At 27.4% G+C, this 56,164-nt stretch carries 65 protein-coding genes and 1 tRNA gene (1 of these 66 cut by a window edge); 35 read left to right on the top strand and 31 right to left on the bottom strand.

Going from position 1 to position 56,164, the window contains the following annotated elements:
• The 4 genes in view from AMN70_RS01410 to murJ are tightly spaced (at most 52 nt apart) and all read right to left on the bottom strand, a layout consistent with a single transcriptional unit that may run on beyond the window.
• A protein-coding gene (locus AMN70_RS01410; protein WP_075501234.1) for a glucosaminidase domain-containing protein crosses the window boundary here: on the bottom strand, nucleotides 1–362 show its 5' portion. Its footprint begins 724 nt before the window's first position; 362 of the gene's 1,086 nt are visible here — the first part of the coding sequence; its start codon is at nucleotides 360–362; its stop codon lies beyond the left edge, outside the window.
• A gap of 2 nt (nucleotides 363–364) precedes the next feature.
• Nucleotides 365–904, bottom strand: coding sequence for a NifU family protein (locus AMN70_RS01405; RefSeq protein ID WP_075501233.1), 540 nt, complete (start codon nucleotides 902–904; stop codon nucleotides 365–367).
• A 52-nt stretch (nucleotides 905–956) separates the two neighbouring features.
• The gene (gene trpS / locus AMN70_RS01400) at nucleotides 957–1,958 is read right to left on the bottom strand and encodes a tryptophan--tRNA ligase (protein ID WP_075501232.1); all 1,002 of its coding nucleotides are present in this window, start codon (nucleotides 1,956–1,958) and stop codon (nucleotides 957–959) included.
• Nucleotides 1,959–1,960: 2 nt separating this feature from the next.
• Nucleotides 1,961–3,490 carry a murein biosynthesis integral membrane protein MurJ gene (murJ, locus tag AMN70_RS01395; protein WP_075501231.1) on the bottom strand — a complete coding sequence of 510 codons (1,530 nt, stop codon included), beginning with the start codon at nucleotides 3,488–3,490 and terminating at the stop codon, nucleotides 1,961–1,963.
• A 50-nt stretch (nucleotides 3,491–3,540) separates the two neighbouring features.
• Here murJ and AMN70_RS05740 point away from each other — a divergent pair, with 50 nt between their 5' ends.
• The gene (locus AMN70_RS05740) at nucleotides 3,541–5,823 is read left to right on the top strand and encodes an NADP-dependent malic enzyme (RefSeq protein WP_075501230.1); all 2,283 of its coding nucleotides are present in this window, start codon (nucleotides 3,541–3,543) and stop codon (nucleotides 5,821–5,823) included.
• Here AMN70_RS05740 and AMN70_RS01385 read toward each other — a convergent pair whose 3' ends face one another.
• Together AMN70_RS01385 and rsmI are read right to left on the bottom strand one after the other, a co-directional pair.
• Nucleotides 5,824–6,417 (bottom strand): BON domain-containing protein, encoded by a 594-nt coding sequence (locus AMN70_RS01385; RefSeq protein ID WP_075501229.1) that lies wholly within the window; start codon nucleotides 6,415–6,417, stop codon nucleotides 5,824–5,826.
• Nucleotides 6,407–7,267, bottom strand: a complete 861-nt coding sequence (gene rsmI, locus AMN70_RS01380) for a 16S rRNA (cytidine(1402)-2'-O)-methyltransferase (RefSeq protein ID WP_075501228.1) — start codon at nucleotides 7,265–7,267, stop codon at nucleotides 6,407–6,409. The genes AMN70_RS01385 and rsmI overlap by 11 nt, the downstream gene beginning before the upstream one ends.
• Nucleotides 7,268–7,301: 34 nt before the next feature.
• Here rsmI and AMN70_RS01375 point away from each other — a divergent pair, with 34 nt between their 5' ends.
• Nucleotides 7,302–8,456, top strand: a complete 1,155-nt coding sequence (locus AMN70_RS01375) for an ABC transporter substrate-binding protein (protein ID WP_075501227.1) — start codon at nucleotides 7,302–7,304, stop codon at nucleotides 8,454–8,456.
• On the opposite strand, the gene rdgB is transcribed toward AMN70_RS01375, so the two are convergent.
• Complete coding sequence (gene rdgB, locus AMN70_RS01370) at nucleotides 8,440–9,036, bottom strand: RdgB/HAM1 family non-canonical purine NTP pyrophosphatase (protein WP_075501226.1); 597 nt, start codon at nucleotides 9,034–9,036, stop codon at nucleotides 8,440–8,442. The two genes, AMN70_RS01375 and rdgB, sit on opposite strands and share 17 nt — an antisense overlap.
• A 42-nt stretch (nucleotides 9,037–9,078) precedes the next feature.
• On the opposite strand from rdgB, the gene AMN70_RS01365 reads away from it, so the two are divergent.
• The 3 genes from AMN70_RS01365 (at nucleotide 9,079) to dnaJ (ending at nucleotide 12,851) form a co-directional block, all read left to right on the top strand.
• Nucleotides 9,079–9,699: a nucleotide exchange factor GrpE gene (locus tag AMN70_RS01365; protein ID WP_075501225.1), complete on the top strand. Its 621-nt coding sequence runs from the start codon at nucleotides 9,079–9,081 to the stop codon at nucleotides 9,697–9,699.
• A gap of 61 nt (nucleotides 9,700–9,760) precedes the next feature.
• Nucleotides 9,761–11,686, top strand: coding sequence for a molecular chaperone DnaK (gene dnaK, locus AMN70_RS01360; RefSeq protein WP_075501224.1), 1,926 nt, complete (start codon nucleotides 9,761–9,763; stop codon nucleotides 11,684–11,686).
• Between the two features lie 28 nt (nucleotides 11,687–11,714).
• On the top strand, nucleotides 11,715–12,851 hold the full coding sequence (gene dnaJ / locus AMN70_RS01355) for a molecular chaperone DnaJ (protein ID WP_075501223.1): 1,137 nt from the start codon (nucleotides 11,715–11,717) through the stop codon (nucleotides 12,849–12,851).
• Here dnaJ and AMN70_RS05625 read toward each other — a convergent pair.
• Complete coding sequence (locus AMN70_RS05625) at nucleotides 12,848–12,994, bottom strand: hypothetical protein (RefSeq protein WP_179850363.1); 147 nt, start codon at nucleotides 12,992–12,994, stop codon at nucleotides 12,848–12,850. The genes dnaJ and AMN70_RS05625 overlap by 4 nt on opposite strands.
• A gap of 27 nt (nucleotides 12,995–13,021) precedes the next feature.
• Between AMN70_RS05625 and dapB the strand changes: the two genes are divergently transcribed.
• The 3 genes from dapB to AMN70_RS01340 are packed head-to-tail and all read left to right on the top strand — an operon-like array spanning nucleotide 13,022 to nucleotide 15,377.
• On the top strand, nucleotides 13,022–13,798 hold the full coding sequence (dapB, locus tag AMN70_RS01350; RefSeq protein WP_075501222.1) for a 4-hydroxy-tetrahydrodipicolinate reductase: 777 nt from the start codon (nucleotides 13,022–13,024) through the stop codon (nucleotides 13,796–13,798).
• A complete protein-coding gene (gene nth / locus AMN70_RS01345) occupies nucleotides 13,798–14,451 on the top strand; it encodes an endonuclease III (protein WP_075501221.1) in 654 nt (217 codons plus the stop codon). Before dapB ends, nth begins: the two co-directional genes overlap by 1 nt.
• Entirely contained in the window at nucleotides 14,451–15,377 is a 927-nt protein-coding gene (locus AMN70_RS01340) for an adenosine kinase (protein ID WP_075501220.1), read from the top strand. The genes nth and AMN70_RS01340 overlap by 1 nt, the downstream gene beginning before the upstream one ends.
• Here the strand turns inward: AMN70_RS01340 and AMN70_RS01335 are convergent.
• Nucleotides 15,374–15,943: a winged helix-turn-helix domain-containing protein gene (locus AMN70_RS01335; protein ID WP_075501219.1), complete on the bottom strand. Its 570-nt coding sequence runs from the start codon at nucleotides 15,941–15,943 to the stop codon at nucleotides 15,374–15,376. The genes AMN70_RS01340 and AMN70_RS01335 overlap by 4 nt on opposite strands.
• Between AMN70_RS01335 and AMN70_RS01330 the strand changes: the two genes are divergently transcribed.
• Nucleotides 15,942–16,442 (top strand): L,D-transpeptidase family protein, encoded by a 501-nt coding sequence (locus AMN70_RS01330; RefSeq protein WP_075501218.1) that lies wholly within the window; start codon nucleotides 15,942–15,944, stop codon nucleotides 16,440–16,442. The two genes, AMN70_RS01335 and AMN70_RS01330, sit on opposite strands and share 2 nt — an antisense overlap.
• On the opposite strand, the gene AMN70_RS01325 is transcribed toward AMN70_RS01330, so the two are convergent.
• Complete coding sequence (locus tag AMN70_RS01325) at nucleotides 16,439–17,083, bottom strand: YggS family pyridoxal phosphate-dependent enzyme (protein ID WP_075501217.1); 645 nt, start codon at nucleotides 17,081–17,083, stop codon at nucleotides 16,439–16,441. The two genes, AMN70_RS01330 and AMN70_RS01325, sit on opposite strands and share 4 nt — an antisense overlap.
• Here AMN70_RS01325 and AMN70_RS01320 point away from each other — a divergent pair.
• Together AMN70_RS01320 and AMN70_RS01315 are read left to right on the top strand one after the other, a co-directional pair.
• Nucleotides 17,078–17,620, top strand: a complete 543-nt coding sequence (locus AMN70_RS01320) for a thiamine phosphate synthase (protein WP_179850362.1) — start codon at nucleotides 17,078–17,080, stop codon at nucleotides 17,618–17,620. The two genes, AMN70_RS01325 and AMN70_RS01320, sit on opposite strands and share 6 nt — an antisense overlap.
• A complete protein-coding gene (locus tag AMN70_RS01315) occupies nucleotides 17,610–19,166 on the top strand; it encodes a tetratricopeptide repeat-containing sulfotransferase family protein (protein WP_075501216.1) in 1,557 nt (518 codons plus the stop codon). Before AMN70_RS01320 ends, AMN70_RS01315 begins: the two co-directional genes overlap by 11 nt.
• A gap of 55 nt (nucleotides 19,167–19,221) precedes the next feature.
• On the opposite strand, the gene AMN70_RS01310 is transcribed toward AMN70_RS01315, so the two are convergent.
• Nucleotides 19,222–20,205: a porin gene (locus AMN70_RS01310; protein ID WP_075501215.1), complete on the bottom strand. Its 984-nt coding sequence runs from the start codon at nucleotides 20,203–20,205 to the stop codon at nucleotides 19,222–19,224.
• Nucleotides 20,206–20,398: 193 nt separating this feature from the next.
• Between AMN70_RS01310 and AMN70_RS01305 the strand changes: the two genes are divergently transcribed.
• From AMN70_RS01305 to holA, 4 genes are read left to right on the top strand one after another with little or no spacing between them, the layout of a single operon-like run.
• A complete protein-coding gene (locus AMN70_RS01305) occupies nucleotides 20,399–20,932 on the top strand; it encodes a DUF3576 domain-containing protein (protein ID WP_075501214.1) in 534 nt (177 codons plus the stop codon).
• A 51-nt stretch (nucleotides 20,933–20,983) separates the two neighbouring features.
• The gene (gene leuS / locus AMN70_RS01300) at nucleotides 20,984–23,524 is read left to right on the top strand and encodes a leucine--tRNA ligase (protein ID WP_075501213.1); all 2,541 of its coding nucleotides are present in this window, start codon (nucleotides 20,984–20,986) and stop codon (nucleotides 23,522–23,524) included.
• Nucleotides 23,521–23,979: a hypothetical protein gene (locus AMN70_RS01295; RefSeq protein WP_075501212.1), complete on the top strand. Its 459-nt coding sequence runs from the start codon at nucleotides 23,521–23,523 to the stop codon at nucleotides 23,977–23,979. The genes leuS and AMN70_RS01295 overlap by 4 nt, the downstream gene beginning before the upstream one ends.
• Nucleotides 23,976–24,956 (top strand): DNA polymerase III subunit delta, encoded by a 981-nt coding sequence (gene holA, locus AMN70_RS01290; protein ID WP_075501211.1) that lies wholly within the window; start codon nucleotides 23,976–23,978, stop codon nucleotides 24,954–24,956. Before AMN70_RS01295 ends, holA begins: the two co-directional genes overlap by 4 nt.
• Nucleotides 24,957–24,960: 4 nt before the next feature.
• On the opposite strand, the gene AMN70_RS01285 is transcribed toward holA, so the two are convergent.
• From AMN70_RS01285 to hemE, 9 genes are all read right to left on the bottom strand, one after another.
• Nucleotides 24,961–25,809, bottom strand: a complete 849-nt coding sequence (locus tag AMN70_RS01285) for a ParB/RepB/Spo0J family partition protein (protein WP_075501210.1) — start codon at nucleotides 25,807–25,809, stop codon at nucleotides 24,961–24,963.
• Nucleotides 25,809–26,603 (bottom strand): ParA family protein, encoded by a 795-nt coding sequence (locus AMN70_RS01280; protein ID WP_075501209.1) that lies wholly within the window; start codon nucleotides 26,601–26,603, stop codon nucleotides 25,809–25,811. Before AMN70_RS01280 ends, AMN70_RS01285 begins: the two co-directional genes overlap by 1 nt.
• A 10-nt stretch (nucleotides 26,604–26,613) precedes the next feature.
• The gene (locus AMN70_RS01275; protein WP_075501208.1) at nucleotides 26,614–27,264 is read right to left on the bottom strand and encodes an RsmG family class I SAM-dependent methyltransferase; all 651 of its coding nucleotides are present in this window, start codon (nucleotides 27,262–27,264) and stop codon (nucleotides 26,614–26,616) included.
• Complete coding sequence (gene mnmG / locus AMN70_RS01270; RefSeq protein WP_075501207.1) at nucleotides 27,264–29,135, bottom strand: tRNA uridine-5-carboxymethylaminomethyl(34) synthesis enzyme MnmG; 1,872 nt, start codon at nucleotides 29,133–29,135, stop codon at nucleotides 27,264–27,266. The genes AMN70_RS01275 and mnmG overlap by 1 nt, the downstream gene beginning before the upstream one ends.
• Before the next feature lie 116 nt (nucleotides 29,136–29,251).
• Entirely contained in the window at nucleotides 29,252–30,583 is a 1,332-nt protein-coding gene (gene mnmE / locus AMN70_RS01265) for a tRNA uridine-5-carboxymethylaminomethyl(34) synthesis GTPase MnmE (RefSeq protein WP_075501206.1), read from the bottom strand.
• Nucleotides 30,584–30,624: 41 nt separating this feature from the next.
• On the bottom strand, nucleotides 30,625–31,893 hold the full coding sequence (gene rho / locus AMN70_RS01260) for a transcription termination factor Rho (protein ID WP_075501205.1): 1,269 nt from the start codon (nucleotides 31,891–31,893) through the stop codon (nucleotides 30,625–30,627).
• A gap of 63 nt (nucleotides 31,894–31,956) precedes the next feature.
• Nucleotides 31,957–32,388 carry a protoporphyrinogen oxidase HemJ gene (gene hemJ, locus AMN70_RS01255; RefSeq protein WP_075501204.1) on the bottom strand — a complete coding sequence of 144 codons (432 nt, stop codon included), beginning with the start codon at nucleotides 32,386–32,388 and terminating at the stop codon, nucleotides 31,957–31,959.
• Entirely contained in the window at nucleotides 32,381–33,415 is a 1,035-nt protein-coding gene (gene hemH / locus AMN70_RS01250; protein WP_075501203.1) for a ferrochelatase, read from the bottom strand. The genes hemJ and hemH overlap by 8 nt, the downstream gene beginning before the upstream one ends.
• Complete coding sequence (gene hemE / locus AMN70_RS01245; RefSeq protein WP_075501202.1) at nucleotides 33,412–34,416, bottom strand: uroporphyrinogen decarboxylase; 1,005 nt, start codon at nucleotides 34,414–34,416, stop codon at nucleotides 33,412–33,414. The genes hemH and hemE overlap by 4 nt, the downstream gene beginning before the upstream one ends.
• Before the next feature lie 279 nt (nucleotides 34,417–34,695).
• Here hemE and AMN70_RS01240 point away from each other — a divergent pair, with 279 nt between their 5' ends.
• The 5 genes from AMN70_RS01240 to dnaQ are packed head-to-tail and all read left to right on the top strand — an operon-like array spanning nucleotide 34,696 to nucleotide 38,126.
• Nucleotides 34,696–35,517, top strand: a complete 822-nt coding sequence (locus AMN70_RS01240) for a pyruvate, water dikinase regulatory protein (RefSeq protein ID WP_075501201.1) — start codon at nucleotides 34,696–34,698, stop codon at nucleotides 35,515–35,517.
• Nucleotides 35,514–36,101, top strand: a complete 588-nt coding sequence (locus AMN70_RS01235) for a Maf family nucleotide pyrophosphatase (protein WP_082255047.1) — start codon at nucleotides 35,514–35,516, stop codon at nucleotides 36,099–36,101. Before AMN70_RS01240 ends, AMN70_RS01235 begins: the two co-directional genes overlap by 4 nt.
• Nucleotides 36,102–36,899: a shikimate dehydrogenase gene (aroE, locus tag AMN70_RS01230; RefSeq protein ID WP_075501199.1), complete on the top strand. Its 798-nt coding sequence runs from the start codon at nucleotides 36,102–36,104 to the stop codon at nucleotides 36,897–36,899. It begins immediately after the preceding gene.
• Nucleotides 36,892–37,464, top strand: coding sequence for a dephospho-CoA kinase (gene coaE / locus AMN70_RS01225; RefSeq protein ID WP_075501198.1), 573 nt, complete (start codon nucleotides 36,892–36,894; stop codon nucleotides 37,462–37,464). Before aroE ends, coaE begins: the two co-directional genes overlap by 8 nt.
• On the top strand, nucleotides 37,461–38,126 hold the full coding sequence (gene dnaQ / locus AMN70_RS01220; RefSeq protein ID WP_075501197.1) for a DNA polymerase III subunit epsilon: 666 nt from the start codon (nucleotides 37,461–37,463) through the stop codon (nucleotides 38,124–38,126). Before coaE ends, dnaQ begins: the two co-directional genes overlap by 4 nt.
• Here dnaQ and AMN70_RS01215 read toward each other — a convergent pair.
• Together AMN70_RS01215 and AMN70_RS01210 are read right to left on the bottom strand one after the other, a co-directional pair.
• Nucleotides 38,119–38,541 (bottom strand): protein-export chaperone SecB, encoded by a 423-nt coding sequence (locus AMN70_RS01215; RefSeq protein ID WP_075501196.1) that lies wholly within the window; start codon nucleotides 38,539–38,541, stop codon nucleotides 38,119–38,121. The two genes, dnaQ and AMN70_RS01215, sit on opposite strands and share 8 nt — an antisense overlap.
• Complete coding sequence (locus AMN70_RS01210) at nucleotides 38,525–38,950, bottom strand: FxsA family protein (RefSeq protein WP_075501195.1); 426 nt, start codon at nucleotides 38,948–38,950, stop codon at nucleotides 38,525–38,527. Before AMN70_RS01210 ends, AMN70_RS01215 begins: the two co-directional genes overlap by 17 nt.
• Nucleotides 38,951–39,007: 57 nt before the next feature.
• Between AMN70_RS01210 and AMN70_RS01205 the strand changes: the two genes are divergently transcribed.
• Entirely contained in the window at nucleotides 39,008–39,604 is a 597-nt protein-coding gene (locus tag AMN70_RS01205; RefSeq protein ID WP_075501194.1) for a Tim44/TimA family putative adaptor protein, read from the top strand.
• Nucleotides 39,605–40,018: a Smr/MutS family protein gene (locus AMN70_RS01200; RefSeq protein ID WP_075501193.1), complete on the top strand. Its 414-nt coding sequence runs from the start codon at nucleotides 39,605–39,607 to the stop codon at nucleotides 40,016–40,018.
• Here the strand turns inward: AMN70_RS01200 and hslU are convergent.
• Entirely contained in the window at nucleotides 40,013–41,386 is a 1,374-nt protein-coding gene (gene hslU, locus AMN70_RS01195; RefSeq protein WP_082255046.1) for an ATP-dependent protease ATPase subunit HslU, read from the bottom strand. The genes AMN70_RS01200 and hslU overlap by 6 nt on opposite strands.
• Nucleotides 41,386–41,901 (bottom strand): ATP-dependent protease subunit HslV, encoded by a 516-nt coding sequence (hslV, locus tag AMN70_RS01190; RefSeq protein ID WP_075501192.1) that lies wholly within the window; start codon nucleotides 41,899–41,901, stop codon nucleotides 41,386–41,388. Before hslV ends, hslU begins: the two co-directional genes overlap by 1 nt.
• Before the next feature lie 91 nt (nucleotides 41,902–41,992).
• On the opposite strand from hslV, the gene hisB reads away from it, so the two are divergent.
• The 9 genes from hisB to AMN70_RS01150 are packed head-to-tail and all read left to right on the top strand — an operon-like array spanning nucleotide 41,993 to nucleotide 46,143.
• Nucleotides 41,993–42,583 (top strand): imidazoleglycerol-phosphate dehydratase HisB, encoded by a 591-nt coding sequence (hisB, locus tag AMN70_RS01185; protein ID WP_075501191.1) that lies wholly within the window; start codon nucleotides 41,993–41,995, stop codon nucleotides 42,581–42,583.
• Between the two features lie 5 nt (nucleotides 42,584–42,588).
• Nucleotides 42,589–43,215: an imidazole glycerol phosphate synthase subunit HisH gene (gene hisH / locus AMN70_RS01180; RefSeq protein WP_075501190.1), complete on the top strand. Its 627-nt coding sequence runs from the start codon at nucleotides 42,589–42,591 to the stop codon at nucleotides 43,213–43,215.
• A gap of 1 nt (nucleotide 43,216) precedes the next feature.
• Nucleotides 43,217–43,411 carry a hypothetical protein gene (locus AMN70_RS01175; RefSeq protein WP_075501189.1) on the top strand — a complete coding sequence of 65 codons (195 nt, stop codon included), beginning with the start codon at nucleotides 43,217–43,219 and terminating at the stop codon, nucleotides 43,409–43,411.
• A complete protein-coding gene (gene hisA, locus AMN70_RS01170) occupies nucleotides 43,408–44,124 on the top strand; it encodes a 1-(5-phosphoribosyl)-5-[(5-phosphoribosylamino)methylideneamino]imidazole-4-carboxamide isomerase (protein ID WP_075501188.1) in 717 nt (238 codons plus the stop codon). Before AMN70_RS01175 ends, hisA begins: the two co-directional genes overlap by 4 nt.
• A 3-nt stretch (nucleotides 44,125–44,127) precedes the next feature.
• Nucleotides 44,128–44,262, top strand: coding sequence for a hypothetical protein (locus AMN70_RS05715; RefSeq protein ID WP_256998015.1), 135 nt, complete (start codon nucleotides 44,128–44,130; stop codon nucleotides 44,260–44,262).
• Entirely contained in the window at nucleotides 44,249–45,004 is a 756-nt protein-coding gene (gene hisF, locus AMN70_RS01165) for an imidazole glycerol phosphate synthase subunit HisF (protein WP_075501187.1), read from the top strand. The genes AMN70_RS05715 and hisF overlap by 14 nt, the downstream gene beginning before the upstream one ends.
• 1 nt (nucleotide 45,005) lies before the next feature.
• A complete protein-coding gene (gene hisE, locus AMN70_RS01160; RefSeq protein ID WP_075501186.1) occupies nucleotides 45,006–45,278 on the top strand; it encodes a phosphoribosyl-ATP diphosphatase in 273 nt (90 codons plus the stop codon).
• Nucleotides 45,275–45,640 carry a histidine triad nucleotide-binding protein gene (locus tag AMN70_RS01155; RefSeq protein WP_075501185.1) on the top strand — a complete coding sequence of 122 codons (366 nt, stop codon included), beginning with the start codon at nucleotides 45,275–45,277 and terminating at the stop codon, nucleotides 45,638–45,640. Before hisE ends, AMN70_RS01155 begins: the two co-directional genes overlap by 4 nt.
• Nucleotides 45,637–46,143, top strand: a complete 507-nt coding sequence (locus AMN70_RS01150) for a GNAT family N-acetyltransferase (RefSeq protein ID WP_075501184.1) — start codon at nucleotides 45,637–45,639, stop codon at nucleotides 46,141–46,143. Before AMN70_RS01155 ends, AMN70_RS01150 begins: the two co-directional genes overlap by 4 nt.
• Here the strand turns inward: AMN70_RS01150 and AMN70_RS01145 are convergent.
• Nucleotides 46,140–46,691: a LolA family protein gene (locus AMN70_RS01145; protein WP_075501183.1), complete on the bottom strand. Its 552-nt coding sequence runs from the start codon at nucleotides 46,689–46,691 to the stop codon at nucleotides 46,140–46,142. The genes AMN70_RS01150 and AMN70_RS01145 overlap by 4 nt on opposite strands.
• A complete protein-coding gene (locus AMN70_RS01140) occupies nucleotides 46,688–48,781 on the bottom strand; it encodes an FtsK/SpoIIIE family DNA translocase (RefSeq protein WP_075501182.1) in 2,094 nt (697 codons plus the stop codon). Before AMN70_RS01140 ends, AMN70_RS01145 begins: the two co-directional genes overlap by 4 nt.
• A gap of 61 nt (nucleotides 48,782–48,842) precedes the next feature.
• Here AMN70_RS01140 and AMN70_RS01135 point away from each other — a divergent pair, with 61 nt between their 5' ends.
• A complete protein-coding gene (locus AMN70_RS01135; RefSeq protein ID WP_075501181.1) occupies nucleotides 48,843–49,925 on the top strand; it encodes an FAD-dependent monooxygenase in 1,083 nt (360 codons plus the stop codon).
• Nucleotides 49,926–49,927: 2 nt separating this feature from the next.
• Here AMN70_RS01135 and AMN70_RS01130 read toward each other — a convergent pair whose 3' ends face one another.
• The gene (locus AMN70_RS01130; RefSeq protein ID WP_075501180.1) at nucleotides 49,928–50,575 is read right to left on the bottom strand and encodes an LON peptidase substrate-binding domain-containing protein; all 648 of its coding nucleotides are present in this window, start codon (nucleotides 50,573–50,575) and stop codon (nucleotides 49,928–49,930) included.
• A gap of 67 nt (nucleotides 50,576–50,642) precedes the next feature.
• On the opposite strand from AMN70_RS01130, the gene AMN70_RS01125 reads away from it, so the two are divergent.
• From AMN70_RS01125 to AMN70_RS01115, 3 genes are all read left to right on the top strand, one after another.
• Nucleotides 50,643–50,717: transfer RNA gene (locus AMN70_RS01125), tRNA-Gly, on the top strand.
• A gap of 8 nt (nucleotides 50,718–50,725) precedes the next feature.
• Nucleotides 50,726–51,541, top strand: a complete 816-nt coding sequence (locus AMN70_RS01120) for an FkbM family methyltransferase (RefSeq protein ID WP_075501179.1) — start codon at nucleotides 50,726–50,728, stop codon at nucleotides 51,539–51,541.
• Nucleotides 51,542–51,544: 3 nt separating this feature from the next.
• Entirely contained in the window at nucleotides 51,545–51,889 is a 345-nt protein-coding gene (locus AMN70_RS01115; RefSeq protein WP_075501178.1) for a 4a-hydroxytetrahydrobiopterin dehydratase, read from the top strand.
• Here AMN70_RS01115 and purH read toward each other — a convergent pair.
• Genes purH through AMN70_RS01095 form a run of 4 tightly spaced genes read right to left on the bottom strand, consistent with a single transcriptional unit; the run spans nucleotide 51,879 to nucleotide 56,091 of the window.
• Nucleotides 51,879–53,414 (bottom strand): bifunctional phosphoribosylaminoimidazolecarboxamide formyltransferase/IMP cyclohydrolase, encoded by a 1,536-nt coding sequence (gene purH / locus AMN70_RS01110; RefSeq protein ID WP_075501177.1) that lies wholly within the window; start codon nucleotides 53,412–53,414, stop codon nucleotides 51,879–51,881. The genes AMN70_RS01115 and purH overlap by 11 nt on opposite strands.
• Complete coding sequence (locus AMN70_RS01105) at nucleotides 53,414–55,042, bottom strand: heparinase II/III family protein (protein ID WP_075501176.1); 1,629 nt, start codon at nucleotides 55,040–55,042, stop codon at nucleotides 53,414–53,416. Before AMN70_RS01105 ends, purH begins: the two co-directional genes overlap by 1 nt.
• Before the next feature lie 7 nt (nucleotides 55,043–55,049).
• Nucleotides 55,050–55,706, bottom strand: coding sequence for a ribulose-phosphate 3-epimerase (rpe, locus tag AMN70_RS01100; RefSeq protein ID WP_075501175.1), 657 nt, complete (start codon nucleotides 55,704–55,706; stop codon nucleotides 55,050–55,052).
• 28 nt (nucleotides 55,707–55,734) lie between these two features.
• Nucleotides 55,735–56,091, bottom strand: a complete 357-nt coding sequence (locus tag AMN70_RS01095) for a hypothetical protein (protein WP_075501174.1) — start codon at nucleotides 56,089–56,091, stop codon at nucleotides 55,735–55,737.
• Nucleotides 56,092–56,164: the final 73 nt, after the last annotated feature.

Raw genomic sequence — 56,164 nt, 5'->3', positions numbered from 1 at the left:
TTATAGTTTGTATCTTCGTAAAGCTGAAGAATTGTTGAAGCATCTAATCTTACTGCATCAGTTTCTTTCTCATTTAAATTGTAAATATCAACAAGTAAATCTCTCTCATCGTATTGCTCATCACCATCTAAATTACCATTAGTTTGTTTGTCTAATGTGTAAGCTAAAACAGTTTTTGAATTATTCCTGAATTCTTTAGTATTTAATATATTGTCATTCGTAAAATTAGCAATCAAAGGCAATGAATAAAATCCTAAAATTACAACCAAACTACTTATTAAAGTTCTAACAAGAGATCCCAAATTATTATCATCTATAGTTTTAAAAACCTTAATTTTCTTATTCTTAATAAATTTTCTCATATTTAGACTGCTACAACTTCTTTCACCTCTGGCAGGTAATGACAAAGAAGATTTTGAACTCCTTGTTTAAGAGTCATTGTTGAACTAGGGCACCCAGAACAGCTTCCTTGAAGCTGAACCATTACAATACCATTTTTAAATTCTTTAAATTTGATATCACCACCATCTTTAGCAACCGCTGGTCTTATCTTTTCATTTAAAATTTTTACAATTTTTTTTTCAACATCACTCAGATTTTCGTTTTCTTCAAAAGGACTTTTATCAATTACAAACTCTTTACCATTAGAATAAAAATCATTTATTAAAGATATTACAATGTGTTTAATTTCATCCCACGAAGTATGATCATATTTATTGATTGAAATAAATTCTTTACTCAAAAAAACACCTTCTACTCCATTAACTGACATTAAATTTCTTACTAATTCATTTTTAACTTCATCCTTTTTGGTAATTTCGAATGACCCACTTTTAGATACCACTCTACCTGGTAAAAATTTTAATGAATTAGGATTTGGTGTTGATTCTGTTTGAACGAACATGATTTATATATAGTCAATAATTTTAAAATTGAAACTTGTTTAAGTAATTAATTTAAAAGCCTATTATTTCTTGCATTTTTTTTATCTTTTTAGAGGCAATATTGTTGGCTTTCTTATGACCTTCCAAAAGTATTTTATCCAAAAATCCTTTATCATTAACTAATTTTTTTATTTCTAATGTGATAGGATTAATTTTTTCAACTAAAAGCTGAGTAAGTTTATCTTTGAAATCTGAAAATTTTTTTCCTTTAAATTCACCAACTGAATTATCTAAAGATGAATTTTTCAGACTTGAATAAATTTCTAGAAGATTTCTAGCTTCTGGTCTTTTCATTAACTCATCAGTATTTGAAGGTAATGGAAGTGGGTCTGTTTTTGCTTTCTTAATTTTGTTTACTATTAAGTCCTTATCGTCTGTTAAGTTTATTCTACTCAAATCTGATAACTCAGATTTACTCATTTTTTTTGTTCCATCTTTTAGACTCATTATTCTTGAAAACTGTTTTTGAATAAGCGGTTCGGGAATTTTTAAAAAGTCATCAACTCCATAATCATTATTAAATTTTTGAGCAATATCTCTGCATAGTTCAAGATGTTGTTTTTGATCTTGTCCTACAGGTACATGTGTGGTGTCATATAATAAAATGTCAGCTGCCATTAATATTGGATAAGAATATAATCCAATGCTTGCTTTTTCTTTGTCTTTACCTGCCTTTTCTTTAAATTGTGTCATTCTATTTAACCAGCCCATTCTTGCAACGCAACTTAATAACCAAGCAGCTTCGGAATGTGCTGGCACAGCAGATTGATTAAAAATGATACTTTTTTCAGGATTTATTCCGCAAGCGATAAATGTTGCAACAGTTTCTCTTATATTATTTCTAAGCTCTTGGGGATCTTGATTAACCGTAATGGCATGCAAATCAACAACACAAAAAACACACTCATTTGCAGGTTCATTATTCAAATCAACAAAATTCTTAATTGCACCCAAATAGTTTCCTAAATGTAAATTACCTGTCGGCTGTACACCTGAAAATATTTTTTTACCCATTATTAATACTTTAATTTAATATCCTCTAATTGAAAAGCCTTGATCAAATAAGATATCATCAAATAAAAGCCCAGCCCTAAAATAACTGATAAAATTAGATATATAGATTTTAGAGAATTTCCAAAAGATAGTTGATGATTAAATAGAATCATCAAATAATTAAAAAATAAACCCATTAATATTGAGGAAACTACGATTTTAAAAAAACGTATGAAAAAAATTTTATTGAAACTAAATAAATTTCTTTTTTTAAGGAATAAAAATAATAGTATTGAATTAAACCACGAAGAAATTGTCGTCGCTATTGGAATTATTATAAAACCAATAGACCTAAAGAAATAAACACTAATTATTATGTTTAATAACACAGACACTAACGAAATATAAAAAGGAGTTTTTGTATCATGATTTGCAAAAAAGAAACTTGAAAAAACTTTAATCATTGCGAAAGCAGGCAAGCCTAAACCAAAGTAATAAAGTGCTTTAGCTGAATTTAATACTGAGTTTTCATCAAATTGACCATATCCAAATAATGCAGAAATAATCTGATTGGCTGCAATTAATAAAGCTACTGATGCAGGTAAACTTAGAAATAAACTTAATTCTAAAGCTTTATTTTGAATAAAATCAATTTTTTTTTTATTTTTAAAACTTATTTGTTTTGATAATTGTGGAAGAATTACAATTCCAATTGCGATTCCTGCAATTGCTAAATTAATTTGATAAATCCTATCCGCATAATAAAGATATGAAACAGCACTTGCTTGAAAAGATGCAATAATTGTCCCAATTAAAATGTTAATTTGGGTAACACCTGAAGAAAATATACTTGGAAGAAGTTTTTTAAAAAAATATTTTACTTTTTTAGATACTTTTAATTTTATTCTTAATCTTATATTTAGATATTTCTTTACAAAAGAATATAAAAATATGAGTTGTAATAAACCTGCTAAAGTAACTCCATAAGATAGATAATAAACCAATTTATCATCTAAGAAATTACCAAATAATAAGATAATTATTAAAACAATATTTAAAATAATTGGTGCTGCAGCTGACTCGGCAAATCTATTATGGGTATTAAGTATTGCTGAAAAAAAAGATGCTAATGACACTAAAATCAAAAATGGAATAGTAATTCTCGTAAGATTGATCGCTAATTTCATTTTTTCATTATCTTCAATAAAACCAGGGGCAATTAATGAAACAAATAAAGGCATGAATATTTGAATTATTAGTACTAAAGATAATAAAATTAATAATAGAAGATTAAAAACTTCATTAGCAAAGTTATTTGAATTTGTTTTTCCTTTAACTATTTCTGTAGAATAGCTGGGAACAAAAGCTGCATTAAAAGTTCCTTCAGCAAATAATCTTCTAAATGTATTCGGTATTCTGAATGCTACAAAAAAAACATCAGCTAAAAAACCAGTCCCAAGAAAAATGGCAACCAAAATATCTCTCAAATAACCTAGCAACCTACTGATTATTGTAAAAAAGCTAAAAGTCCCAGTTGACTTAATTAAGTTCATAAATCATATTAGTCTTAATTTTACCCCATTTGTACATCTAATTATCAATAATGAAAAAAACAAAAACAGATCATTATACAGAAAAAGAAGCTTTAGAATTTCATACACATAAAAAGCCGGGAAAATTAGAAATAATATCTTCTAAAAATATGACAACAAAAAGAGACCTCGCTTTAGCATATTCACCTGGAGTTGCAGCTCCTGTAAAAGCAATAAGTGAAAATCCAGAGAAAGCCTATGATTATACAAGTAAAGGAAATCTTGTTGCAGTTATCAGTAATGGTTCTGCAATTCTTGGTATGGGAAATTTGGGGGCTCTAGCATCTAAGCCTGTAATGGAAGGTAAAGCAGTCTTGTTCAAAAGATTTGCTGATATAGACTCTATCGATCTTGAAATTGATTGCAAGGATGCAGATGAAATCATAAGGTCTATCAAAAATTTTGCTCCTAGTTTTGGCGGAATTAATCTAGAAGATATTGCAGCACCAGATTGTTTTGAGATAGAAGAGAAATTAAAAGAAATTTTGGATATACCTGTTTTTCACGATGACCAACATGGTACAGCAATTATTACCACAGCTGCTTTAATTAATGCTCTAGACATAAGCAAAAAGTCAATAAAAAAAATTAAAATTGTTGTTAATGGTGCAGGTGCATCAGCTATGGCATGTACAAATTTATTTAAAAATACTGGAGTACCACAAAAAAATATTACTATGATAGACAGAAAAGGAGTAATCTATAGGGGTAGAGAAAATCTTAATCAATGGAAATCAAGTCACGCTATCGAAACTAAAGATCGAGTTTTATCAGATGCAATTAAAGATGCAGATGTATTTTTAGGATTATCTGCCAAAGGAGCTCTAACTAAAGATATGGTAAAGAAAATGGCTAAAAATCCAATTATATTTGCCTGCGCTAATCCTGATCCAGAGATCACTCCAGAGGAGATCGAGGAAGTTCGAGATGATGCAATCATTGCAACTGGAAGATCTGATTATCCAAATCAAGTAAATAATTTAATTGGATTCCCTTATATATTTAGAGGTGCACTAGACGTAAGATCAAAAACAATTAATGAAGAAATGAAAGTGGCTGCAGCTAATGCTATAGCAAATTTAGCCAGAGAAGATGTTCCAGATGAAGTTGTTGCAGCAATGGGAGGAGAAAGACCTCACTATGGTAAAGATTACATAATACCATCAACATTTGATCCAAGATTAATAAGTGTAATACCTGCAGCTGTTGCAAAAGCAGCTATGGATAGTAACGTTGCTAGAAAACCTATAGTTGATTTTGAACAATATAAAGAACAGCTAAAACAACGCTTAGACCCTACTGTTACAATTATGCAAGGTATTAACAATTATATTAAAAAACATCAAAAACGAATAGTTTTCGCTGATGGTGAAGATATAAATACATTAAAAGCAGCAATTGCTTTTAAGAACTCTAAATTAGGTATCCCAATTTTAATAGGTAAGGAAGAAAAAGTAAAAGAGCAAATAAAAAAAATTGGTTATGATCAAAACTTTGACATAGAAATTGTAAATTCAAAAGATACTGAAAAAAGAAAAAAATACGTTCAGTATTTATTCAAAAAACTGCAAAGAGAACAAGGTATGTTAGAATGGGATTGCGACAGACTTGTAAGAAATGATAGGGTCGTTTGGGCATCATGTATGGTTGCTTGCGGGGATGCAGATGGTGCTGTAACTGGTAACACTAGAAGATTTGGAGCATCATTGGATAAAATAAAACAAGTTGTAAATCCTAGACCAGGAGAAATAATGTTTGGTTTAAACTTAGTTGTCCACAAAGGAAAAACTATTTTTGTTGCTGACACAAGTGTGCACGAATATCCAACTTCAGAGCAAATGTCAGAGATTGCAGTCTCTGCAGCAAGAGTGGTACGCCTTTTTGGTTTTGAACCAAAAGTAGCTTTTGTATCTCACTCAACATTTGGACAACCAGAAACTAGTCGTACTAAACATATAAAAAAAGCAGTGGATATTTTAAAAGAAAAAAAAGTGGATTTTGAATTTGATGGAGATATGCAGCCAGATGTTGCTTTAAATGAAGAATATAAAAATCTTTACCCGTTTTCAAAAATTGTTGGTAATGCAAATATATTGATAATGCCCGGTCAACATAGTGCAGCTATATCTTATAAAATGATGAAAACTTTAGGTGATGCAAAAGTTATAGGTCCTTTATTAGTTGGTTTGGGTCTTCCAATAGAAATAGCCCCTTTGAGAACATCAACCTCTGAATTGATAAATTTAGCATCAATAGCTGCTTATTCTGCTGATGTTATTGATTATAAAATCTAATTAATCTTTTTGAATTCTTAAATCGTCTACAAGAATTATACTTGCTATGACATTTTCAACATCTAAAATTTCTTTTGCTTCACTTATAACTTCGTCTTTCTCATTGATTGTTAAAGCTATACCATAGACGTAAATTTTCTTTTTATATGTATCAATTTGATAATTTGTAGCTTTTATATTTTTATTAAAAATCATTGCTGCTCTCAATTGAGATGTTATCAAAATATCTTTTGCAGATTGTTGAAAATTAAATTCCTCTTTGATTTTGATATCATTTCTAACTGATCTTACTCCATCTGTCTCCCAAGCAAGTTTAGTAAGTTTTAATTTTTCCTCAGGGCTGTCTACTTTGCCTGTCAAAAATATTCTACCATCTAATACTTTTGATTTAATTGATAATAAATATTTTTTATCCATCAATATAACTCTAGCTGACAAATTTTTTTGCATTATAGAGTCATCAACTTGTGTTCCGACTGACCTCGGATCAAATGCAACACTAACTCCAGTCCCAAAAATACCCTTGGAAGCGACGCCCGCGCATCCTGTTAAAACTAAACAAGCAAAAAAAATTACAAATAATTTATTTTTCATTTTTCAACCTCAAACAATAATTATAAATTTCTTTTTTTGGAATATTGCTTTTCTGGGAAATAAAATCAGTTATCTCTCTTAAACTTAGTTTGTTAATCATTATTTTTATATCTCTTTTATCTGATTCACTTAAAAAAAGTGACTTTTTTTTATCAATTATTTTTTCAGATATAACTAGGGTCAATTCACCTTTTGGTTCATTTTTAAAAAGTTCTAATTCATTCAAATTAGATCTTATAAATTCCTCATAATATTTAGAAATTTCTCTACATATCAATATTTTTCTATCATCAAAATAATTCTTTAGATGTGGAATTATTTTATTAATTTTTTTTGGTGAAACAAAGAAAACAAAACAAAAATTTAAATTAGATAATTTATCTAACTCTTCTTTAATCTTTTTTTCTTTCTCAGGAAAAAAACCATAGAATAAATATTTTTCGCTAAAACCACTTATAGATACTGCGGTTGTAACAGCTGAAGGACCAGGTAATGGAATTACATTAATATTATATTGCAAACACTTATTAATCAAAATAGCACCTGGATCAGAAATACTTGGTGTTCCTGCATCAGAAATTAATGAAACAATTTTATTATCTTTTAGTAAATCAATTATTTTATTTAAATTTTTTACTTCATTAAATTTATGATAGGAAATTAATTTTGTTTTTATCATGAGTTTATCTAACAATTTTTTTGACACCCGGGTATCTTCACAAAGAATGAAATCTGAATTTTTTAATAATTCTATGGCTCTTAAAGTAATATCTGCTAAGTTACCTATTGGAGTTGGTATTAAATATAACCCTTTTTTTAACTTATTATTGTGTGATATAGGGTTTACCATAATTTAAACAGTATTAAAGTATTACTAACATCAAATGAAGAAAATTTTCACTATACTTTTCTTTTGCTTTTGTAATTTATTTTTTACCATTAACTCAAGTTTAACTGAGGAAATTAAAGTCAGAATAGGTTTACTTGTACCATTATCAGGAGATAATGCAGAAATTGGTAAACAGATAGTAAAAGCTACACGCTTAGCTTTAAAAGATATCAACTCAGAAAATTTAGAAATATTTCCAAAAGATACTCAATCTGATCCAAAAAAAACATTAAGATCTGCTGTTGAATTAGAGAAACTTGGAATTAATTTGGTTATCGGACCAGTTTTTTATGAAAATCTAATCTATTTAGATGAATTAAAGAATCTAACATTTTTATCATTCACTAATAAAACATTAAATCTACCAAATAATGTTATTAGCACTGGAATAAACTCAACTTCTCAATTGAACACAATAAAGAAATTTATTGATCAAAATAAGATAAAAAAAACAATATTTTTAATACCTAATTTAAATTATGATTTAGAAGTAAAAGAAGGAATTAAAAAATCGAGAATTAAAACTTCAAAACAATATTTTTACGACATTGAGCCTACGAAATTAACTAAACAAATTGAGAAAATTACAAACTACGAAATCAGAAAACAAAATTTAATAGATGAAATAACGAGATTAGAAAATTCAGATGATCCAAACAAAGAAAGAAAAATAAAAAATCTTAAGAAAAGATATACAATTGGGAATGTTAATTTTGACTCTGTAATAATTGCAGATTTTGATGAAAGTCTTAAGAGTATTATAACCTCATTGCTTTATACTGATGTGTCACCAAAAGATAAATATTTTATGACATTTAATCAGTGGTTTGATGAAAGTTTACTAAATGAAACTGCTTCACAACCAATATATTACCCTTCAATAAATAAAAAAAACCTAGAAGAATTTAAAAAAAAATTTTTAAATAAATTTAACGAAGATCCAAATCACATATCTTTATTAAGTTATGATTTGGTGGGTTTAATATATTATCTATCTTTAAAAAATGATATTAATGAAATTAATAAAGCATTTAATGCAAAGAACTCTTTTAAAGGAAAAATTGGAATTTTTGATATCAAAGATAACAAAATTAATCACCGTCTTAATTTTTACAAAATTGAAAATGGTTCTCTTATAGAAATTTTTTAATTTTTTTGAATGCTTTAAATCGATGATCTGATTTATATTTCAATTTAGGAGAAATTTCACCAAATGTAAATTTTTTACCAATAGGAATAAAAATAGGATCATAACCAAATCCATTTTTTCCTTTAGGTATATTTGAAATTGTTCCTTCAACTTTACCTTTTACGCATTTAATTGTTTTACTTAAGAAGCTTACAGAGAGAACACAAATAAATCTTGCTTTTATTTTTTTATTTCTCCAATCTTTATCTTTTTTATCAAGTTCTCTATAAACACGTTTGATTGCTTTTTTGAAGTCTAAATTCTTTCCACCCCATCTAGCTGAATAAATGCCAGGTGCTTTATCAAGAATATCTATTTCTAAACCTGAGTCATCGGCAAGACATAATAAATTTGTTTTTTTTGAAAAATATTTTGATTTTATAATTGAATTATCTGCAAATGTTTTGCCACTTTCTCGTGGGCTTTTCAAGTTAAAATCTGATGTAGAATAAGTTTTGATATATTTTGGAAGCAGTGCTCTAATTTCTTTTAATTTTCCCTTGTTATTAGTACCTATTAAAAGATTCTTAATTTTTTTCATTTACATCTAGTAATTTAAGAAATTCTTACCATATATAAACTTATGGAGAAAGAGCAAGAACCAATAAATAATTCTTCTAATGAAACAGAGGAAAATACTGAGACCGAAAATCATAATGATCCAATTTCAGAAAATGAAAAAAAAGATGAGACTACACCTGAAGATAAAATTAAAGAGTTAGAAGACAAATTATCAAGAACATTAGCTGAAATGGAAAATCAAAGAAGACGATTTGAAAAAGAAAAAGAAGATGCTTTTGAATATGGTGGGTTTTTATTTGCAAAAGAGGCTTTAAATTTAATTGATAATTTAGATAGATCTAAACAGGCTTTGGAAAATGACGAGAAGTTGAAAGATACTGAGGCCTTACAAAAAATTTTAGATCATTTAAAAGTTGTAAATAAAGAATTAATTTCTATTTTTAACAAAAACAATATTAAACAAATAGAATGTTTAAATAAAAAGCTTGATCCAAACTTGCATCAATCGATGATGGAAATTGAAGATGATGAGAAAGAACCTGGAACTATTATTCAAGAGGTTCAAAAAGGTTTTACAATAAAAGATAGATTATTAAGGCCTTCTTTAGTAGGTGTTTCCAAAAAATCACAAAATGAACGAGGGGAACAACTAAAAACTACTAAAAATAAGGATAATAATTAATTGTATGGGTAACTTGTAGAATTCAATTTAACCCCTATATGAGAGAGGAGTAATCAATATTATGAGCAAAATTATAGGAATAGATCTTGGAACTACTAATTCTTGCGTTGCAATAATGGAAGGTAGCCAGCCAAAAGTTTTAGAAAATGCTGAAGGCGCAAGAACAACTCCTTCAGTAGTAGCTTTTACTGATGAGAGCGAAAAACTAATTGGTCAACCGGCAAAAAGACAAGCTGTAACTAATCCAGAAAATACAATTTTTGCAGTAAAAAGATTAATAGGAAGAAATTTTGATGACCCAACAGTAAAAAAAGATATTGAGGCTGCACCATTTAAAATTGTAAATTCAGAAAAAGGTGATGCTTGGATTGAGTCTAAAGGTGAAAAATATTCTCCATCACAAATTTCTGCTTTTATTCTTCAAAAGATGAAGGAAACAGCTGAAAAATATTTAGGTCAAGCTGTAACAAAAGCGGTTATAACTGTACCTGCCTACTTTAATGATGCACAAAGACAGGCAACAAAAGATGCTGGTAAAATTGCTGGTTTAGAGGTTTTAAGAATTATTAATGAACCAACGGCTGCATCTCTAGCATATGGTTTAGAAAAAAAACAAAATAAAAAGATTGCTGTTTATGATTTAGGTGGAGGAACTTTTGATGTTTCAATTCTTGAGCTAGGTGATGGAGTTTTTGAGGTTAAATCAACTAATGGAGATACATTTTTAGGTGGAGAAGATTTTGATAATGCGATTGTTGAATATTTAATTTCAGAATTTAAAAAAGATAATGGAATTGATTTAAAATCTGATAAACTTGCACTCCAAAGATTAAAAGAAGCTGCAGAAAAAGCTAAAATTGAATTATCGTCAGCTGAACAAACTGACGTAAACTTGCCATTTATAACTGCGGATAAAACTGGCCCAAAACATATAAATATTAAAATGACTAGGGCAAAATTAGAAGCTTTAGTGGAAGATTTAATTGCTAAAACTATGCCTCCATGTAAGACAGCTTTAAAGGATGCTGGTATTACTGCGAACGAAGTTGATGAAATAGTAATGGTTGGTGGTATGACCAGAATGCCAAAAGTAATTGAGGAAGTTAAAAATTTTTTTGGAAAAGAACCTAATAAAAGTGTAAATCCTGATGAAGTGGTAGCAATGGGTGCTGCAATTCAAGCAGGTGTTTTACAAGGTGATGTTAAGGACGTTCTTCTTCTTGACGTTACACCATTATCTTTGGGTATTGAAACATTGGGAGGTGTTTCTACTAAGTTAATTGAAAAAAATACAACTATTCCAACTAAAAAAAGTCAAGTTTTTTCAACTGCAGAAGATAACCAGCCTGCTGTATCAATAAGAGTTCTTCAAGGTGAAAGAGAAATGGCTGCTGATAATAAGATATTAGGAAATTTCGAATTAGTTGGTATTGCACCTGCTCCTAGAGGAGTTCCTCAAATTGAAGTGACTTTTGATATAGACGCAAACGGAATAGTAAACGTATCGGCAAAAGATAAGGGGACTGGAAAAGAACAAAAAATTCAAATCCAAGCCTCAGGTGGTCTAAGTGATGAAGAAATTGAAAAAATGGTTAAAGATGCCGAAGCTAACAAAGAAGCGGATAAAAAGAAAAGAGAGTCTGTAGATGTAAGAAATCAAGCAGATACCTTAATACATTCAACTGAAAAAAATCTTAAAGAACACGGGTCAAAAATCTCAGATGCTGAAAAAAAAGCAATAGAGGATGGATCTAATGCTCTTAAAGAGTCATTAAAAGGTGAAGATATTGAAAATATTAAAAAGAAAACTGAAAGTTTAGTTCAAGCTTCAATGAAACTTGGAGAAGCTATTTATAAATCGCAACAAAGTGCAAAACCAGATCCTAATAAAGATGATGGTAAAAATGAAAAGGAAAAAAAAGACGATAATGTTGTTGATGCTGACTTTGAAGAAGTAAAAGACGAAAATAAAGAAAAAAGCGCTTAATTAACATCTATTTGTCCAAGTTAATTATATGGCTAAAAGAGATTATTATGATGTCTTGGGCGTTAGAAAAAATGCTAGTCCTGAAGAACTTAAATCAGCTTACAGAAAATTAGCAGTCAAATATCATCCAGATAAAAATCCCGGCGATAAAGTAGCCGAAGACAAATTTAAAGAAGCTAGTGAAGCCTATGGGGTCCTTTCTGATAAATCAAAAAAAGAAAATTATGATAATTTTGGTCATGCCGCTTTTGAAAACGGAGCTGGTGGACGGGGAGGATTTGGAGGTTTCGGAGGATTTAGTGGAGCAGATTTCTCTGATATCTTTGAAGATTTTTTTGGTGATTTTGGTGGAGGCAGACGAAGTTCAAGAGGAAGAAGCTCTAATAATAGGGGCTCAGATTTAAGGTACGATTTATCTATATCATTGGAGGAAGCATATACTGGAAAAAAACAAAATATACAATTTTCGACTTCAGAAAAATGTAATACTTGTAAGGGAAACGGGTCAAAACCTGGAACAAGTCCTGATAGGTGTACTTATTGTGGAGGAAATGGGAGAGTACGCTCAAATCAAGGATTTTTCACTGTACAACAAACTTGTCCACAATGTGCTGGAAGTGGAGAAGAAATTACTCAACCATGCTCAGATTGTAGTGGACAAGGTAATAAACAAACTTCCAAAAAAATATCTGTAACTATTCCTAAAGGTGTTGATGATGGAACAAGAATTAGACTTGCTGGAAAAGGTGAGGCTGGTACAAGAGGAGGTGACACTGGAGATTTATATTTATTTATCAATATAAAGTCTCATGATCTTTTCAAAAGATCCGACGTAAATTTATTTTTTGAATTTCCAATATCAATCGCTGACGCTGCTCTTGGAACTACAATAGAAATCCCAACTATTGACGGAAAAAAAGCTAAAATAAAAATACCAGATGGTACGCAGGATGGTAAACAATTTAGATTAAAAGGAAAAGGAATGCCCTTTATGCGAAGAGGAGATTACGGTGATTTATATGTTCAAGTAAAGACGGAAATCCCTGTATATTTAAACAAAGAACAAAAAGAGTTACTAGAAAGATTTAGAAAAATAGAAAATGAGAAATCTAATCCTAGCATTAAAAAGTTTTTTCAAAAAGCGAAGGATTTTTGGAAAAATTAAAAAATGGAATTAGATAAAATAATTCCTGCAATTTTTTTAATAGCTGTATTGGTACTTATTTTTCCAAATTTCTTAACAACTAATTCAAAATTAAAGCTATTTTTAAAAAATTTGATCATTTGGTCTATAATTGTTGTATCCATTGTGATAATTTCATATTTTGTCTTCAAATGAAAAAAATAAATTTAGCTATAACTGGATGTATGGGAAGAATGGGTCAACAAATTATAAAGTCTGTTAAAAAAGACAAAAGCTTTAAATTAAAATCTCTTACAGAAAATAGAAAAATAAGAAAAAAGATATATGGATTAACAGTAAATCTTAATAGTGAAAATGTATTTAAAGATATAGATTTAATAATAGATTTTACAATCCCACAATGTACTTTTCAAATATTAAAAATAGCTTCAAAACTGAAAAAAAGAGTTGTTATTGGAACTACGGGATTTTCAAAAAAAGAGGAAAAGTTAATTCACAAATATTCAAAAAAAATTCCAATTTTAAAAGCCGGAAATATGAGTTTAGGTATTAATCTATTAATGTATTTAACTGAAATTTCATCCAGTTCTTTAGGTAAAAAATTTTTAAGCAAAGTTTTTGAAATCCATCATAAACATAAAAAAGACTATCCGTCTGGGACAGCTTTGATGCTTGGTAGAGGTATAGCAGTTGGAAAAAATAAAAATTTTTATGACCTGATTGGAAAGAAATATCTAAATAAAAAAAAATTTCCTTATGGAAATAAAATTAATTTTAATTCAATCAGAAAAGGTGAAATAATTGGAGAACACGAGGTTCAATTTTCAAGTGGTAAGGAAATAATTACCTTAAATCATGAAGCTTTTGATAGAAGTTTATATTCTGAGGGTGCATTGTCTGCTGCAAAATGGTTAATGGCAAAAAAACCTGGGCTTTATTCTATGAGAGATCTTATGAATTTTAAATAATGAATGAAATTCAAAGAGCTAAAATAATTTTAAAGATTTTAAATAAAATTTATCCAACTATTAAAGTTCCATTAAAAAGTAAAAATGTATTTACTCTTCTAATATCAGTTTTGCTCTCTGCTCAATGTACAGATGTAACAGTAAATAATGTTACAAAAAATATTTATCCAAAGTATAATCAACCTAAGCATTTTGTAAAATTAGGAAGAAAGAAAATTGAAAAATTAATAAAAAAAATTGGTATTTTTAGAATTAAAGCTAAAAGTATTTATAATCTTTCAAAAATACTAATTGAAAAACATGATGGCAAAGTTCCTAATACGTTTAATGAATTAGAAAGTTTACCTGGAGTTGGACATAAAACTGCTAGTGTTGTTATGTCTCAAGGTTTTGGTTTTCCAGCTTTTGCAATTGATACTCATATCCATAGACTTGCTCAAAGATGGGGATTAACCAATGGAAAAAGCGTTATACAAACTGAAAAAGATTTAAAAAGATTATTTCCCAAAAGAAGTTGGAATAAACTTCATCTTCAAATAATTTATTATGGAAGAGAATATTGTAAAGCTAGAGATTGTTATGGATTAACTTGTAAAATTTGCACCACTTGTTATCCTAAAAGAAAAAAAGCTTTTATTGCAAAAAAACCATAATGAAAATTTTAGGAATTGGGAACGCAATTGTTGATGTGCTCTGTAAAGTGTCGGATGAATTCTTAGAAAAAAATTCACTTACCAAAAGCACAATGAAACTTATAGATGAAGAAGAATTTAAAAAATTAATATCTTTGCTAAAAATTGAAGAAACTATTCCAGGAGGTTCAGTAGCAAATTCAATTGTGGGTTTGTCTAAATTAAATAATGAGGTCGGATTTGTGGGAAAAGTCAGCGATGACGACCTTGGACAAAAATATGAAGATGGATTACAAAAAGAAAATATAAGATATTTATATAATAAAAAAAAAGAACCAATTCCCACCGGCTCTTGCATAATTTTAATTACACCAGACTCTGAAAGAACAATGTGCACTTTTTTAGGAACAGCAGGTAAAATTTCTGAAAAAGATATAAATGAAAAAGATATTAGAAATTCAGAAATGATTTTTTTAGAGGGATATTTGTGGGATAAAGGAGATCCTAAGAAAGCTTTTGATAAAGCAATTAAATGTTCAAAAAAAAAAGCAATGTCATTATCAGATTTATTTTGTGTTGAGAGACATAAAAAAGATTTTTTAAATTTAGTTAAAAATAATCTTGATATAGTATTTGCAAATGAACAAGAAATAACTTCCTTGGTAGATGCTAAATCTTTTGAGGAAATTATATCATTTTCAAAACAAGTTAAAAAAAACATAATAATTACAAGAGGGGAAAAAGGATCATTATCAATTAATAGTAATGAAGTAATCGAATGCAATGCACAAAAAAATTTGAGTATTAAAGATTTAACTGGAGCAGGTGATTTATTTGCTGCTGGTTATCTACATGGAGTAATTAATAACTATTCAATAAAAGAATGCTTAGTTAAAGGAACAGAATTATCATCAAAAATTATTCAAAAAATTGGTGCACGAATCTAAAGAAATTTTTTAATTAGATAACCTTTTTTTTTACTAATAATAAAATTTTTATCTTCAAATGTGTCTAGAAATTTTTTTCTAAGCCTGTGAATATGTGTTTCTACAGTATGGGTCTCTAAGTTTTCAGAATAACCCCAAATATCTTTTTGAAGTTCATCAACACTTGCTGCTTTGCCTTTGTTATTTAAATATGTTAGAAGTTTTATTTCTTGTTCAGTAAGATCCAATTCCTGTTTATTTAGGTAAATTTTTTTTGAATTAATATCTAATTTATATTTCCCAATACTCAAATTAGAATTTATTAAAAAGTTTTTTTTTAAAATCTTTAAATTAATTATTTCAATTAATTTGTTAATCTTATAAGGAAAATTATTTAAAATAATTTGATTTAAGTTATCAATTTTTTTTTTTGATAATACCAAATCATTAGGATTACTGTTTAAATAAATCTCTAAATCTTTTTTTTTTTCTAAAAAAATTAAGTCTATTTTTAATTTTTCTTTTATTTCATATAAAATTTTATAGATATCTTTTGATTCATATACTACTAATTTATTATTGGTCATGATTAATAATCTAATTATTTTAAAAAATAATGATACTTTAAATTTTCAAGAATTTAACTTTAGATGTTCAATTGGAAAGAAGGGACTTACATCAAATAAAATTGAGGGAGATAAAAAAACACCTATTGGTGTATTTAAACTAGGAAATTTATTTTACCGGAAAGATAGAGTTCCAATGCCAAAAACTAATTTAAAAAAAATTCCGATAGTTAGAAACATGGGTTGGTGTAATGACCCTTGTGATAAAAATAATTACAATAAACTTATTAATATCAATAGTATTATTAAATATGAAGTGCTCTTTAGAAAAGATTATAAATACAATTTTTTTATTCCAATTAAGTGTAACACTAAGAATAAACCTTACAAAGGTAGTGCAATATTCATTCATTTAACAAACAACTATAAGCCTACAGCAGGTTGTATAGCTTTAGATAAAAAAGATTTTAAAATTTTGATAAAAATAATTGATAAAAATACAAAAATAAAAATTTCTTAATTCCTTGCTCCAAAAATTTTAGATCCTATTCTTATGAAAGTTGAACCTGAGTTAGCTGCTTTCAGATAATCTGAGGACATTCCCATACTAAGTTCTTTTAAATTTAATTCATCGTTTAAGTTTTTCATTATTTTAAAAACATCTTCTGGATTGGCGTCAATGGGAGGGATACACATAAGTCCAATAACATCTAGATTTAATTCTTTTTTTATATTTGCATAGAAATCTTTTAAATCTTTTTTTAAAATACCATTTTTTTGATCTTCATTTCCAATATTAACTTGAATAAATATTTTTATATTTCTATTTATTTTACTTTGTTCATCAGAAATTTTTTTAGCAAGTTTCATCGAGTCTAAAGAATGTATATAATCAAATAATTTTACAGCTATTTTAACTTTATTAGATTGTAATTTACCTATCATATGTAACTGTATATCTTTATATTTAGATTTTATTCCACTCCATTTATCGTTTGATTCTTGAACTTTGTTTTCACCATAATGAAGATGACCAAATTTTAAAAGTGGTTCAATAACGTCTATTTTAAATGTTTTGGTGACTGCTATAATATTAATATTATGATTGATCTTATTAATTTCTTTTTTAATTAAAGATAAGTTATTAATTGTATTGTGCATATTCTAAATAATCAAATTTTTCATTTTATAAATAATTATAATCCAGCTTACATTGGAAAACTTAATAAAAATATTAAATTAATTTACAGAAATCATGAGAAAAAACCAGATATAGAGTACCTGAAAAAACTTCAAAGATTTTGTAAATCTAATGGATATAAAATATATTTATCTAACGATTTAAAACTTGCAATAAAGTTAAACTTTGACGGAGTATATATATCGTCTTTTAATAAAAGGTTAATTATTAAAAGCAACACTCATAAGAAATTTACAATCTTAGGATCGGCTCATGATTTAAAAGAAATTAGAATAAAAGAAAAGCAAGGTGTTCAAATTATTTTTTTAAGTCCTGTTTTTATTAATAAAAATAATAGATATTTAGGCATTTATAATTATTTAAAATTAAGAAAATTAACTAGATGTAAATCAGTTGCATTAGGTGGAATAGATGAAAAAAACCTAAAACAATTATACATTTATGGTATTAATGAGTTTGCTTCTATTAAATTTATAGAAAAAATGTATGAAAAATAAAGACATAGAGCATAAACTTAAAATTTTAATAAATAATTTTAATAACAAAAAATTTTTAGAAACAATTTCATTATCAAAACAGTTACTTAAAATTGCACCTCAACATGAGGCTTACCTTCATAACATGATTGGACTAAGTTACAAAAGTTTAAATAATTTGGATGAAGCAGAAAAAACTTTTGTAAAAATAATCAATCAATACCCTGGAAACGTAGCAGCTAAAAATAATTACGCAATGATCTTGAAAGCAAGAAAACAGATTAAAGAAGCTGAAAAATTGTTAGAAAAAACCATAAAACAACAACCTAATTACTTAAGCGCTATTAATAACCTTGCAAATATTAAAAAGCAGTCAAAAAAATACGAAGAGGCTATTTCTTTATATGAAAAGGCTTTGAAAATTAATAACAAAATACCAATAATTCATTATAATCTAGCAGTTTGTTTAATAAGTACAAGAAACCACGAACAAGCATTAAAACATGCATATTTGATTAATGATCTTGATCCAACTTTTACTTATGCTGACAAACTTATTAATGAATTTACAGATTATAAAAAAGATGAAAAAAAACATTTAGATTCATTAGAAAAAAAATTATTAATCAAAAATTTAGAAACAGATAAAAAAATTTCGTTATATTTTTCTTTAGGTAAGGCTTATGAAGATCAAGAAAGATATGATTTATCTTTCAAATATTATGAACTTGCTAACATAACAAAAAGGAAACTCCTCGATTACGATATTGCTGATGAAAATAAGATATATGATAACATTACAAGACTATTCAAAGAGGAGAAGTTTGAAAAAGCTTTGAAAGATCAACCAGTTTTATCAGATAAAAAAATTATTTTTATATGTGGAATGCCGAGGTCGGGAACTACTTTAGTTGAACAAATAATTTCTTCACACAAAGAAATTCAAAGCTTAGGTGAAACAGATTATATATTTCAATCAATCGAGAATAATTTCAATTTGAGTGATTATGACGAATTTAAAAATCAAATATTGGCAGTTTTTGAAAATGAAATTACTAAACTTTATAAAGAATACTTAAATTCTATTCCAAAAATTGATCAAGGAAAATTGGGTTTTACAGATAAAAGTCTTCTGAACTTTCAAATTATAGGTCTTATAAAGATATTTTTCCCTAACTCAAAAATAATAGTTTTAAAAAGAAATTTTGAAAATAATCTTTTATCTATATTTAAAAATGATTTAGCAAGTAAAAAACTTAGATGGACCTACAGTGAAAAAGAAATAAGACTTTTTTATAGTCTATTTTTGAAATATATAGAATTTTGGAAAAATATCGATATTGATATGTTTTTTGAGGTAGAATATGAAAAAGTTACATCTGATCCAAAAATAGTAACAAAACAATTATTAGAATTTTGTGATCTTAAATGGGATGAAAACTGCTTAAAATATTACAAAGTTAATAAATCAGCTATAGATACCGCTAGTGCTAATCAAGCAAATAAACCTATTTATAAAGATTCTGTAAATAAATTTGAAAATTATAGAAATTTTTTTAAAGGCTAAAAAAAAACCCCCTAAAAATTAGGGGGTTTTTAATTCTTTTAAACTATCTTTTTAATTAAAACGCAAAAGATAAAGTAACTTGTGTTCTCTGGTCAGTTTTACCAGCAGTTCCACCTACGTTATCAGCTTCGTTCTTGAAAGCTGAAACAGTCATACCACCCATTGTGTATGAAGCAGCAATACCTGTATCTTCATGATCTGAAGTTGCAGATACTACTTGGTCACCAAGTTTAACTTCTCTTTGGTTGTAAGATAAAGACATGTTTTCATTAATGTTAACAGCAATACCTAACATTGTGATTTGCTCATCGTCACCAGCTTTATTGTGATCAGCCATTTGTGCTCCTAATGTAACTGAACCAACTGCATATTTAGCAAATGCTAATGATTGTTTTTCAGTATCTACTGAAGTTGAGTCATCAATTTTACCATGACCAACACCTACAGTTAAACCGTCCATTAAAGAACTAGTTTTAACTACGATAGTTTTATCTGAATCATCACCAGCGGCTGTTTGACCGTCATCTGAAGAGTTACCACCACCGTTTTTAGCATATACTAATTGTAAATCAAATCCTTCGAAAGAATTTACATATGCAATATTTCCAGTTGTAGCTTCACCTGATGTATATGCATCACCAGCAGTATCGTCCCAAGCTTGTTCAGCTCCGGCTGCTCTAGGTAGCATATCTTTGTGAGCGTTAAGACCGTATGATGCTGTTCCACCGTCAAAACCGATTAAACCAGCGTCACCCATATCTATTGTTAATTTAGCAGAAGACTGAGCCATAGTGTCTGTATTCATACCAGTGTATAAGCTAATTGTTCCAATATCATTATCTGCAGAACCATTAAAACCTAAAAACTGATCGAATCCAATTGGACTACCAGTTAAGCTGTCTTTCATGGAATCACTTCCACCGCTATTTGTAACGTAAGTAACTTTTGCGTTACCACTTACTGACATCTCTGCAGCATTAGCACCCATTGCTACTAATGAACCAGCTAGAGCTGTCATTCCTATTTTCTTGATATTCATCTATATATCCTTTTGTTATATTTATAAATATGTCTGTAAATTATAAAAAATTCGCCATTTATCCATGTTTCCGATGTATAAAATTAATATAAATTCAGATTTGTGACATTTTTACAACAATGTAGTTATTAAAAGCCTATTTTTATGTACTATTTATGCTAAACCTCACAATATTACAGTTTATATTAATCATATGATCTCAAATCTTAAAAAACTAATTTTGTTATTCTGCATTTTTTTAATAACTAGCTGCGGAATATATAGACCTACTGATGCAAGAAAAGTTTCACCTAATCCAGAGGAAAGAGTTAAGAAAAATCTTGAAGAAGGTAGAGGGTTTAAACTGTCAAATATTGGAAAAAGAAGTACTAATTTTCAGTTTGCTAGCTCTAATCCCATATGGAGAGCGAGTTTGGATGTTTTGGAATTTGCACCACTTTTAAATGCAAATTATTCTGGAGGAATTATAATTACAGATTGGATATCTAGTGACAATCAAAACTTAAATGAATTTTACAAAATTACTATAAAATTCTTATCAAACGAAATTAGGTCAGATGCACTTAAAATTACTCTTCACGAAAAAAAATGTAATACAAATAATAAATGTAAAATTTCTGAGATAAAGAGTAAAGCTGTAGAAAATGAAATTTCAAAAAAAATTTTAAAGATGGCTGCACTATATGAAAAAGAGGATCTTGCTAAAAAGAAAAAAAATTCGGAGTAGGTAAAATTGCAGAAAATTCAAAAATTAAATTAATTTTAATTCATAATTTTAATGAGTAGATACAATTTTCAAGATATTGAAAAAAAATGGCAAAAATATTGGGAAGATAATAAATCCTTTAAAACAGTTATAAATAAAAAAAAAAAGAAATTTTATTGCCTAGAAATGTTTCCTTATCCGTCAGGGAAAATTCATATGGGTCATGTCAGAAATTATACCATTGGTGATGTACTAGCTAGATATAAAGGACTCCTTGGTTTTAATGTCTTACATCCTATGGGATGGGACGCTTTTGGCATGCCAGCAGAAAATGCTGCTAGAGATAATAATTTAGATCCAAAAGTCTGGACAAATACAAATATTAACACAATGAAAAATCAACTTAAAAAACTAGGTCTTTCAATTGATTGGGACAGAGAAATTTCAACTTGCTCAGAAGAATATTATAAACATCAACAAACTTTTTTTTTAGAACTACTTGAGAAAAAATTAGTTTATAGAAAAGAAAATTATGTGAATTGGGATCCAGTAGATCAAACAGTTTTAGCTAATGAACAGGTAATTGATGGTAAAGGTTGGCGTTCTGGAGCTGTAGTAGAAAGAAAAAAATTAAATCAGTGGTTTTTTAACATTTCCAAATTTTCTCAAGAACTATTGGATGGTCTCGATAAACTGGACAAATGGCCAAACAAAGTAAAAACTATGCAAAAAAACTGGATTGGAAAATCTTTTGGATGTGAAATAGAATTCAAAGTAAAGGGTGATCTGCCTGTAGATAATATTAAGTGTTTTACTACTAGACCGGATACTTTGTTTGGCTTTTCATTTTTAGCTGTATCTGTTGATCATCCAATATCCAATTATTTTAAAGACAATAAAGAATTCTTAAAATTTAAAGAAGAGTGCTCGAAAACAGGAACAACAGAAGAAGCTATTGCAGTAGGAGATAAAATTGGTTTCAAAACTAATCTTGAGGCAATAAATCCTCTGGATACTTCACAAAAAGTACCTGTTTACTTTGCTAATTTTGTTTTAATGGATTATGGATTTGGAGCTGTTTTTGGATGCCCAGGGCATGATCAACGAGATTTTGATTTTGCTAAAAAATATAAATTACAAATCAAAACCGTTGTTAGACCTTATGATAAAGATGAAAATTTTAAGGTTTCAAATGAAGCATATGCTGGACCGGGAATTATTATAAATTCAAAATTTTTAAATGGTTATGAAGCACCAACAAATTCTGTTATTGAAACAATCAAGGTTTTAGAAGAAAAAAATCTGGGTAAAAAGAAAATTAATTTTAGATTAAAAGATTGGGGTGTATCTCGTCAAAGATATTGGGGATGTCCAATACCTGTAGCATACGATGATAAAGGGCAAGTACATGCAATTCCAAAATCAATGTTACCTGTAAAACTTCCTGAAAAGATTAACCTTAAAGTTAAAGGTAATCCCTTGGATAGCCAGAAAAATTGGAAAGAAGTTATTATTGATGGAAAAAAATTAATCAGAGAAACAGACACATTGGATACTTTCGTTTGTTCGTCGTGGTATTATCTAAGATTTTGCTCTCCAAACGAGAATAATCATGGCTTTAAAAAGGAGGACATTGATTATTGGATGCCTGTTGATCAGTACATTGGTGGTGTAGAACATGCAATATTACATCTACTTTATTCAAGGTTTTTTATGAGAGCAATAAATTATGAAAACAATAACTTCAATATTACTGAACCATTTCAAAGTTTATTTACACAGGGTATGGTTTGTCATGAAACGTATAAAGATGAAAAAAATAATTGGTTAAGCCCAGATGAAATAGAAAAAATAGATAATCAATTTTTTGTGAAAGGTAAACTAGACAAACCAGTAAAAGTAGGACCATCGGAATCAATGTCAAAATCTAAAAAAAATGTAATTGATCCTGAATTTATAATTAAAAATTATGGAGCTGACTCTGTTAGGTTATTTATTTTATCTGATAGTCCACCTGAAAAAGATGTTCAATGGTCTGAACAAGGCATGATATCTTCATACAAATTTATTCAAAAACTTTGGTCTTTACATAAAGAAATAAAAATTAAAATTTCTAACGAAAATAAAGAAAAACAAAACAATGAAATTGATAAATTTACAAATCAAATCATATCAAAAATCACAATTAATCTAGAGAAATTTAATTATAACGTGATTATTGCTAATATGTATGAATCATATAATTTTTTAATTGATTTTATAAAAAAAAATAAAAATTTAAATAACCTTGAGGAAAACTATAAAAAAATTCTTGTCTGCTTTTCTCCAGTAATACCTCATTTTGCTAATGAATGTTTAGTTGATTTAGGTTTTAAAGAAAATATTGATTGGCCAAAATATGATAAAAAACTTTTAGATGAGGAAAAAGTAAATATAGTTATCCAAATAAATGGTAAAAAAAGAGAAATTATTCAAATAAAAAAAGATGCAAATGAAAAAGAAATTTTAACAATCATAAAAAATAATGATAAAATTCAAAATTTCATAAAGAATAAAGATGTTGTAAAAAAAGTTTTTGTGCCAAATAAAATACTAAATTATATAATAAAATGAAAATAGCGAATATTTTAGTCATATTCACATTATTCATAAGCACATCCTGCGGTTATAAACCTATTTATATTAAAAATGATAAATTATTCTTAGAATTTAAAAATATTAACATAGTTGGAGATAAAAGAATAAATAGACAAATCATCAAAATTGTAGGTCTAAAAGAAAAGAAAGATAGTTTTAGCGAAAATGACTTAACATTAAAAACTAATTTTGAAATAAAAGAGACTTCTAAAAATTCAAAGGGACAAATAGAAACATATCGATCAATTTTAAAAATAGAATTAATAATTAAAAAAGATGATAAAATTATTAGTTCAAAGAATTTTTTAAATGAATTTTCTTATAATAATAGAAATAACAAATTTGAACTTTCACAATATCAAAATGAAATCAAAAATAATTTGATTAATAAATCTTCTGAAGAAATACTTTTATTTTTAAACTTATCATGATTGTAAAACTCCCAGATCTTTCGAAAAATTTAAATGATAAAATAAACTTCTATTTACTATATGGAGTAAATTCTGGTTTGATTGAAGAAACGATAGATAATATTTTAAAACCTAAATTTGTAAAAAATATTTTTTCTTATGATGAAAATGAGATTATTTCAAATTTGAATAGTTTTATAGAAAGTCTATATACTAAATCATTTTTTGATGAAGAAAAATTAATAATTATAAATCGTGGATCTGATAAAATTTTAGAAATTATTAAAGATTTAGTTTTAAAAAAAATTACAGGGACTAAAATTATAATTAAATCAAATATTCTAGAAAAAAGATCGAAGTTAAGAAATTTTTTTGAGAAAGATAATAATGTATTTTGTGTTCCATTTTACGAAGATACATTTCAATCTCTAATGTTTTTAGCACAAAATTTTTTAAGATCTAAAAAAATAAATATATCACCTCAATCATTAAACTACATTATTGAAAGGTCAAAAGGTAATAGGATCAATTTAAAAAATGAATTACACAAAATCGAAAATTTCAGCAAACAAAAAAAAACTATTGAATTAGATGAGATCTTAAAACTTACAAATTTATCAGAAAATTACAACTTTTCAGAATTAGTAGATCAATGTTTGGCAAAAAATAAAAAACAAACAATAAATATTCTTAATGAGAATAATCAATCTTCAGAAGATAATATTATTTTAATAAGAACATTTTTAAATAAACTAAAGAGATTAAAGAAATTGTCTACTGGGTTAGAAGATAATAAAAACTTAAATCTTGTTATATCATCTTTTAAACCTCAAATTTTTTGGAAAGACAAAGAGATCATAAAAAAACAGCTTAATACATTATCTTTAGATCAGATAAAAAAAATGATAGGTCAAATAAATAAAATAGAATTATTAGTAAAAAAACACTCACAAATATCAAATCAAATCATAAATAATTTTATATACGAGAACTTATGACAAACTAATAATTAGTTTTAATAATTTCGATTATTTTATTTAATTGATCTATTTCCTTATAAGAGAATGTTATTGTTCCTTGATTTCTCTTATTGTTTTTAATGATTACATTTAAGCCGATTTTTTCAGAGATAAGTTTTTCTAAATCTTTAATGTTTGCATCTTTTTGATTATTAATTTTATGTTTTTTACTTTTAAAAATTTTTACATAATTTTCTGTTTGTCTCACAGAAAGTTTCTTTTCTATTATTTTATTTGCAACAAAATTTGCATTGTCAAGACCAACTAAAATTTTTGCATGTCCAGCCGTTAATTTTTGTAACTCAATTAATTTTATAACATCGTCCGGCAACGTAAGAAGTCTTAAAGAATTTGCTATATAACTTCTACTTTTACCAATAAATTTTGACACTTTTTCTTGATCATAAGAAAATTCATCGATCAGCCGTTTATAACCTTGTGCTTCTTCGAGAGGATTTAGATCGTGTCTTTGAACATTTTCAACGATAGCAAATTCTAAAGATTTTAAATCATCTGCCTCGGTAATCACAACTGGAACATTATGAAGACCAGCTTTTTGTGCAGCTAACCATCTTCTTTCGCCTGCTATTATTTCATATTTTGATTTATTATCGTTCGATACTCTCACGACGATTGGTTGTATCATACCTCTTTCTGCAATAGATTTGGCTAATTCATCTAAATTAGATTCATCAAAAATCTTTCTTGGTTGATATTTATTGGGAACTAAATCACTAATTGATAATTGATTTTTTTGAATTTCAGTCTTTGACTCACCGATTAAAGAGGAAAGGCCTCTGCCTAAACCTTTTTTTATTTTATTAGAATCCATTAAGCAGCACTCCCAATGGATGTCTCTTGGCTAATAAATTCATCTGTAAAATTAAAATAAGATTTACTGCCTGGACAAGATTTATCATATATTAAAACGGGCATACCGTGTGATGGAGCTTCTGATAATCTAACATTTCTTGGAATTACAGTTGAATAAACCTTTTCCTTAAAATAATCTCTTGCTTCTTTTTCAACTTGAGATGAAAGTTTGTTTCTTTTATCATACATAGTTAATAATATTCCTCTAATCTTTAAGCTAGGATTTAGACTCACTTTTATACGTTCAATAGTTTTCATCAACTGGGTAAGACCCTCTAAAGCAAAAAATTCGGCCTGAAGAGGTACCAAAAGTGAATTTGAACAAACAAGAGCCATGACCGTTAATAAACTTAATGATGGAGGGCAATCAATAAGTATATAATCATAAAATTCTCTAGAATCATTTAAATAAGCGGATAATTTACGCTTTAATATAAATGCTCTATCACTATCATCTGCTGTTTCTACTTCTAATCCAGACAAATCTACATTTGACGTAATAATATCTAAATTTTTAAATTTAGTTTTTTTTATAATTTCAATAATATCTTTTGTACCATTCAATACTCCATAAATAGTATCACTTGAATTTTCCATATTAGATAATCCCAAACCAGTTGTAGCATTTCCTTGAGGGTCTAGATCTATAACTAAAATTTTTTTATTCTGTTGAGACAAACCCGCAGCAAGATTAATTACGGTTGTTGTTTTGCCAACCCCACCCTTTTGATTTATTACAGAAATAATTTGCACAATACCTTTGTTAGTTCGTTTTTTTTTTTCCTATTTTTTTTATATTAATTATAAATGAGTCCTCACTAGTTAAACTTTTTTTCTCTTCATATTCTAAATCCCATTTTTTTTTTTCATTTTCAAACAGACCTCTCCCGTTTTTACCCATAAAACAAATCAAGTTCTTATACTTTGAAAAATTTTCATAAACTAAATCTAAAACTACCGGCAAAGGCTTAAATGCTCTCGACATAATTGTGCCGGTCTCCATATTTTTCATCTCAAATATATTTTTTTGAAAAATTTCCGTTTTCAAATTTAATTTTCTGGAAACATCCTTTAAAAAATTACTTTTATGAAAACTTTTTTCAAATAAGTGAATTTTCATATTTTTTTTTATTTTTTTTAGCATAATAGCAATAATAATTCCTGGCATTCCACCTCCAGTTCCTAAATCTGTGGTTGTATTATAATTTAAATCAACAAAATCAATTATTTGTGCTGAATCTATAATGTGTCTTAGTCTAATTTCTTCTATTCCTGAATTTTTAGTGCTTATAATATTCAAATCTCTATTTTTTTCTATTATTAATGATATAAAATTCTCAAAATCTACAAATGTTTCACGTGAAACATTTAAACCATTGAGTCTAGAGTAATATTTTATAATTTCTTTATCCATTAAGCTATATGCTTAATAGACCTTCTTTTTACATGTGACAACAAAATATATACAGCTGCAGGAGTAATTCCGTCAATTCTTAATGCCTGACCCATTGTTTTTGGTCTTATTTCTTTAAACTTGGCTTTAACCTCATTAGAAAGACCTGAAAATTGATCATAGTCAATATTATCTGGGATAGTGAGATTCTCATCTCTTTTAAAAGCAAGAATATCAGCTTTTTGCTTTTTCAAATAACCTCTGTAATGAGAGTTAATCTCTATCTGTTCATCAATCTCAGCACCATGATTAAGAATTTCAGGCCAAATATTTCTGATTTTGCTCATATTAACATCTTTTTGAGTTAATATTTCTTCAGCTGTTCTAAAAACACCATCTTTAGCAATTTTAATACCAAATTTCGCTGCTTTAGAGGGAGAAATATTTAAATTGGACATCTGCAATGATATTTTGCTCAATTTTTGAAATTTATTCTCAAATATGTCTTTTCTGTTATTAGAAATTAAACCAATATTAATTCCTTTGTGAGTAAGTCTTAAGTCAGCATTATCTGATCTAAGACTTAATCTATATTCAGCTCTAGATGTAAACATTCTATATGGCTCAGCGACACCCTTAGTTACTAAATCATCAATCATTACTCCAATATATGCATCTGATCTATCAAGTATAAAAGGCTCCATTCTTTTAAGTGAGAGGGCAGCATTAATCCCAGCTATAAGACCTTGGGCTGCAGCCTCTTCGTATCCTGTGGTTCCATTAATTTGACCTGCAAGGTATAGATTCTTTATTTTCTTAGTCTCCAATGTTAAAAAGAGTTCTCTAGGGTCTACGTAATCATATTCTATAGCATATCCTGGTCTAATCACTTTAACATTTTCTAAACCGTTGATATTATTTAATATTTCATGCTGTACAACCTCTGGTAGAGATGTTGATATGCCATTTGGGTAGATTGTGTTATCATTCAAGCCCTCTGGCTCTAAAAATATCTGATGTCTAGTCTTATCGGCAAATTTTACTATCTTATCTTCTATTGAGGGACAATATCTTGGTCCAACACCTTGAATGCTACCAGAGTACATTGCACTTTTAGATAAATTCTTTTCTATAATCTTATGAACCTTTTCATTCGTATAAGTCATAGAGCACGATACTTGTTTGTTTAGATTTTTTTTAGTTAAAAAAGAAAAAAAATAAGGATCATCATCTGCAAATTGTTTTTCTAGTTTTGCAAAATTAATAGTTCTAGAGTCTAACCTTGGTGGTGTCCCAGTTTTTAGTCTACCTATTTTAAAATTATATTTCTCTAACTGCTCACTTAAACCAGTGCTTGGCTTTTCATTAAATCTACCAGCAGGAGTTCTTTCATCACCAATATGTATCAAGCCGTTTAAAAATGTGCCAGTTGTAAGTATTAACTTGTTACAACTTACTTTATTACCTTTTAATGTTAAAAATCCACTTATTTCATTATTATCAAAAATAAACTTAATTACAGGATCAGAAAAAATGCTTAAATTACAATAGTTTACAAGTTTTTCTTGCATAAATTTACGATATAATGATCTATCAGATTGCGTTCTTGGTCCTCTCACTGCTGGACCTCTACTTCTATTTAATAGTCTAAACTGTATTCCAGACTTATCGGCAACCTCACCCATAACCCCATCTAAAGCATCAATTTCTCTTACCAAATGACCTTTACCTAAACCACCAATCGCAGGATTACATGACATTTCTCCTATGGTATTTTTATTGTGAGTGAATAGGGCAGTGTTAATTCCAAGTCGAGCTGATGCAGCTGCTGCCTCACATCCTGCATGACCACCACCAATTACTACCACATCATATGATAAATCTTTTTTCATGAACTAAATTTATATTCGATTATAATATTTACAAGATTTCAGTTTTTTTTCTTAAATAAGCTATATTTACCAACGAAAATCAAAAAAAAAGCCCTAAAAATCCAGCAAAATTGCTTTTATTTCCCAATGCAAAAATCGTTGAAAATACTGCCTAATATCTCCTCTACATCGACTTTTCCGACAATCATACCTAAATGTCTAGTTGCTAACCTTAAATCTTCACCTGCTTTATCAAAATCTTTTTTACTATTTTTATCCAAAAAGTTTTTCAGATGATCTACGCACTGAACCAAATGTTGTCTATGTCTTTCTCGAGTAATTAAAATATCTTCCTCAGTTATGAATTTATCTTTCAAATAGTTTTTAATTTTTTTGATCAACTCATCAATGTTTGAGTTGTCTTTTAATGAAATTAAAACGTGATTAAGTTTAAGAATTTCTGGGTCTAACTTATCTTTTATTAGGTCAGATTTATTACAAACAAGAATTGCATCATTTTTTAACAAATCATTCAAAAAACCGCTTAAATCAATACTTTTAGCATCAACTACTACTAATTTTAGGTCTGCATTTTCAGCCTTTTTTAGAGATAATCTTATTCCTTTTTTTTCAATTTCATCTTTTGAGTCTCTTATACCAGCTGTGTCAGAAATAATAACAGGATATCCATCTATATTTAGATGGGTTTCTACAACATCTCTCGTTGTGCCAGCTATCTCAGAAACTATAGCAACCTCTCTGTTTGATAAATTATTTAATAAACTTGATTTACCTGCATTAGTTGGACCTACGATTGCAATTTTAAAACCTTCACGGATTATCTCTCCAACTTTTTGATCATCTAATATTTTATTAATCTCATTTAATACATCTGCAGACTCTTGTTTTATTTTTTTTAAATTATCTTCTGGTAAATCTTCATCAGGAAAATCTATTTTAGCCTCAACAAATGATAAAATTTTCAATAATTTTTCTCTTAACTCATTAAATTTCTCTGAGGATTTACCTCTCATAATTTTTACAGCTTGTAATCTTTGGATTTCAGTTTCAGCAGATATCAAATCTGCTATACTTTCGGCTTTTAGCAAACTTATTTTTCCATTTTGAAATGCAATCTTTGTAAATTCTCCTGGTTCAGCCAATCTACAGTTTTTTATTTTTGAAATCTCATTTTGAACTGCCAAAACTACAGCTTTTCCTCCGTGTACATGGATTTCGGCCATATCCTCCCCTGTGTAGCTCTCAGGGCCCGGAAACCATATTATAATGCCTTCATCAATAAGCTCAGAAGTGTTGATATTGTTTATTTTTCTAAGGGTGGCTATTCTCGGCTGTGGAATTTCCTTTCCTGTAAGAGATTTAATCACTTTTGATGCCTCAGTGCCAGAAATTCTAATTATTGCGACACCAGAAATACCTGGGCCTGACGATAAAGCGTAAATAGTCATAAAATATTATAACTTTTATTCTTTAATATTGGAAAACTTAATTAAGCTGGTTTATTCATAGAATTAAAGAACTCAGCATTATTTTTTGTAGCTTTTAATTTGGAGCTAATAAATTCTATAGCATCCATTGTACCCATTGGAGCAATAATTCTTCTTAAAACATTCATTTTCTGTAAATCGTTTTTATCAAACAATAATTCCTCTCTTCTCGTTCCTGATTTAGTAATATCCATTGCTGGATAAATTCTTTTATCTGCAATTTTTCTGTCTAGGACTGTTTCGCTATTACCAGTTCCCTTAAATTCTTCGAAAATTACCTCATCCATTCTACTACCAGTATCTATCAGCGCTGTAGATATAATCGTTAATGATCCACCTTCTTCAATATTTCTTGCGGCTCCAAAAAATCTTTTAGGTCTTTGAAGAGCATTTGCATCTACACCACCTGTTAAAACTTTACCTGAACTAGGGATAACGGCATTATAAGCTCTTCCTAGTCGAGTGATAGAATCTAAAAGAATTACAACATCTTTCTTATGTTCAGTTAATCTTTTCGCTTTTTCTATAACCATTTCTGCTACAGCGACATGTCGTTGTGCAGGTTCATCAAATGTTGAACTTATAACTTCACCCTTAACAGTTCTTTGCATATCCGTAACCTCTTCAGGTCTTTCGTCAATTAAAAGAACAATCAAGTAACATTCTGGATAATTTTTAGCTATAGAATTGGCTATACTTTGTAAAATCATAGTTTTACCTGCTTTAGGTGGCGATATAATAATTGACCGTTGACCTTTTCCAATAGGGCTTACTAAATCAATCAATCTTGGAGTTAAGTCTGGTTTTTTTTCTACTTTTGAAGATTCTATTTCCATTACTAATTGTTTATCTGGATATAGAGGGGTCAAATTATCAAATGCAATTTTATGTCTAGATTTGTCTGGTTCTTCGAAATTTATTTTGCTTACTTGGAGAAGGGCAAAATACCTTTCTCCTTCCTTAGGTGCTCTGACTGGTCCTTCAACAGTATCCCCAGTTCTTAAACCAAATTTTCTTATTTGGCTTGGGCTCACATAAATATCATCAGGGCCAGGTAAATAGTTGGATTCCATTGCCCTTAAAAAGCCAAAACCATCTTGAAGTAATTGTAATACTCCTGCTCCGGTGATTTCCTCTTTTTCTGCAACTTTTTTTAATATAGCAAATAAAATTTCTTGTTTTCTGAGCGTACTTGCATTTTCAATCCCAAGTTCCTCTGCTTGCGTGATAAGTTGTTCTGACGATTTTAGTTTTAGTTCTTGAATGTTCATGAGTTATATTATTAAGGACTTAATAATAAGTTAAATATATATACTATTTAATATTATTCAACCCTAGATTGGCTTAAAAATTACAATAAATACTATTAAAATTAGTAATAAAGTGGGTATTTCATTAATATATCTATAAAATTTTGAGGTTTTTTTATTTTGATCAAATTTAAATTTATTTAGCAAAAAACCTAAATAGAAATGATATCCAGTTAAAATGATAACTAAAAAAAGCTTTAATTGTAACCATAAATTTATCAATTGATCAAAACCTATTTCGTGAATTAATACTAATCCGAACAACCAGCTTAAGATCATTGCTGGTGTCATAATAAAGTAATACAATTTTCTCTCCATCGTCTTAAATACAGTTGTGATAATTTCGTGGTTGTTTTCTGAGTGATAAACGAAGATTCGAGGTAAATATAAAAGACCAGCCATCCATGAAATTACAGCAATTAAATGAAGGCTTTTAAATAAAAGATAACTATTCATAATCTAAACATGGGCATTTATTAAATTTATTGGGACATTGTATCTTAGGAGGAAAAATTTTCCCATTAAAGTTATAGTTTGATTTATTAATTATTAAATCTGACATAGCTTTTATAAAATTCTTATTTATTCCTAATGCAGGAACCCTAGAGTAATTTTTGCAACCATTTTTAACTGCTAACTCTTTATATTCTATATCTAATTCAACCAAAGTTTCTGAATGTTCAGAAACAAACGCTATTGGAACTAATACAATATGTTTTCCTAATTTTGAGTTTTCAATAATAATATCATCAGTTGAAGGTCCAATCCATTTTAAGGGTCCTACACGACTTTGGTAACTTAATATCCAATCCAAATTCTCAATATTAAGTGTTTTAACGATTTTATTTACCGATTGTTCAACTTGCCATTGGTATGGATCTCCATTTTTAATATTTTTTTCTGGTAAACCATGTGCAGAAAAAATTAATTTGTAATTCTTTAAATTTCTTACAACTTTAAAAATTTCATTTGTATGGGCTGATATAAAATTGTTATCTGTAGGATAACAGCAAATTGTACTTGTTTTTACATTATATTTTTTTTTCTTACATGTTTCTTTCCATTCTTTTATTGAGGATCCAGACGTTGCAGCAGAATATTGTGGATACAAAGGCATTAAAATTACTTCATCGGGATTATAATCTATTACTTTATTAATAACATTTTCTGCTCTTGGATACCAACATCTCATAACTATAAAACATTTATATTCAGATAAGTTATCGTCACTATTAAGTTTTGACTCTAATGCGCCTGATTGCATCTCGGTTAATTTTAAAATTGGAGAAGCCCCACCTATCTCCCCGTAAATTTTTTTGGCTGTTGGGGCTCGTCTATTCGCAATAATTTTAGCTAAAGGATACCTTAAAAAAGTTGGTAAATTTAAGATTGCAGGATCAAAAAATAAATTAAATAGAAATGGTTCTACATTATCTAAATTATCTGGCCCACCTAAATTAAACAAAATAACAGCTTTTTTCATTTATAATTTTTTACCAATTTCACGAGATAATCAACCATTTCAGGGTTGGTTTCCGGTAAAATTCCATGACCAAGATTAAATATATAAGGATGATCTTTAAAAATATTTAAATACTTTACAACTTCTCTTTTTAAAGTTTCTTTATCAGTCAATAATATTTTGGGATCTAATCCTCCTTGAACTGGAATTTTAATATTTTTACTAATCTCTTTGGGATCAACATTATAATCAATGTTAATAACATCTGGTTTTACAATTTCACAAAATTCTTTATAGTTTTTTATTTCGCGAGGAAAACAAATAACTGGAACATTTAAAGATTTAACATAATTAACTAGATTAAGTGTAGGTGTATATACAAAATTTGGTAGGTCTTTCTCTTCAAGTAAACCAGCCCAACTATCAAAAATTTGTATTAGATTTGCGCCATTATCAATTTGATTTTTTATATGAATCTTTAAAAATTTTTCAATAATTAATAAAACTCTATTTATTAAAAATTCATCTTTAAAAAAATCTTTTTTAAGTTTATTTTTTGGAGACTGCTGATTGATCATATAGACCAAAAGAGTCCAGGGCGCTCCTACAAATCCAATTGTATTTTTATTAATTAAAAGATTATTTTCACTTACATTTTTTATTATTTTATATATCTTATGAATTTTTTCTACAAAATCTATCTCATCAATTTTACTAATTTGATCAAGATTTATCTTTTCCAAAATTGGACCAAAATTTCTTTTAAACTCTACTTTTTGACCTAAACCATATGGAAGCATCAAAATATCAGAAAAAATTATTGCAGCGTCCAAGTCAAATCTTTTTAGAGGTTGTAAAGTTATTTCAGCAGATAATTTTTCATTTAAACATAGCTCTATAAAATTCGTATTTTTAGACCTTATTTCTCTAAATTCAGGTAAATACCTACCAGCTTGCCTCATAATCCAAATAGGATTTATAGAAGTTTTTTTATTTAGTATTACTTCGTTAATAGGAGTCATTTAAATAATAAAATATATATTTGTATTAGTATTATATCTTGTTAATTGCGATAATTAATTTTTACACACCATTTATTAACTATTTATTTTATTTAAATATTGCAAAAATGATTGTTATTACTTGTTAATATTACTATTTTAGAATTTTATTCAAAACATGTATTATTTTATTAACATGTTTATTATTGTGAATAATATAAAATTTTTACAATAAATATTTAAATACAATTTAAATGAGAGAATATTAGTAAATAATACAAAATATTTAACATTTTATACATGAGTAATACCTATCAAATTTACCTTATTTCTGATTCTACTGGTGAGACATTAGAGAGAATTTTTTTAGCTTTAAAAGCACAATTTAAGAATATTGAATATAAAGTAAATGAATTTCCTTTCACAAGAACAGAAAATCAAATTTTAAAAATATTAGAAGTTGCAAAAAAAAATGATAATTCAATAATTTTATACACTATAGTGGACAATAATTTGGCAAAATTTCTTGCTAATCAAAGTGAAGATAAAGGCCTTCCATGTTTTGGTGTTCTTGGAAATTTAATTTTGAGTTTTTCAAAATTATTAAATCAAAAAGCGTCCAATGAACCTAGTGGCCAACATGTTTTAAATGAAGAATATTATCAAAGAATAGAAGCAATTCAATTTACCATGAATCACGATGATGGAAATCTAATTAACGAAGTTGGAAAATCAGATATAATTTTATTAGGAGTAAGTAGAACAAGCAAAACTCCAACATCAATATATTTGGCAAACAAAGGATATAAAACATCCAATATTCCATTAGTGAACGAAAACTCCATTCCAAAAGTTTTGAAAGATAATCCAAAAATTAGTTGTGTTGTTGGTCTTAATACAGAACCACAAAGGTTAGTAGATTTAAGAAAAAATCGAATGAGCTCTCTTAAAGAAACAGATAATAAAAAATATACAAATATTGAGAATATTCAGAAGGAGATTGAAGATGCAAAAAAAACATTTAAAAAATATAGTTGGCCCACTATTGATGTAACAAGAAAATCAGTTGAAGAAACGGCTGCATCAATAATTAAAATTTATGAAATATATAGTCAAAAATAATGAATAAGATTATATTAGCATCTAAAAGTAAAGTAAGAAAAGAAATTCTTGATTTAAACAATATTAAATGTGAGGTTGTCCCTTCCAATGTAGATGAGGAAAGTATTAAGGTTTCATTAATCAATAATAAAGCTTCACCTGAACTGATATCTAAAAACTTAGCAGAAGTAAAAGCAAACAAAATTAGCACTAAATTTAGAGACCAACTAGTTCTTGGCGCAGATAGTGTAATAGACTTAAATGGAAACATTATCTCTAAGCCAGAGAATAGAATTAAAGCTTTAAGTATTTTGAAGGATTTAAATAATAAATCTCATTATTTAATTAGTTCTGTTTGTATATCAAAAAATGGAAGTATGATTTGGAATTTTACTGATAAAGCTAAGCTTACTATGAAAAATTTTTCAGAAGATGAATTAAAAACTTATCTTTCAAAGATAAGTGATGATGCCTTATTCTCTTATAATGTTTATCAAATAGAGGGAATTGGAAAAACGTTATTTTCAAATATTGAGGGAGATAAGGATACCATTATGGGCCTACCTATTAAAAAAATAAAAGAGTACTTAATTAATTTTAATTAAATGAAAAAACACATAATTATTGGAAATCCCATAATACATTCTTTATCGCCTAAAATTCATAATTATTGGTTTAAGGAAAACAATATTAATGCTTATTATGAAAAAATTGCTCCAAAAGAGGAAGAAATAAAAAGTATTATCAACAAAATTAAAAAAGGAGAGATTTATGGAATGAATATTACAGTTCCGTATAAACAAATTGTTATACCTTTTTTAGAGACACGATCAGATATAGTTAAAGAAACCAATTCTGTAAATACAATATTTAATAAACAAGGCAAAATTCATGGGGAAAACACAGATACTTTTGGTTTTGAACAATCAATTATTAAAAACAATTTTGATTTAAAAAATAAAAATGTTTTAATATTTGGTGCAGGGGGAGTTGTGCCTTCTATTATTTGTGCTTTAAAAAAATTACAAGTAGGTAAGATATATATTTCCAATAGAACTAATTTAAATGCAGAAAAAATTAAAAAAAATTTTAATTTTGTTGAAATTCTTGAATGGGGAAAACTTAAAGATTGCGATTTATATATTAATTCTACAAGTGTTGGTCTTAAACAAGGAGAAAATTTAGATTTAAACTTAAACTTAATATCAAGTAATAAAATTTTTTATGACTTAATATACAATCCACCAAAAACAGAATTTTTGTTAAAAGCTGAAAAATTAGGTCATAGAATAATCAATGGAAAAGATATGTTTCTTTATCAAGCTCAAAAATCTTTTGATTTATGGCATAATTTGACACCCAAAATTGATAAAAAACTAATAGATTATTTATATAATGATTAAAATAGCACTTGTTGGAGAAATAGGCTCGGGCAAAACATTTATATCTAAACTATTTCGATATCCCGTTTTCAGTGCAGATGAAGAAGTTGTTAAGATTTATTCAAAAAATAAAAAAATTTTTTATAAATTAAAGGAAAAATTACCAAGATTTTTCTTTAAATTTCCAATTAAAAAAAAGGAGTTAATCAATGCAATTCTTGAAAATAGTAACAATATAAAAAAAATTTCATCAATTGTTCACCCTGAAGTAAGAAAAAATCTATTAACTTTTTTTAAGAATAATAAAAATAGAAAAATAGTTATTTTAGATATTCCGCTATATTTAGAAAATAAGTTAAATAAGAAAAAAGATATAATTATTTTTATCCAATCAAATAAATCTAAAGTGTATAAAAAAATTAAAGAAAGAAAAAATTTTAATAAATTAATTTATAAAAAACTAAAAAGACTTCAATTTTCTACAAGATATAAACGAAAAAAATCTCATTATGTTATTAAAAATGATTTTAATAAAAATTCTGCTCGTAAAAAGGTCAGGGATATATTAAACAATATTTTACGATGAAAGAGATTGTTTTAGATACTGAAACAACTGGCATATCAGTTAAGGAAGGTCACAGAATTGTTGAAATAGGTTGTATTGAGCTGGACAATCAAATTCCTACAAAACAAAAATTTCATTGTTATTTAAATCCTGAGAGAAAGGTTTCTGAGAAAGCTTTCCAAGTTCATGGATATTCTGATGATTTTCTCTCAAAACAAAAAAAATTTAAAGAAATAGTTAAGGAATTTCTTCAATTTATAAAAGGAAAAAAATTAATTATACATAATGCTGAATTTGATTTAGCACATTTAAACCATGAATTAGAAATTCTCAAAATGGACAAGATAGATAACAAAGTAGTAGATACTCTTACATTAGCTAGAGAAAAATTTCCAGGATCATCGCTTAGTCTTGATGCATTATGTAAAAGATATAGGATTGATAATTCTAAACGAGTTCAACATACTGCTTTGATTGATTGTGATCTATTAGCAAAAGTTTATATAAATCTAATTGATCAAAAAGAACCGACTTTAAATTTTCAAAATCAAGAAAACGAACTAAAAGTTGTAGATAAAAAAAATATCGTATATTTTAAAAAAATTGTTAAACCCACTTCTGAGGAATTAAAAAATCATAAAGAATATTTAAAAAAAGACTTAAAAAAAAATTATTTTAATTAAATCTTTCATTATAAAGTTTGTTAAAATCAATTTTTTTTTCTAATTTTATAGCAGGGTGTCCAGAATTATGAATTAAATTGAGAAATGAATTTTCTAAATCAGGGTAAATTTTTGTTGGAACTTCACATAGTATGATTTTTTGAAGATCTTCTTTTTCTTTCACATCATCATCTACCCTAATAATTGTTGCATAAATTATTTCAAAATATGATTTTTTTTCATTTGGTTCTTTGTCTTCAAATTTTAAGGTAGTATTAATTTCAATTAACTTATTTTTTAAAGCTTTAGATGTAATATCGATATTAAGCTGATATTTTGAAATATTTTCTTTAACAAATAAAAAAGTTTCTATGTCAGGAGTTTCACTTGACATATCTTTTATGTAATTTGCAAGTATTTTAAATTTTTCTGTCATCATTATCATCTATATCTTCATATTCGCCCTCAATAAAATTTTTTTTCCCCGGTGAGTTTTTTTTAATTTTATTTGATAAACTTCCTAATAATAATTTTCTTGTAAATGGAAATATTAATAAAAAACCCAACAAGTCTGTTGCAAAGCCTGGGATAATCAATAAAAATGCTGCAAAAGCGATGGCAGCACCAGAAATTATTTCATATGCGGGAACTTCGTTTCTAACCATTTGCATAAAACCTGATCTAATGGTGTTCAAACCCTCATATTTTGCATAATAAACTCCAATGATTGCTGTTATGAATATTAATAAAATTGTATTAAAAGCGCCTATTTGTGAGCCGATTTTTATAAATAAGTAAATTTCTAAAATTGGAATTAATATTATTGATAATAAAACTGAGTTCATTTGTCTTTAATGTAATTGTTAGTTGAAATTATTCAACATAGTAATTACATTTAGGTAATGAATTATAGTTTTGAGTATATTGACATAATATTGCTTGCGATGATCGCAGGATTTATTTTTTTGAGATTAAGGGGAATTTTAGGAAAAAGAACAGGATTTCAGGGCAAAGCACCATCCCAGTTTGAGAAGGTATTAAATAATATTCAAACTGAACAAAAAATTTTAAATAAAGAGAACTTTGATGATGATGCTCAAAAGGAGTTTTTAAAAGGTGCTAAGATTGCTTATGAGACAATTATAACTGACTTTAGTGACAATGATAACAAACTAATTGCAAGTAAACCACTACTAAGTAAAAAAATTCATGATCAATTTGAAGAAGCTTTGAAAGAAAGAAGTAAGAGAGGTCATTTTGCTGAAATAACTTTTATTGGAGTGAACTCTGCGAAAATAAAGGAACATAAAAAAATTGATAAATTTTTAAATGTAACAGTTGATTTTGTGAGTGAAATAATAACTTGTATTAAAGATAAAGATAAAAACGTTGTTTCGGGAGATCCTGAAAAGATCAAAAAAATTTATGATACTTGGGTTTTTTCGAGGGACATGAGATCAAACAATCCAAACTGGCAATTAGTAGACACTCTTACGTAATTGAACGATAAAATTTCAAACAAAGATAAAGAAGCATGGGAAAATTTTTTAACTAGTAATGAAAAATTACCTAATAAGGATTTGAAATCAAATAAAAAAAAAATTTCAAAAATTAAGAATATAGATCTTCACGGTTTTACTTTACAAGAGGCAAACCAAGCTATTGAAGAATTAATTCTTGACTCATACGAAAACGGCATTTCAAAAATAATAGTTGTTACCGGGAAAGGACTTCACTCAAATATTGATAATGATCCTTACGTTTCTAAAGATCTAGGAATATTAAAATATTCAGTTCCAGAATTTATAGAAAATAATTCTGAGCTAAAAAAAAAAATTATAGAGATTAAAAGTGCTGATATTCAAGATGGTGGGAGCGGAGCTTTTTATATTTATTTGAAAAAGAAACTATAAAATAAATTTTGATAAATCAGTATCTTTTACTAAATTGTCTAAATTTTTGTTTATATATTCCTTATTGATTATAATTTTTTCTCCTGCTCTATCAGTTGCAGTAAAACTTATATCGTCTAAGATTTTTTCAATAATAGTATGAAGTCTTCTTGCACCAATATTTTCTACGGTTGCATTAACTTCTGATGCAATCTTTGCTATTGTGTCTATGCCATCGTCGGAAAATTCAAGATCTACATTTTCAGTTTTTAATAAAGCAACATATTGTTTAATCAAACTATAATCTGGTTCCTTTAGAATCCTTTTAAAATCTTCACTGGTCAAAGCTTCTAGTTCCACTCTAATAGGCAATCTTCCCTGAAGTTCTGGAAGTAAATCTGATGGTTTAGCAAGTTGAAATGCTCCAGATGCAATAAATAAAATATGATCAGTTTTAATTGGGCCGTGTTTTGTATTAACTGTTGTTCCTTCAATTAAAGGCAATAAATCTCTTTGTACACCCTCTCTTGAAACATCGCCCCCAACTCTATCAGTTCTTGCAGAAATTTTATCTATTTCATCTAGAAAAACGATACCATTATTTTCAGTTGATAATTTTGCAGCTTTTACAATCTTATCTTGTTCAATTAATTTATCAGATTCATCGTTGATTAAAATTTCATGAGATTCTTTTACACTCATTTTCTTTTTCTTTTCTTTATTGCCCATAGATTTACCGATCATCTCTCCAATATTGATCATACCTACATTTGCACCTGGCATTCCTGGAATTTCAAATGATGCCCCACTGGAACCAGCATCGCTTACAGCAATTTCTATTTCATTATCATCTAAGTCACCACTTCTAAGTCTTTTACGAAAACTTTCTCTTGTTGCTAAACTTGCTTTTTTACCTACAAGCGCATCTAATACTTTTTCTTCAGCGGCTTTTTGTGCTTTAGCATAAACTTCTTTTCTTTTTTTTACCTTTTCCATCGAAATTGCAATTTCAATTAAGTCCCTTACAATTTGTTCAACATCTCTTCCAACATAACCAACTTCTGTAAATCTTGTTGCTTCAACTTTTACAAAAGGGGCCTCAGCTAGTTTTGATAATCTTCTAGATATTTCTGTTTTACCAACTCCAGTTGGCCCGATCATTAAAATATTTTTTGGCAAGACTTCGTTTTTCATTTCACCTTTGAGTGCTTGACGTCTCCATCTGTTTCGTAAAGCAACTGCAACTGCTTTTTTAGCTTTATTTTGACCCACAACAAATCTATCTAATTCAGAAACTATCTCTCTTGGAGACAATGAGCTTACAAGAGATGACTCTTCTTTTTGATTTTTTTCTTTTGGATGTAATGGTGTAACGTTTGAATTATCCATTATATTTTTTCAATTTTAACATTGTTATTAGTAAATACGCAAATATCAGAAGCAACTTTAATTGATTTTTTTGCTATTTCTTCAGCAGACATATTTCCTTCCATCAAAACCTTACCAGCAGCTAAAGCATAATTTCCTCCAGAACCAATACCTATGACATCTCCTTCAGGCTCTAAAACATCACCAGTCCCTGAAATGATATAACTATTATTTTTATCTCCAACTGCCATTAATGCCTCTAATCTTCTTAAATATTTATCTGTTCGCCAATCTTTAGCTAATTCAACAGCGGCTCTTGATAAATTACCCGCATGTTTTTCAAGTTTGCCTTCTAGTCTTTCAAATAAAGTTAGAGCATCTGCAGTAGATCCAGCGAAACCAGCGACCACATCTCTTTTATCAATTTTTCTCACTTTTGAAGCTGTGCTTTTTACAACAGTATTTCCCATGCTTACTTGTCCGTCCCCAGCTACAACTACTTCATCATTTTTTCTTACTAACACAATCGTTGTCATAGCTTATAAATGGATATTAAATTTGATAGTTCAAGCCCAAGTTTAGTATTATTGCCATATTTGGATAATATATGTATACCTGTTTTTAATTATGACACGTAAAGGTAAAATTAGCCGAAAAACAAAAGAGACTAGTATCAGCGTTGATTTAAACATTGATGGTAAAGGTAAATATAAAATTGACACAGGGATAGGGTTTTTAAATCATATGCTTGAACAATTATCTAAGCACTCTTCAATAGATATGAATATTAAAGCTAAAGGTGACACGCATATTGATTTGCATCACACTACTGAAGACACAGGTATTGCGATTGGAGAAGCTTTAAAAAAAGCCTCTAAAAAGTTTGTTGGAATTAAAAGATATGCGCATGCAATGATACCTATGGATGAAACACTAACACGAGTTGCAATTGATGTGTCAAACAGACCCTATTTAATTTGGAAGGTAAAGCTTAAAGTAGAAAAGCTTGGTGAAATGGATACAGAATTATTTAAAGAATGGTTTCAAGCATTTTCTCAAGCTGCTGGAATTACACTACACATTGAAAATATTTATGGTGACAACAGTCACCACATTATTGAGTCTTGCTTTAAAGGACTAGCAAGATCTTTAAGAACCGCATTGGAAATGGACCCTAGGAATAAGAAATCAATTCCGTCTACCAAAGGTTCTTTATAAGTTTAATGAACGTCACAATTGTTGATTATAATTCAGGCAATATTTGCTCGGTAATAAATTCTTTTGAGGAAGTTGCAAAAGATAAAGTAAATATTGAGGTAACTTCAGATTTAAATAAAATTAAATCAAGTGATAAAGTTGTTTTGCCAGGGCAGGGCTCATTTAAAAGCTGTGTAGATGCTTTAAACAAAATTGAGGGTCTTATAGATACACTTAACGAATTTGCCATAACAAATAAGAAACCTCTTTTTGGTATTTGCGTTGGATTACAAATGTTTGCAGATATTGGTTACGAAGAAACAGAAACTAGGGGTCTTGGTTGGATATCAGGCAAAGTATCAAAAATAGATAATCAAAATGGAAAATATAAACTTCCTCATATCGGTTGGAACCAAATTAACATTGTTAAAGAGAGTAAAATTTTTAAAGATGTAGAAAATAATTCTCATATGTATTTTGTTCATAGTTATGAATTTGTTCCAGAAGATAAAAATGTAATTTCAGCAACAACAGATTATTCTTCAAATATTGTTTGTTCTGTTGAAAAAGAAAATATCTTTGGAACCCAATTTCACCCAGAGAAAAGCGATAAATCTGGACTTAAAATAATTGATAATTTTATAAGTTTATAAAATGATTTGTATTAAAACTGTTATACCAGCAGAATTAAATGAGATTGATGATGAGTTAAAGGCCATATATCACAGTAGTGATACAGTTTGCTTCTACATATTCAAAACAAGAGAACTTAGAAATGAGTTTGTAGAAAAAACAAAAGGTATGAATAAAGAGCAAAGAGAGCAAATATATAAAGAATACACAAAATGAAAATATTTCCGGCAATAGATATTAAAGATAAAAAGTGTGTGAGGTTGGTCAAAGGAGACTTTGCTAACAAAACTGAATATGAAATGTCTCCAGTTGAACAAGCAGGTAAATATTATGATCATGGTTTTAAAAACTTACATATAGTTGATTTAGATGGAGCTTTAACTGGTGAAACAGTTAATTTAGATATTATTCAAGAAATAGTCACGAAATTTGATCTTAAAATTGAAATTGGTGGAGGTATCAGAAATTTTGAAAGTATTCAGAAGTATACTGATGCCGGTGTTGAAAAAGTTATTTTAGGAAGTGCTGCCATAAAAGATAAAAATTTTTTAAAAGACGCTTGTGAAAAATTTCCAAATAAAATTGCTTTAGGGTTAGATGCTAAAGACGGCTATTTGTCAGTATCTGGGTGGAAAGAAAATTCTAATCAACTTACTTTAGATTATTTAAAAGAAGTAAATGATTATGGTGTAAGTAGAATAATTTATACTGATATTAATAGGGATGGTATGAAACAAAGTCCAAATTTTGATGAAACATCAAAAGTTTCTGAAATATCTAATTGTCCTGTGATTATATCTGGTGGCGTTTCTTCATTAGATGATATTAAAATAGCAAAGAGTTTAAAAAATATCGAAGGTATAATAGTTGGAAAAGCCATTTATGACGGTGATATTAAACTTGATGAATTAACTCGAGAAATAGATTGAATTATGGTTGCAAAACTATCTACAATTAAAAGAAAAATTAAAAATGGAGAGAAGCTTGGATTTTCTGAAAGAGCGAGGGCGGTAAATAAAGGTTTATTACCAAGTAAAGCAAAAAAAAGAAAAAATGTTAAAAAATAGAATTATACCTTGTTTAGATGTCAAAAATGGTCGAGTTGTAAAGGGAATAAACTTTGTTAATTTAAAAGATGCAGGAGATCCAGTTGAACAAGCTAAAATTTATAGCGATGGCGGTGCAGATGAAATCTGTTTTTTAGATATTACAGCATCGAATGAAAATAGAGATATTATTTATGATGTTGTAGAGAAAACTTCAAAAAAATGTTTTGTTCCCTTAACAGTAGGTGGTGGGATTAGAAATGTAGAAGATATTAGTAAACTACTTAATTGTGGTGCTGACAAAGTTTCTATAAATACAGCTGCAGTAGAAAATTCAAAAGTTGTTATTGATAGTGCAAAAAAATTTGGATCACAATGTATTGTTGTTGCTATCGATGCAAAAAAAAATGGAGATAAGTGGGAAGTATTCACTCATGGAGGAAGAAATAATAGTGGTATTGATGCATTGGAGTATGCAAAACAAATGCAAGAGAATGGTGCAGGAGAATTATTAGTAACTTCTATGGATAGAGATGGAACCCAAGTAGGTTATGATATTGATTTGATGTCAAAAATTTCAAGTGAAGTAAATATTCCAGTAATTGCATCAGGTGGGGTTGGTAATTTAGATCACCTAGTCGATGGAATAAAATTAGGAAAAGCTAGTGCAGTTTTAGCAGCTTCTATATTTCATTATGGAAAACATTCTGTGAAAGAAGCAAAGGATTATTTGGACTCAAAAGGAATACCTGTTAGAATTTAGTATGCTAAATACTTTAGAAAGTTTATTTAATCTAGCTAGAGAGCGAAAAAAATCTCCTGTAGATGGATCTTATACAAACAAATTACTCAGTGATAAATCTTTGAGTAAAGAAAAGGTTCTAGAAGAAATTAATGAACTTATTGAGGCAGTAGAAAACAATTCAAATAAAATTCATGAGGCCGCAGATGTTTTTTATCATTTGACAATGTATCTAGAAGCAAATGATGTAAAAATTGAGGATATAATGCAAGAACTTAATAGAAGAAAAAAATGAGTTACGATGAAAATAATATTTTTGCTAAAATTTTAAAAGGGGAAATTCCTTGTAAAAAAATTTATGAAGATGATTACGTATTGTCATTTCATGATATTAACCCACAGAAAAAAGTACACGCACTAGTAATTCCTAAGGGCAAATACACCGATCTAGATGATTTTAGTGAAAAAGCTTCGCCAGATGAAATAGTTGGACTTTTAAAAGGAATCAATATTGTTGCAAAAAAATTAGGCATATCAGTCGATACTGGTAAAGGTTATAGAACATTAGCAAACATCAGTGAGCATGGAGGCCAAGAAGTACCTCATTTACACTTTCATTTGTTTGGAGGTGAAAGCGTTGGCAAAATGGTTGAGTGAAAGAAACAATTAATAGAAATTATTTAGAAATAAAGTCATTAAATGCTTTAGTGGAAAGCTTCCCCCCAAAAATAAGTTGTTCAATAAAAATTGTTAAACCTAATGATTTTCAAATCAATAAATTTTTTTATAAAAATGTTGGAAAAAAACATAGATGGATAGATAGACTTGTCTGGTCTGATTCAGATTGGATTAAATATTCATCTGATCCAAAAGTTCAAACATATATTTTAAAAGTAAGCGATGATCTTGCAGGCTATTTTGAATTAATTTTCCATGATGACTCAAATGAAATTGAGATAGCGTATTTTGGTTTATTAGAAGAGTATCATAATAAAAAATTGGGAGGCTATTTACTTTCAACAGCGATAAAAAAATGTTTTGAAAAAAAAAATTTGAAAAGGGTTTGGGTTCATACGTGCACTCTTGATCATAAAAATGCATTAAAAAATTATTTAGCAAGAGGTATGAAAATATACAAAAATGAGACTATTGAACTTTAGTTTACTGGCGGAAGTTTAAAGATGTTTTGATTTATATTTTGATTTTTTTTTAGAGAAGATAAATAAGTAATATTCAAATTTTGATAGATATCAAGAGTTTGCCAACCAATAAGATTAAAATTTTTTTTATTAAAAAAAATATTTATTTCATTTTCATCTTTAAGAATTGTAAAATTAATGAATTTATTATCTACTATTCTTTCATCTAAATTTCTTATTTCATTAATTAAAAAACTTTTATCAAGTAAATAATTAAATGGTGTTTTTTTTATTCCATATCGATAATAACTTCCGTAATCGTTTTTAATTACAATAGATTTTCCATTTGAAACTAAAATTTTATTACTTGAAATATTATATTTGCAAAAAATTTTTTTTGGATATTCAATAACACAATTCCCTGTTTCAACTTTACCATTAATGTTTTGTTCAAAGTTAAAACTTAAATTATTAATATTTATCAAATTATTGATTATATTCTCCTTAATTGATCCAGAAGCAACGTTATCGAGGTTAATCAATAAAAAAATTACCAATATCTTTTTCATTTAAGCACGTCTCTTTTACCGACATGATTAGCTTTGCTTACTATGCCTTCATCTTCCATCATATCAATGATCCTTGCAGCTCTATTATAGCCGATTTGTAATTTTCTTTGTAAAAATGACGTTGATGCTTTGCCTTCAGATTTCACTATTTCTAAGGCTGTTTGATAGAGTTCATCTTTATCACCAGTATTTTTAGACCCATCATTGATTTCTTTTTCGTCAACAAAATTCAAAATTTCATCTACATAATCTGGTTCTGCTTGTGATCTAAGAAAATTATTTATTTTTTCAATTTCATTTTCTGAAACAAAAGGTGCATGAATTCTTAAAATTCTATTTGCTGATGACATATAAAGCATATCTCCTTTACCAAGAAGTTGTTCAGCTCCTTGTTCTCCTAATATTGTTCTACTGTCTATTTTGGATGTTACTTGAAATGAAATTCTAGTGGGGAAATTTGCTTTAATTGTTCCAGTAATTACATCTACACTAGGTCTTTGAGTTGCCATAATGATATGAATTCCAGCAGCTCGAGCCATTTGAGATAATTTTTGAATGTAATTTTCAATTTCCTTACCTGCCACAAGCATTAAATCTGACATTTCATCAACCACCACAACTATATATGGCATTGGTAATTTATGTTTTGCGTTATAGCCATCAATATTTCGAACACCTTCTTTAGTCATCAATCGATACCTGCTTTCCATTTCTTTAACTACCCAACCAAGAACAGACGCAGCTTTCTTTGCTTCTGTAATTACAGGACATAATAAATGTGGAATACCTTCATAAGTAGAAAGTTCTAACATTTTTGGATCAATTAAAATAAATTTACATTTTTCCGGACTATGTCTGAAAAGAAGAGATAGAATAATTGTATTTACACAAACTGATTTACCTGAACCTGTTGTTCCAGCTATTAACAAATGAGGCATTGAAGATAAATCTCCTACCATTGGCGTTCCGGAAATATTTTTTCCTAATGCTACTGGTAATTTGATTTCTTTTTTTTTAAAATTGTTATTTTCTAAAATTTCGCTCAAATAAACATTTTCTCTGGAAGAGTTTGGTAATTCTATCCCAATAGTATTACTTCCTGGAATAGTCGAAATTCTAGCAGATTCTGAGCTGGTATTCCTTGCAATATCATCTGACAAATTAATTATTTTTGATACCTTAACTCCTGCTGCTGGCTCAAATTCATTTAATGTGACTACAGGTCCATGGCTTATTTTTTTAATGCTACCATTTACGCCAAAATCTAATAATATTTTTTCTAGAAATTCTGGATCTTTTGCTTCTTCTTTTGATGAATTCCCCCTTTCTTTTTTGGTAGGAATTTTCAATAAATCTATGTTTGGAAGTTGAAATTTAGTTTTTTCATTATTTTTAATTTTTTCAGCTTTTATAAAGGGTAGATCTTCCTGTATTAAATTTTTAATTTCGTCTTGAGGTATGTATTCATTAATGATTTCATTTTTATTTGTATAAGATTTATTATTGTTTCTGTTGAAATAATTTGTAGTTTTTTTCAAAAAAAACCAAAATTTTCTAGGATTAAAATTAATACTTATTAAAAATAAAGCTAAAATTAATATAATTAAAAAATAGAATGAAATAGTGGTTTGTAAATTAACAAGGTCACCAACAAAAGTTTGACTCAAATATTGTCCAACAAACCCACCGTTTCCGTTAATATATAACCTAAAGGCATTTTCATAAAAAAAATTAAAAAATAAAGCTCCAAAAAGAGAGTAAATAATCGCAAAAAAAGTATTTTCAATAATTATAAAAAAGTCTTTATTTTTGAAAACAGTAATTCCTGTGAAAAAAAATGTTACAGAAATCAAAAATGAAACTATCCCTATTGATTGAAAAAAAAGGTCTGAAATAAAACTACCTTGAAATCCTAAAAAATTTTTTATTTCCATATTTTCTGGAAATATAAAATTTGGATCCTCTGGCGAGTAAGAAATCAGTGCGACTAGTAATAAAAGCCCAGCTAGAGATATTGAGACGCCTAAGATTTCAATTACTCGATTGAGACAGAATTGTATAATTGTAATCGTTATTTTCTTAATTTTCATTTTAATGAATCAAATTTAACACTTTGTATCATCTAATTTTTATTGTTAAAATTAATTTGTTATGAAAGTTTGCATTATTGGTAATGGTCTAGTTAGTTTAACGTTAGCAAACGTACTAATTAAAAAAGAATTAGCGGTAGATATCTTTATAAATAAAAAAAAAATTAAACCTAATAAATACCGAACATTAGGTATCTCAAAATCAAATATTGATTACTTTAATGTTGATGTGATGGAAATTGGAAAAATATTGTGGAAAATTAATAAAATAAAGATTTATACTGAAAAAAACTTTAACCAAGAGATTTTAAAATTTGATAATAATAACAAGCAAATTTTTTCAATAATTAAGAATCACAAATTACAAGAACTGCTTACTAGTAAATTGAAAAAGAACGTTTTAATAAAATTTAAAACAAATAAAGTTAATATTGATACTTTAAAAAAGAAATATTCATTAATAATAAATTGTGATTCAAATCACTTAATTACAAAAAAGTTTTTTTCTAACAGGTTAGAAAAAAATTATAATAGTTACGCATATACAACTATTATTAATCATAAAAAAATAAATGATAATAATACAGCGTATCAAAATTTTACTAATAATGGTCCAATAGCCTTTTTACCAATTTCTGAAACTCAAACTTCTGTGGTTTATTCACTTAAGACAAAAAAAAAAGATTATTATCCTGATATTAAAAATCTAATTAAAAAATATAACCCAATTTATTCAATTACAAAAATTTATGACTATAGTTCTTTTGAATTGAAGTCATCTAATTTAAGAAAATATTATAAAGATAATATTTTGGCGTTTGGAGATCTACTTCATAAAATTCATCCATTAGCTGGGCAGGGATATAATATGTCTATAAGAGATATCAAAATTTTATCTAATTTGATTAATAAAAAAATTGATTTAGGTCTGGATATAGATAGTTCAATTTGTCGAGAGTTTCAAAAAATTTCACAAGACAAAAATTATATTTTTTCTACAGCCATTGATTGGGTTTATGAATTTTTTAATTTTGAGAGAAAAATAAGCTCTGATTTTTTAATCAAGTCTGTAAATATTATCGGTAAGAATAAAACAATTAATAATTTTTTTAAAAAATTTGCGGATAACGGTATTAGAATTTAAAATTATTGAAGAGTCGTGTTTTGATATTCATCATAAGTATATGTAGATAAAATTTCTGCTATCTTATTTTTTCTGAGATCCAAATTTATTGCTTCCAAAAGAACTTGTTTTTCTTCTAAGCTAAATGGAGAAGCCATAGCTAATGCATTAATTGTTTCATCAAGACTTTGTTTTTCTAGTGCTTTCCAATTTATTATAAATCCTCTTTTTTCAAATAATAATTTTAAATCTTTAAAAATTAATTCTAAATCAGAAAATTTTAAGTTTTCTTTTTTTTCATCAAGATCATTTAAAAAATCATTAAAATTTACTTCACATTTTCTGTAGAGTTTTTCGGTTTTTACTTCATTAATAATTTTAAATCTTATAATTCCTTTTAAATCGATTAGGTATCTTCCATCATCTAACTCTTTAAAACTTGTTATTTTGCCTAGACAACCAATTTTATAAAGTTCTGGAGTGGCTATTTCAGAATTTTTTGAATTTTTAGGCTGTATCATTCCAATAAACTTATTTGTCTTCATACTATCATTAATCATTTCAATATAACGTGGCTCAAAAATATTAAGGGGCACTGTAGTTTTTGGGAATATTATGAAGTTACTTAAGGGGAATACTGGAATAATATTCGGCAATTCATCTTTTTTCATAATAAAAATATATCACATTTAATATTGCTTGAATTAAAAAAAATGGCTAACTATAGTATTTCTAATTGCGGGTATAGCTCAGTGGTAGAGCGTCTCGTTGCCAACGAGAAGGTCGAGGGTTCGACCCCCTTTGCCCGCTCCAACCTAAATATGAAAAAAATAATTTATGATCTAGGTGCTAACAATGGAGATAATATCAGTTATTATCTTATGAAATCTGACCTTGTTGTAGCAGTAGAGGCAAATCCAAAACTTTGTAAACAAATAACTGATAAATTTAAAGAAGAAATTTTAAAAGGAAGATTAGTTGTAGAAAATTTTATAATTACAGTTGATAGAGATGATTATGAGAAAGATTTTTATATTCATAAAGATGCAGATGTATTAAGTCAGTTTCCAGAACCAAAAAAAGAACTAATTAATCATTTTATAAAAACAAAACTTCCTTCAAAAAACTTAATTGAACTTATAAAAAAATATGGGAGTCCGTATTATATTAAAATAGATGTAGAAAATTATGATTATAAAATACTTTCTGAAATTTTCAAAAAAAATATTTATCCCAATTATTTTTCTGTTGAATGTTATAACAGTGAAATTTTTCATGAAATAGTTAATAATAAAAACTACAATTCTTATAAAATAGTTTGTGGATCTAATGTAAATCAAAAATATAAAAACAATGTCTTATTTTTAGGGAAAGACAAAATTAAATACTCTTTTCCAGCACATTCTGCCGGTCCATTTGGAAATGATATTCACGGTAAATGGTTATCAAGAAAAAATTTTATACTTTTATATTCTTTAAGAAATACAACTTGGATAGATATACATTGTTCAAAAGATGACATACCAAGTAAATATTATTTACCTATAGATTTGATAATTTTTTTTAAAAAAAAATTTTTTAAGAAATTAATTATTTTGTTTTTGATAATTTTAATTATGATGTTAATTTTAAAATAAATTATGAATGATTTAATAAATAAAAGATGTATTCCATGTGAGGGTGGTGTATCAGCTTTAGATGTTAGTGAAATCCATAAATACCAAAAAAAAGTTGATGGTTGGGATATTAAACCTAATGAAAAAAAAAATTATTTTTTAGAAAAAAATTTTAAATTCAAAAATTTTAAAGATAGTCAAAATTTTGTAAATAATGTTAGTGATATATCTGAAAAAGAAGGTCATCATCCTGACATAACTTTTGGTTGGGGATATGTAAGAATTAATATTACTACTCATGCAATTGAGGGTTTATCTGAAAATGATTTTATTTTAGCAGCTAAAATTGATCAAATTCTTAATGTCTGAAATGTCTAGTTTTAGAGAATAACAGAACAGTATTAGTTTGATTTGCAAATTTTATTATTTCTTTATCTCTTATAGATCCGGATGGTTGGATTACAGCTTTAACACCTGATTGTATTAATTTTTCAATTCCATCTACGAAAGGAAAAAATGCATCTGATGCTGCAACAATATTTGAGGATAAATTTTTGTACTTTTTCATTTTATTTATTGCTATTTGACAACTATCTAATCTACTGGGTTGACCAGAACCAATACCTATTGTTGAACTGTTGGATGCTAAAACTATTGCATTAGATTTTACATATCTGCAAATATTAAAAGCGAATATTAAGTCACTTAATTGTGTTTTTGTTGGCTTTCTTTTTGATACAATTTTAAAATCATTTCTAGTGAAAATTTTCTTATCTTCTGATTGAACCAAAATATTTTTATCCACAGAATTAAATTTTAATATTTCAGAAAGAGTAAAATTCGAAGCATCAATCAATCTTAAATTATTTTTCTTTTTTAAAATTTTAATAGCACTAGCATCGAATCCATTTCCAATAACTACTTCGAGAAATAATTTATTAAGTTCTAAAGCTAATTTTTTATTAATTTTAAAGTTACAAGAGACTATTCCACCAAAAGCGCTTACTGGATCACATGTAAGAGCCGATTTAAAGCATTCTATATTATTTTTTAAAATTGATACTCCACATGGATTTGAATGTTTGACAATCACTACTCCTCTATTTTTTGGGAGAGATTTAGATATTGTTAAAGAGGAAAAAATATCATTATAATTGTTGAAACTTAAAAGTTTTCCATGAATTTTTTTTATTTTTAAAAAATTATTTTGTGAGTAGATAGCACTTTCTTGATGAGGATTTTCCCCATACCTTAATTTTTCAATTAAATTTCCATAAATAATTTTTTTTTGTGGAAAATTATCATTTTGAATTTTATTGAAGTAATTTGAAATAATTGCATCATAGTAAGCAGTTTCCATAAAAGCTACTTTTGACATCTTTTTTTTAAACTTTATTGATGTTGAGCCTTTAAATTTAACCATTTCTTTAATAAAATTATCATATTGGGAGCTTGAAGTAATGACAGTTACATCTTTATAGTTTTTAGCTGCAGATCTGACTAAAGCTGGACCACCTATATCGATGTTTTCAATAATTTTTTGATGATTTGTAGTTTTTTTTAAAATCTTTTCAAAAGGATAAAAATTTACAACTACGAGATCAATGTTTTTAAATTTATTTTTATTCAAATCTTTAGTATGAGATTTATTGTTTCTTTTGTTTAAAATTCCTGCATGAATTTTAGGATGTAAAGTTTTTACTCTTCCATTCAAAATTTCCGAAAAGCCCGTGTATTCTGATACTTCTGTGCATTTAAATTTTAATTTTTTAATTTCTTTAAATGTTCCACCAGAACTAATGATATCAACTTTATTTTTTTTTAAAATATTCAATAGAGGCTTTAAATTTGTTTTATCTGATACAGAAATTAGGGCTCTTTTTATTCTATTCATTAAATTTTACTTAATTGCCATATAATATTTTCATTTTGGTTACTTGTAATTCCAGAAATAAAAATATTTTGATTTTGTGTATAAGAATTTTCAATACCAAAATATAATCCATTATCAATATTAATATCAAATTTATTACAAGTAAATTTCCATCCTTCATCATCTAATTCTATGAGGATTGCCTTATTGTTTTGGGTTTTCATTAGTTTTACATTTGGTTCTAAATGAAATCGAATATCAAATTTTATGTTTAAATTTATTTTTTTTATCAGAATTTTATCTGTACCTATAAATTTAAATTCGTTGGGATAGAACTCTATTTCTCTTTCGTGAATTGTATTAAATTTTTTATGATATCCATCGTGAGAAGCATTTATTTTCCAATAATTTTTTTCAAAAATTATCTCTTTCTTCAGAATTTTTAAACCTCGATTTATATAAAAATTTTTTTTGTTTTTTTTATGATAACATGAAGAGTTATTATCAATCACTAAAGTGCTATGGGTTGCAGTTGATTTGGATAATTCAATTAATTTATTGTTTTTACTTTCATAATATCCACAATTACTAATTAATTTTTTTCCATTAACATTTATTTCAAATGAAAGTGCTCCAGATTGATATTTTGCAGAAAATTTAGATGAAGGAGAGGGACCAATATCCATTATGATAGATGTTTTATTGTTATGTAAAACCGCATAACCTCCCAATTCTTTATTTTCATTTTTAAAATTATATCCGAATCTTTTCAAATACTGATCAAACTCAAAATTATTAGAAATATTATTACCGTTCATAAGAATATCTGATTTTATATTCTGCCACAAAAATGCATAACCTTGACCTAAATAATAAATTGTCTCATTAACTTGTTCAGGAATTTCTACTTGTGCTTCTTTGAACCATTCTCTAATTAAAATATAATATTTCAAATAAGATACTAATTGTTTGATATTTCTAGATTTTGGAAATCCTAAATTGTCAAAAGATAATTTTGATATTTTTTTTAATAATTGTAAACCAAACGGAAGATAGTTTTTCTTATCTTTGTAACATAAACCAACTAAAATTATTGCAGCACAACCTATTATTTTATCATCAATTAATTTTGAATTCTTAATTTCATTTATCAAATGATTTGTCTGTTTTTTAATTGTTATAGTTAATTGATTTAGATATTGTTTATCACTTTCTTCAATAGTTAAGCTGTGATTTGAAAGCCAAGCTATAATTCTTTTAGAAGTTAAATCGAATTCCCAGCTTTTTGAATTATATCTAAAATTTTTTCTAATCCAATCTGACACAATTTTTCGCGTATTCTTTTTAGATGATTTTAAATCTAAACTAAAAAACCAATAAAAATTATTTAATCTTTTAAAATCTTTAATGTTATCATTTTGTTTTTCCCAAATGTTTTCTGTTACAATATCATTTATATTTATTTTTTTTGTCTGGTATTTTATTAAAGATGATAATAGATGGGGACTTGGTTTATAAACTATATCATTAATATCAACTTTAGAAATTTTTTTGTCATATAAATTTGAATTTAAATAAATTCTTCTAAATTGTTTTTTAATTTTTTCTAAAAATTGAGGAATGAAATTTAAGGAATTTCTTAAAATCATTTAACTATCAAGACTTTAATAAATCAATATTTTTCTTGATATCTCCATTATTACTTTTGAATACTGTAGTCCCCGATACAAGAATATTTGCACCTGCTTTAATTGCAATTTTTGAATTTTCAAAATTTATTCCACCATCTATTTCTATATCAAAATCTAAATTATGGTTAATTTGAATTTTTTTTAATTCTTTTATTTTGTCTAGAACTTCTGGCATAAATTTTTGACCACCGAATCCTGGATTTACGCTCATTATTAAAACTAAATCAATTTTATCTAAGTAACTTCTTATAATATCAAGTTTTGTCTCTGGATTTAAAGATATTCCTACTTTTTTTTTAAATTCTTTAATTTTTAAAATTGATGAGTCTAAATCTTCCGTTGCCTCGGGATGAATTGTAATTATATCAGCTCCTGCATCTGCAAATGCATCAATATATTTGTGTACTGGAGAAATCATTAAATGAACATCAAAAAGCATATTTGTATTTTTCTTTAATGCTTTAATTACAGGAGGTCCAATAGTTAAGTTTGGTACAAAATGACCATCCATAACATCCACATGTATCATATCAGCACCACCCTCTTCTAATCTTTTAATTTCATTTCCTAATTGACTAAAATCAGCAGATAAAATTGATGGTGAAATTTGTATTTTTTTCATTGATAACTAGCCATACTAGTATCAATTTTTAAAATTTAATTGAATTAAAAAATTGGTAAATTTGTCTCGAAATTTCACTTTCCAGAGGAAAAGACAACATACCCATTACCGAATAACCTAAAACCCAAGGCATTAAATAAAATCTTATCATAAAGAAAAACCAAGCTACATATAATGGCACTATGGGCTGAATTATAAATGATGGTGTTATTGGTTTGAATATTCTTAGAAGTGGATTAGTAAATTTAACAAATACTTTCATGAAGAAGAATTGAGAGTCTTCTCTTTGAAAAATATTCATGGCCACTCTTCCTATTAAAGTCCACATAATTACCCCTAAAATATAATCAATTATATATACCAAAGGATGAAAGTTAGCTGACATTTAAAATTTATATTTGAAGGAAGTGATGATTTTATTGGTAAAGTGATCAAAGTAAAAATCCAAAGCAGCAATC

Origin of the sequence: Candidatus Pelagibacter communis (genome assembly GCF_001179925.1) — a bacterium.
GTDB classification, from domain to species: domain Bacteria; phylum Pseudomonadota; class Alphaproteobacteria; order Pelagibacterales; family Pelagibacteraceae; genus Pelagibacter; species Pelagibacter ubique_E.
The sequence above is the reverse complement of the archived record's forward strand: the minus strand, read 5'-3'. Positions and strand labels throughout refer to the sequence as shown.

Excerpts from the sequence above, each read along its gene's own strand:
- AMN70_RS01275 (WP_075501208.1), bottom strand. The coding sequence starts at position 27,264 with ATGGATAAAGAAATTATAAAATATTACTCTAGACTCAATGGTTTAAAT.
- AMN70_RS01120 (WP_075501179.1), top strand. The coding sequence starts at position 50,726 with ATGAAAAAAATAATTTATGATCTAGGTGCTAACAATGGAGATAATATC.
- AMN70_RS01205 (WP_075501194.1), top strand. The coding sequence starts at position 39,008 with ATGAATTATAGTTTTGAGTATATTGACATAATATTGCTTGCGATGATC.
- hslU (WP_082255046.1), bottom strand. The coding sequence starts at position 41,386 with ATGGATAATTCAAACGTTACACCATTACATCCAAAAGAAAAAAATCAA.
- AMN70_RS05715 (WP_256998015.1), top strand. The coding sequence starts at position 44,128 with ATGGTTGCAAAACTATCTACAATTAAAAGAAAAATTAAAAATGGAGAG.
- hisA (WP_075501188.1), top strand. The coding sequence starts at position 43,408 with ATGAAAATATTTCCGGCAATAGATATTAAAGATAAAAAGTGTGTGAGG.
- rho (WP_075501205.1), bottom strand. The coding sequence starts at position 31,893 with ATGAACATTCAAGAACTAAAACTAAAATCGTCAGAACAACTTATCACG.
- AMN70_RS01365 (WP_075501225.1), top strand. The coding sequence starts at position 9,079 with ATGGAGAAAGAGCAAGAACCAATAAATAATTCTTCTAATGAAACAGAG.
- coaE (WP_075501198.1), top strand. The coding sequence starts at position 36,892 with ATGATTAAAATAGCACTTGTTGGAGAAATAGGCTCGGGCAAAACATTT.
- AMN70_RS01285 (WP_075501210.1), bottom strand. The coding sequence starts at position 25,809 with ATGGATTCTAATAAAATAAAAAAAGGTTTAGGCAGAGGCCTTTCCTCT.
- aroE (WP_075501199.1), top strand. The coding sequence starts at position 36,102 with ATGAAAAAACACATAATTATTGGAAATCCCATAATACATTCTTTATCG.
- AMN70_RS01335 (WP_075501219.1), bottom strand. The coding sequence starts at position 15,943 with ATGACCAATAATAAATTAGTAGTATATGAATCAAAAGATATCTATAAA.
- dnaJ (WP_075501223.1), top strand. The coding sequence starts at position 11,715 with ATGGCTAAAAGAGATTATTATGATGTCTTGGGCGTTAGAAAAAATGCT.
- AMN70_RS01325 (WP_075501217.1), bottom strand. The coding sequence starts at position 17,083 with ATGCACAATACAATTAATAACTTATCTTTAATTAAAAAAGAAATTAAT.
- AMN70_RS01215 (WP_075501196.1), bottom strand. The coding sequence starts at position 38,541 with ATGACAGAAAAATTTAAAATACTTGCAAATTACATAAAAGATATGTCA.
- AMN70_RS01155 (WP_075501185.1), top strand. The coding sequence starts at position 45,275 with ATGAGTTACGATGAAAATAATATTTTTGCTAAAATTTTAAAAGGGGAA.
- AMN70_RS01140 (WP_075501182.1), bottom strand. The coding sequence starts at position 48,781 with ATGAAAATTAAGAAAATAACGATTACAATTATACAATTCTGTCTCAAT.
- AMN70_RS01130 (WP_075501180.1), bottom strand. The coding sequence starts at position 50,575 with ATGAAAAAAGATGAATTGCCGAATATTATTCCAGTATTCCCCTTAAGT.
- hisE (WP_075501186.1), top strand. The coding sequence starts at position 45,006 with ATGCTAAATACTTTAGAAAGTTTATTTAATCTAGCTAGAGAGCGAAAA.
- purH (WP_075501177.1), bottom strand. The coding sequence starts at position 53,414 with ATGAATAGAATAAAAAGAGCCCTAATTTCTGTATCAGATAAAACAAAT.
- AMN70_RS01340 (WP_075501220.1), top strand. The coding sequence starts at position 14,451 with ATGAAAATTTTAGGAATTGGGAACGCAATTGTTGATGTGCTCTGTAAA.
- hemH (WP_075501203.1), bottom strand. The coding sequence starts at position 33,415 with ATGAAAAAAGCTGTTATTTTGTTTAATTTAGGTGGGCCAGATAATTTA.
- AMN70_RS05625 (WP_179850363.1), bottom strand. The coding sequence starts at position 12,994 with ATGGATACAACAATTATAGACCAAATGATCAAATTTTTTAAAAATAGC.
- hisB (WP_075501191.1), top strand. The coding sequence starts at position 41,993 with ATGACACGTAAAGGTAAAATTAGCCGAAAAACAAAAGAGACTAGTATC.
- trpS (WP_075501232.1), bottom strand. The coding sequence starts at position 1,958 with ATGGGTAAAAAAATATTTTCAGGTGTACAGCCGACAGGTAATTTACAT.
- AMN70_RS01115 (WP_075501178.1), top strand. The coding sequence starts at position 51,545 with ATGAATGATTTAATAAATAAAAGATGTATTCCATGTGAGGGTGGTGTA.
- rpe (WP_075501175.1), bottom strand. The coding sequence starts at position 55,706 with ATGAAAAAAATACAAATTTCACCATCAATTTTATCTGCTGATTTTAGT.
- AMN70_RS01375 (WP_075501227.1), top strand. The coding sequence starts at position 7,302 with ATGAAGAAAATTTTCACTATACTTTTCTTTTGCTTTTGTAATTTATTT.
- leuS (WP_075501213.1), top strand. The coding sequence starts at position 20,984 with ATGAGTAGATACAATTTTCAAGATATTGAAAAAAAATGGCAAAAATAT.
- nth (WP_075501221.1), top strand. The coding sequence starts at position 13,798 with ATGAATGAAATTCAAAGAGCTAAAATAATTTTAAAGATTTTAAATAAA.
- rdgB (WP_075501226.1), bottom strand. The coding sequence starts at position 9,036 with ATGAAAAAAATTAAGAATCTTTTAATAGGTACTAATAACAAGGGAAAA.
- AMN70_RS01385 (WP_075501229.1), bottom strand. The coding sequence starts at position 6,417 with ATGAAAAATAAATTATTTGTAATTTTTTTTGCTTGTTTAGTTTTAACA.
- AMN70_RS01095 (WP_075501174.1), bottom strand. The coding sequence starts at position 56,091 with ATGTCAGCTAACTTTCATCCTTTGGTATATATAATTGATTATATTTTA.
- mnmE (WP_075501206.1), bottom strand. The coding sequence starts at position 30,583 with ATGACTATTTACGCTTTATCGTCAGGCCCAGGTATTTCTGGTGTCGCA.
- AMN70_RS01210 (WP_075501195.1), bottom strand. The coding sequence starts at position 38,950 with ATGAACTCAGTTTTATTATCAATAATATTAATTCCAATTTTAGAAATT.
- murJ (WP_075501231.1), bottom strand. The coding sequence starts at position 3,490 with ATGAACTTAATTAAGTCAACTGGGACTTTTAGCTTTTTTACAATAATC.
- AMN70_RS01135 (WP_075501181.1), top strand. The coding sequence starts at position 48,843 with ATGAAAGTTTGCATTATTGGTAATGGTCTAGTTAGTTTAACGTTAGCA.
- dnaQ (WP_075501197.1), top strand. The coding sequence starts at position 37,461 with ATGAAAGAGATTGTTTTAGATACTGAAACAACTGGCATATCAGTTAAG.
- hemJ (WP_075501204.1), bottom strand. The coding sequence starts at position 32,388 with ATGAATAGTTATCTTTTATTTAAAAGCCTTCATTTAATTGCTGTAATT.
- holA (WP_075501211.1), top strand. The coding sequence starts at position 23,976 with ATGATTGTAAAACTCCCAGATCTTTCGAAAAATTTAAATGATAAAATA.
- hslV (WP_075501192.1), bottom strand. The coding sequence starts at position 41,901 with ATGACAACGATTGTGTTAGTAAGAAAAAATGATGAAGTAGTTGTAGCT.
- hisF (WP_075501187.1), top strand. The coding sequence starts at position 44,249 with ATGTTAAAAAATAGAATTATACCTTGTTTAGATGTCAAAAATGGTCGA.
- AMN70_RS05740 (WP_075501230.1), top strand. The coding sequence starts at position 3,541 with ATGAAAAAAACAAAAACAGATCATTATACAGAAAAAGAAGCTTTAGAA.
- hemE (WP_075501202.1), bottom strand. The coding sequence starts at position 34,416 with ATGACTCCTATTAACGAAGTAATACTAAATAAAAAAACTTCTATAAAT.
- dnaK (WP_075501224.1), top strand. The coding sequence starts at position 9,761 with ATGAGCAAAATTATAGGAATAGATCTTGGAACTACTAATTCTTGCGTT.
- AMN70_RS01330 (WP_075501218.1), top strand. The coding sequence starts at position 15,942 with ATGATTAATAATCTAATTATTTTAAAAAATAATGATACTTTAAATTTT.
- AMN70_RS01295 (WP_075501212.1), top strand. The coding sequence starts at position 23,521 with ATGAAAATAGCGAATATTTTAGTCATATTCACATTATTCATAAGCACA.
- AMN70_RS01105 (WP_075501176.1), bottom strand. The coding sequence starts at position 55,042 with ATGATTTTAAGAAATTCCTTAAATTTCATTCCTCAATTTTTAGAAAAA.
- AMN70_RS01145 (WP_075501183.1), bottom strand. The coding sequence starts at position 46,691 with ATGAAAAAGATATTGGTAATTTTTTTATTGATTAACCTCGATAACGTT.
- hisH (WP_075501190.1), top strand. The coding sequence starts at position 42,589 with ATGAACGTCACAATTGTTGATTATAATTCAGGCAATATTTGCTCGGTA.
- dapB (WP_075501222.1), top strand. The coding sequence starts at position 13,022 with ATGAAAAAAATAAATTTAGCTATAACTGGATGTATGGGAAGAATGGGT.
- AMN70_RS01315 (WP_075501216.1), top strand. The coding sequence starts at position 17,610 with ATGAAAAATAAAGACATAGAGCATAAACTTAAAATTTTAATAAATAAT.
- AMN70_RS01405 (WP_075501233.1), bottom strand. The coding sequence starts at position 904 with ATGTTCGTTCAAACAGAATCAACACCAAATCCTAATTCATTAAAATTT.
- rsmI (WP_075501228.1), bottom strand. The coding sequence starts at position 7,267 with ATGGTAAACCCTATATCACACAATAATAAGTTAAAAAAAGGGTTATAT.
- AMN70_RS01305 (WP_075501214.1), top strand. The coding sequence starts at position 20,399 with ATGATCTCAAATCTTAAAAAACTAATTTTGTTATTCTGCATTTTTTTA.
- mnmG (WP_075501207.1), bottom strand. The coding sequence starts at position 29,135 with ATGAAAAAAGATTTATCATATGATGTGGTAGTAATTGGTGGTGGTCAT.
- AMN70_RS01310 (WP_075501215.1), bottom strand. The coding sequence starts at position 20,205 with ATGAATATCAAGAAAATAGGAATGACAGCTCTAGCTGGTTCATTAGTA.
- AMN70_RS01175 (WP_075501189.1), top strand. The coding sequence starts at position 43,217 with ATGATTTGTATTAAAACTGTTATACCAGCAGAATTAAATGAGATTGAT.
- AMN70_RS01240 (WP_075501201.1), top strand. The coding sequence starts at position 34,696 with ATGAGTAATACCTATCAAATTTACCTTATTTCTGATTCTACTGGTGAG.